The sequence below is a fragment of the Rosenbergiella sp. YN46 genome (genome assembly GCF_036620675.1).
In the GTDB taxonomy this organism is placed as follows: Bacteria; Pseudomonadota; Gammaproteobacteria; order Enterobacterales; family Enterobacteriaceae; genus Jejubacter.
Window position 1 is genome coordinate 112,975 of the sequence record NZ_JAZHEE010000007.1, and the last position, 47,608, is coordinate 160,582.

Annotated in this window: 44 protein-coding genes and 2 tRNA genes (1 of these 46 cut by a window edge); 14 read left to right on the top strand and 32 right to left on the bottom strand. The window is 58.0% G+C overall.

The annotated features are described in order from the left end of the window. Positions 1-91 carry the 5' end (the start) of a 23S rRNA accumulation protein YceD gene (gene yceD, locus V3W49_RS08425; RefSeq protein WP_500144899.1) on the bottom strand. It extends 431 nt beyond the left edge of the window, so only the first 91 of its 522 coding nucleotides appear in the window; the start codon lies at positions 89-91; the stop codon falls past the left edge of the window. A 141-nt stretch (positions 92-232) separates the two neighbouring features. On the opposite strand from yceD, the gene V3W49_RS08430 reads away from it, so the two are divergent. Beyond that, on the top strand, positions 233-814 hold the full coding sequence (locus V3W49_RS08430; protein ID WP_500144900.1) for a Maf family protein: 582 nt from the start codon (positions 233-235) through the stop codon (positions 812-814). Positions 815-825: 11 nt separating this feature from the next. Here the strand turns inward: V3W49_RS08430 and rluC are convergent, their stop codons facing one another. After that, entirely contained in the window at positions 826-1,779 is a 954-nt protein-coding gene (gene rluC, locus V3W49_RS08435; protein ID WP_500144901.1) for a 23S rRNA pseudouridine(955/2504/2580) synthase RluC, read from the bottom strand. A 575-nt stretch (positions 1,780-2,354) separates the two neighbouring features. Between rluC and rne the strand changes: the two genes are divergently transcribed. Continuing rightward, complete coding sequence (rne, locus tag V3W49_RS08440; protein WP_500144902.1) at positions 2,355-5,687, top strand: ribonuclease E; 3,333 nt, start codon at positions 2,355-2,357, stop codon at positions 5,685-5,687. A 364-nt stretch (positions 5,688-6,051) separates the two neighbouring features. Here the strand turns inward: rne and murJ are convergent, their stop codons facing one another. The 5 genes from murJ to V3W49_RS08465 all read right to left on the bottom strand — a co-directional run bounded on the left by murJ (position 6,052) and on the right by V3W49_RS08465 (position 10,881). Then, positions 6,052-7,587: a murein biosynthesis integral membrane protein MurJ gene (gene murJ / locus V3W49_RS08445; RefSeq protein ID WP_500144903.1), complete on the bottom strand. Its 1,536-nt coding sequence runs from the start codon at positions 7,585-7,587 to the stop codon at positions 6,052-6,054. A 114-nt stretch (positions 7,588-7,701) separates the two neighbouring features. After that, on the bottom strand, positions 7,702-8,625 hold the full coding sequence (locus V3W49_RS08450; RefSeq protein ID WP_500144904.1) for a Gfo/Idh/MocA family protein: 924 nt from the start codon (positions 8,623-8,625) through the stop codon (positions 7,702-7,704). A 3-nt stretch (positions 8,626-8,628) separates the two neighbouring features. Next, positions 8,629-9,276, bottom strand: coding sequence for a YceH family protein (locus tag V3W49_RS08455; RefSeq protein WP_500144905.1), 648 nt, complete (start codon positions 9,274-9,276; stop codon positions 8,629-8,631). Positions 9,277-9,297: 21 nt separating this feature from the next. Next, positions 9,298-9,882 carry a ribosomal protein S5-alanine N-acetyltransferase gene (rimJ, locus tag V3W49_RS08460; RefSeq protein WP_500144906.1) on the bottom strand — a complete coding sequence of 195 codons (585 nt, stop codon included), beginning with the start codon at positions 9,880-9,882 and terminating at the stop codon, positions 9,298-9,300. Positions 9,883-10,020: 138 nt separating this feature from the next. Beyond that, complete coding sequence (locus V3W49_RS08465; protein WP_500144907.1) at positions 10,021-10,881, bottom strand: VOC family protein; 861 nt, start codon at positions 10,879-10,881, stop codon at positions 10,021-10,023. Between the two features lie 245 nt (positions 10,882-11,126). On the opposite strand from V3W49_RS08465, the gene V3W49_RS08470 reads away from it, so the two are divergent. From V3W49_RS08470 to solA, 5 genes are all read left to right on the top strand, one after another. Beyond that, positions 11,127-11,687, top strand: a complete 561-nt coding sequence (locus tag V3W49_RS08470; protein WP_500144908.1) for a lipoprotein — start codon at positions 11,127-11,129, stop codon at positions 11,685-11,687. A gap of 122 nt (positions 11,688-11,809) precedes the next feature. Continuing rightward, entirely contained in the window at positions 11,810-12,856 is a 1,047-nt protein-coding gene (gene pyrC, locus V3W49_RS08475) for a dihydroorotase (protein ID WP_500144909.1), read from the top strand. A gap of 87 nt (positions 12,857-12,943) precedes the next feature. Then, a complete protein-coding gene (dinI, locus tag V3W49_RS08480) occupies positions 12,944-13,189 on the top strand; it encodes a DNA damage-inducible protein I (RefSeq protein ID WP_500144910.1) in 246 nt (81 codons plus the stop codon). 301 nt (positions 13,190-13,490) lie between these two features. Beyond that, positions 13,491-13,745, top strand: coding sequence for a biofilm formation regulator BssS (gene bssS, locus V3W49_RS08485; protein WP_500144911.1), 255 nt, complete (start codon positions 13,491-13,493; stop codon positions 13,743-13,745). Between the two features lie 117 nt (positions 13,746-13,862). After that, the gene (gene solA, locus V3W49_RS08490) at positions 13,863-14,987 is read left to right on the top strand and encodes an N-methyl-L-tryptophan oxidase (protein WP_500144912.1); all 1,125 of its coding nucleotides are present in this window, start codon (positions 13,863-13,865) and stop codon (positions 14,985-14,987) included. Between the two features lie 18 nt (positions 14,988-15,005). On the opposite strand, the gene proP is transcribed toward solA, so the two are convergent. Continuing rightward, positions 15,006-16,472 (bottom strand): glycine betaine/L-proline transporter ProP, encoded by a 1,467-nt coding sequence (gene proP, locus V3W49_RS08495; RefSeq protein WP_500144913.1) that lies wholly within the window; start codon positions 16,470-16,472, stop codon positions 15,006-15,008. 825 nt (positions 16,473-17,297) lie between these two features. Between proP and V3W49_RS08500 the strand changes: the two genes are divergently transcribed. Continuing rightward, on the top strand, positions 17,298-17,852 hold the full coding sequence (locus tag V3W49_RS08500) for a cytochrome b (RefSeq protein ID WP_500144914.1): 555 nt from the start codon (positions 17,298-17,300) through the stop codon (positions 17,850-17,852). 15 nt (positions 17,853-17,867) lie between these two features. After that, complete coding sequence (locus V3W49_RS08505) at positions 17,868-18,440, top strand: YceI family protein (protein WP_500144915.1); 573 nt, start codon at positions 17,868-17,870, stop codon at positions 18,438-18,440. Between the two features lie 35 nt (positions 18,441-18,475). On the opposite strand, the gene trhO is transcribed toward V3W49_RS08505, so the two are convergent. Further along, on the bottom strand, positions 18,476-19,525 hold the full coding sequence (gene trhO / locus V3W49_RS08510; protein ID WP_500144916.1) for an oxygen-dependent tRNA uridine(34) hydroxylase TrhO: 1,050 nt from the start codon (positions 19,523-19,525) through the stop codon (positions 18,476-18,478). A 228-nt stretch (positions 19,526-19,753) separates the two neighbouring features. Here trhO and V3W49_RS08515 point away from each other — a divergent pair, with 228 nt between their 5' ends. Then, complete coding sequence (locus tag V3W49_RS08515; protein ID WP_500144917.1) at positions 19,754-20,674, top strand: Kdo(2)-lipid IV(A) acyltransferase; 921 nt, start codon at positions 19,754-19,756, stop codon at positions 20,672-20,674. Positions 20,675-20,811: 137 nt separating this feature from the next. Then, positions 20,812-21,174, top strand: coding sequence for a MysB family protein (locus V3W49_RS08520; protein ID WP_500144918.1), 363 nt, complete (start codon positions 20,812-20,814; stop codon positions 21,172-21,174). A gap of 1,730 nt (positions 21,175-22,904) precedes the next feature. Here V3W49_RS08520 and V3W49_RS08525 read toward each other — a convergent pair. The 3 genes from V3W49_RS08525 to mdoG form a co-directional block, all read right to left on the bottom strand. Next, positions 22,905-23,132 carry a YceK/YidQ family lipoprotein gene (locus V3W49_RS08525; RefSeq protein WP_500144919.1) on the bottom strand — a complete coding sequence of 76 codons (228 nt, stop codon included), beginning with the start codon at positions 23,130-23,132 and terminating at the stop codon, positions 22,905-22,907. 72 nt (positions 23,133-23,204) lie between these two features. After that, the gene (gene mdoH, locus V3W49_RS08530; RefSeq protein ID WP_500144920.1) at positions 23,205-25,736 is read right to left on the bottom strand and encodes a glucans biosynthesis glucosyltransferase MdoH; all 2,532 of its coding nucleotides are present in this window, start codon (positions 25,734-25,736) and stop codon (positions 23,205-23,207) included. Next, entirely contained in the window at positions 25,729-27,264 is a 1,536-nt protein-coding gene (gene mdoG, locus V3W49_RS08535) for a glucans biosynthesis protein MdoG (protein WP_500144949.1), read from the bottom strand. Before mdoG ends, mdoH begins: the two co-directional genes overlap by 8 nt. A 275-nt stretch (positions 27,265-27,539) precedes the next feature. Here mdoG and mdoC point away from each other — a divergent pair, with 275 nt between their 5' ends. Continuing rightward, positions 27,540-28,688, top strand: a complete 1,149-nt coding sequence (gene mdoC / locus V3W49_RS08540) for a glucans biosynthesis protein MdoC (protein ID WP_500144921.1) — start codon at positions 27,540-27,542, stop codon at positions 28,686-28,688. A 37-nt stretch (positions 28,689-28,725) separates the two neighbouring features. On the opposite strand, the gene V3W49_RS08545 is transcribed toward mdoC, so the two are convergent. The 20 genes from V3W49_RS08545 to ghrA form a co-directional block, all read right to left on the bottom strand. After that, entirely contained in the window at positions 28,726-30,216 is a 1,491-nt protein-coding gene (locus V3W49_RS08545) for a phospholipase D family protein (RefSeq protein ID WP_500144922.1), read from the bottom strand. A 355-nt stretch (positions 30,217-30,571) separates the two neighbouring features. Beyond that, the gene (locus V3W49_RS08550) at positions 30,572-31,801 is read right to left on the bottom strand and encodes a beta-ketoacyl-ACP synthase (RefSeq protein WP_500144923.1); all 1,230 of its coding nucleotides are present in this window, start codon (positions 31,799-31,801) and stop codon (positions 30,572-30,574) included. Then, the gene (locus tag V3W49_RS08555) at positions 31,798-32,529 is read right to left on the bottom strand and encodes a 3-ketoacyl-ACP reductase FabG2 (RefSeq protein WP_500144924.1); all 732 of its coding nucleotides are present in this window, start codon (positions 32,527-32,529) and stop codon (positions 31,798-31,800) included. The genes V3W49_RS08550 and V3W49_RS08555 overlap by 4 nt, the downstream gene beginning before the upstream one ends. Next, positions 32,526-32,984, bottom strand: a complete 459-nt coding sequence (locus V3W49_RS08560; RefSeq protein ID WP_500144925.1) for a hotdog family protein — start codon at positions 32,982-32,984, stop codon at positions 32,526-32,528. Before V3W49_RS08560 ends, V3W49_RS08555 begins: the two co-directional genes overlap by 4 nt. Beyond that, positions 32,971-34,137: a beta-ketoacyl-[acyl-carrier-protein] synthase family protein gene (locus tag V3W49_RS08565; RefSeq protein WP_500144926.1), complete on the bottom strand. Its 1,167-nt coding sequence runs from the start codon at positions 34,135-34,137 to the stop codon at positions 32,971-32,973. The genes V3W49_RS08560 and V3W49_RS08565 overlap by 14 nt, the downstream gene beginning before the upstream one ends. Then, entirely contained in the window at positions 34,134-34,715 is a 582-nt protein-coding gene (locus V3W49_RS08570) for a DUF3261 domain-containing protein (protein ID WP_500144927.1), read from the bottom strand. Before V3W49_RS08570 ends, V3W49_RS08565 begins: the two co-directional genes overlap by 4 nt. After that, on the bottom strand, positions 34,703-37,030 hold the full coding sequence (locus tag V3W49_RS08575) for an MMPL family transporter (protein WP_500144928.1): 2,328 nt from the start codon (positions 37,028-37,030) through the stop codon (positions 34,703-34,705). The genes V3W49_RS08570 and V3W49_RS08575 overlap by 13 nt, the downstream gene beginning before the upstream one ends. Beyond that, positions 37,002-37,610: a LolA family protein gene (locus V3W49_RS08580; RefSeq protein WP_500144929.1), complete on the bottom strand. Its 609-nt coding sequence runs from the start codon at positions 37,608-37,610 to the stop codon at positions 37,002-37,004. The genes V3W49_RS08575 and V3W49_RS08580 overlap by 29 nt, the downstream gene beginning before the upstream one ends. Next, positions 37,607-38,029: an acyl-CoA thioesterase gene (locus V3W49_RS08585; RefSeq protein ID WP_500144930.1), complete on the bottom strand. Its 423-nt coding sequence runs from the start codon at positions 38,027-38,029 to the stop codon at positions 37,607-37,609. Before V3W49_RS08585 ends, V3W49_RS08580 begins: the two co-directional genes overlap by 4 nt. Then, complete coding sequence (locus V3W49_RS08590; protein ID WP_500144931.1) at positions 38,023-39,729, bottom strand: glycosyltransferase family 2 protein; 1,707 nt, start codon at positions 39,727-39,729, stop codon at positions 38,023-38,025. The genes V3W49_RS08585 and V3W49_RS08590 overlap by 7 nt, the downstream gene beginning before the upstream one ends. Further along, positions 39,720-40,073, bottom strand: coding sequence for an ApeI family dehydratase (locus V3W49_RS08595; protein WP_500144932.1), 354 nt, complete (start codon positions 40,071-40,073; stop codon positions 39,720-39,722). The genes V3W49_RS08590 and V3W49_RS08595 overlap by 10 nt, the downstream gene beginning before the upstream one ends. Then, the gene (locus V3W49_RS08600; RefSeq protein WP_500144933.1) at positions 40,060-41,397 is read right to left on the bottom strand and encodes an AMP-binding protein; all 1,338 of its coding nucleotides are present in this window, start codon (positions 41,395-41,397) and stop codon (positions 40,060-40,062) included. Before V3W49_RS08600 ends, V3W49_RS08595 begins: the two co-directional genes overlap by 14 nt. Beyond that, the gene (locus tag V3W49_RS08605; protein ID WP_500144934.1) at positions 41,387-41,956 is read right to left on the bottom strand and encodes a COG4648 family protein; all 570 of its coding nucleotides are present in this window, start codon (positions 41,954-41,956) and stop codon (positions 41,387-41,389) included. The genes V3W49_RS08600 and V3W49_RS08605 overlap by 11 nt, the downstream gene beginning before the upstream one ends. Continuing rightward, on the bottom strand, positions 41,956-42,207 hold the full coding sequence (locus V3W49_RS08610; RefSeq protein WP_500144950.1) for an acyl carrier protein: 252 nt from the start codon (positions 42,205-42,207) through the stop codon (positions 41,956-41,958). The genes V3W49_RS08605 and V3W49_RS08610 overlap by 1 nt, the downstream gene beginning before the upstream one ends. Positions 42,208-42,218: 11 nt before the next feature. Further along, the gene (locus V3W49_RS08615) at positions 42,219-42,488 is read right to left on the bottom strand and encodes a phosphopantetheine-binding protein (protein WP_500144935.1); all 270 of its coding nucleotides are present in this window, start codon (positions 42,486-42,488) and stop codon (positions 42,219-42,221) included. 13 nt (positions 42,489-42,501) lie between these two features. Continuing rightward, positions 42,502-43,266, bottom strand: coding sequence for a lysophospholipid acyltransferase family protein (locus tag V3W49_RS08620; RefSeq protein WP_500144936.1), 765 nt, complete (start codon positions 43,264-43,266; stop codon positions 42,502-42,504). Next, entirely contained in the window at positions 43,263-43,982 is a 720-nt protein-coding gene (locus V3W49_RS08625) for a beta-ketoacyl synthase chain length factor (RefSeq protein WP_500144937.1), read from the bottom strand. Before V3W49_RS08625 ends, V3W49_RS08620 begins: the two co-directional genes overlap by 4 nt. Positions 43,983-44,300: 318 nt before the next feature. After that, on the bottom strand, positions 44,301-44,864 hold the full coding sequence (locus tag V3W49_RS08630) for a TorD/DmsD family molecular chaperone (protein ID WP_500144938.1): 564 nt from the start codon (positions 44,862-44,864) through the stop codon (positions 44,301-44,303). Positions 44,865-44,883: 19 nt separating this feature from the next. Then, positions 44,884-45,621, bottom strand: a complete 738-nt coding sequence (locus tag V3W49_RS08635) for a phosphatase (RefSeq protein WP_500144939.1) — start codon at positions 45,619-45,621, stop codon at positions 44,884-44,886. Between the two features lie 90 nt (positions 45,622-45,711). Further along, a complete protein-coding gene (gene ghrA, locus V3W49_RS08640; protein WP_500144940.1) occupies positions 45,712-46,653 on the bottom strand; it encodes a glyoxylate/hydroxypyruvate reductase GhrA in 942 nt (313 codons plus the stop codon). A gap of 241 nt (positions 46,654-46,894) precedes the next feature. Between ghrA and V3W49_RS08645 the strand changes: the two genes are divergently transcribed. Then, positions 46,895-46,982, top strand: a tRNA-Ser gene (locus V3W49_RS08645). Between the two features lie 361 nt (positions 46,983-47,343). Beyond that, positions 47,344-47,431: transfer RNA gene (locus tag V3W49_RS08650), tRNA-Ser, on the top strand. The last annotated feature ends 177 nt before the right edge of the window (positions 47,432-47,608 follow it).

Sequence of the window (47,608 nt, forward strand, 5' to 3'; positions counted from 1 at the left end):
CCTGTTCAGGCATGTAGATGCCAATATAGTCGAGGCGTTTCTGAGCGGTACGAACCGGATCCAGAGTCAGGGGTAATTTTACCTTTTGCATAGGGCGCGCATATTAACTTTGTAACGTCACGGAGTCAAAGGAAAAGGCGGAGCGACTGTTCCTTTTGCTATTAATTCGCGCAAGCGCGGCTCCTGAGTTTAAAATGAAGGCTATCTGTTCGCTATTTAAAACGGTAAAAAAATGTCATCCGTCGTACTTGCCTCCACCTCCCCGTTTCGCCGAATGCTGCTGGAAAAACTGGAGATTCCTTTTATCTGCGCGGCCCCCGAGGTCGATGAAAAGCCAAAGCCTGGCGAATCGGCCCGTCACCTGGTGACCCGTCTGGCGCAGGCCAAAGCCCAGGCGCTGGCGCAACGCTACCCTGAGCATCTGATTATCGGCTCTGACCAGGTATGCGAACTTGAAGGTCGTATCGCTGGTAAGCCCCATACCACCGAACGAGCCGTGGCGCAGTTGAAGCAGGCCAGCGGCCATATTGTGACTTTCTATACCGGTCTGGCACTCTATAACAGCGCTAACGGCCAGTTACAAAGTGAGTGCGAGCCTTTCGACGTGCACTTTCGTCATCTGACGGAAGCGGAAATTCAGCGCTATGTGGAACGCGAGCAGCCGCTTAACTGTGCCGGCAGTTTTAAAAGCGAAGGGCTGGGGATTGCGCTTTTTGATAAGCTGGACGGCAGGGATCCCAACACGCTGGTGGGATTGCCGCTGATCGCGCTGTGTCGAATGTTAATCAATGAAGGGGTCAACCCGCTGGGATAACCCCTGTTTCGTCAGGCGCCGCGCCGCAGCACCTTCAGGCAATGTCGGAGTTGTTCATCCATTGGCGCCTCTACCCGTATCACTTCGCCGCTTTTCGGATGGGTAAAGCGCAGCGCCGCGGCGTGCAGGAACAGGCGATTCAGCCCCGTGTCGGCTAGCTGCCTGTCAAAGTCGCGATCGCCGTAGCGATCGTCGAAGGCGATAGGATGACCCGCATGTAAGGTATGCACGCGAATCTGGTGAGTACGTCCGGTTATCGGACTGCAACGCACCAGGGTTGCAAAAGCGTAGCGTTCCTCCACCTTAAAGCGGGTCTCCGAAGGTTTGCCTTCCTGGCTTACGCGCACGATACGCTCACCACTTTGCAAAATATTTTTCAGCAACGGTGCCCGCACTGCCTTCACGTGAGACTGCCAGTGGCCACGTACCAGCGCCAGATAATCCTTCTGCATCCCCTTTTCGCGCAGCTGCTCATGCAGTGAACGCAGCGCAGAACGCTTCTTGGCCACCAGCAAAACGCCAGAAGTATCCCTGTCCAGCCGATGTACCAGCTCCAGGAAACGGGCTTCAGGACGCAGCGCTCGCAGTCCCTCGATCACCCCAAAACTCAAACCGCTGCCGCCGTGTACCGCAGTTCCCGATGGCTTATTCAGCACCAGAATATACTCATCTTCATAAATGATAGCGTCGTTAAGCGCGGCAACTTTATCCAGATGCGGCGACAGTGCCGTCTCTTCGCGTTCAGCCACGCGTACCGGAGGGATGCGAACTTCGTCCCCCGCCGCCAGCTTATATTCCGGCTTGATACGTTTCTTATTTACCCGCACCTCGCCTTTACGCAGTATGCGGTAGATCATGCTCTTCGGCACCCCCTTGAGCTGGGTGCGCAAAAAGTTGTCGATACGCTGCCCCGCCTCATCGGCGGAAATAGCAACTATTTTTACGGATGGCGTCTCTGTTTTCATGGTCGGCGATTCTAATTGAGCCGCCGCGATTCGCGCCACTCATTTTTATCAGCCTATACTTATCATCAAGCCCGCTTTTAACAGCGAAACCGCCGTTTTTGTATGTTATTACAGCAACCAAAATGGCCCGGTTAAAAAACTGTGAGAAAGCCGGTGATAAAAGGCAAAAGTCATCTTGCTATAACGCGGTTAGCAGTGGAATAATGTCGCAGTTTTCCGCTCTGATACTTTGTTATAACAAGAAGTTTTGCGGAATTACCCATTTTGTCTGAGCGTTCATCCACGCAGCAATGGCGTAAGACGTTATGAACTTTCAGACAGTTACGGGCTGCGGGTTGCAGACCTTACCGGTATATGGAATCTTCTCTGGCGAAACAAATCCAGGCTGTTCCCAGGACTAATTGCGCTGCTTTTCCGGTTGAAAAGCAGGCTACCGATACTTTGCGCCTCATAGCACTCGACAACCGGGAGGTTGACGACGACGCTAACCAGTCACGAGGCCATCGGTTCTTATCCGGCGAGTCGTCCCATGCCCACAGCTCTGTCGCCAATGCAAGAATAATGAGTTAGTTACGATGAAAAGAATGTTAATTAACGCAACTCAGCAGGAAGAGTTGCGTGTTGCCCTGGTCGATGGGCAGCGTCTGTACGACCTGGACATCGAAAGCCCGGGGCATGAACAGAAAAAAGCGAACATCTACAAAGGTAAAATCACCCGCATAGAACCCAGCCTGGAAGCGGCATTCGTCGACTATGGCGCCGAACGTCATGGCTTCCTTCCCCTCAAAGAGATCGCCCGCGAATACTTCCCCGGCTGCTACTCCGCACATGGTCGTCCCAACATTAAGGATGTACTGCGCGAAGGTCAGGAAGTGATCGTGCAAATCGATAAAGAAGAGCGTGGCAACAAAGGCGCCGCGCTGACCACCTTTATCAGCCTGGCAGGCAGCTATCTGGTGCTGATGCCTAACAATCCGCGTGCCGGCGGTATTTCACGCCGTATCGAAGGCGACGACCGTACCGAACTTAAAGAGGCGCTGGCGTCTCTGGAAGTGCCGGACGGCATGGGACTCATCGTTCGCACCGCAGGAGTCGGCAAATCGGCCGAAGCGCTGCAGTGGGACTTAAGTTTCCGCCTTAAGCACTGGGAAGCCATTAAAAAGGCCGCTGAAAGCCGCCCTGCTCCGTTCCTGATCCACCAGGAAAGCAACGTTATCGTGCGTGCGTTTCGCGACTATCTGCGCCAGGACATTGGCGAGATTCTGATCGACAACCCGAAAGTGCTTGAACTGGCGCGTCAGCATATCGCCGCGCTGGGCCGTCCCGACTTCAGCAGCAAGATCAAGCTATATACCGGCGAAATTCCGCTGTTCAGCCATTATCAGATAGAGTCCCAGATCGAGTCCGCCTTCCAGCGAGAAGTGCGTCTGCCTTCCGGCGGCTCTATCGTTATCGACACTACCGAAGCGCTGACCGCTATTGATATCAACTCCGCACGCGCCACCCGCGGCGGCGATATCGAAGAGACCGCCTTTAATACCAATCTGGAAGCAGCCGATGAGATCGCCCGCCAGCTGCGTCTGCGCGACCTTGGCGGCCTGATCGTCATCGACTTTATCGATATGACGCCGGTACGCCACCAGCGCGCCGTCGAAAATCGCCTGCGTGAAGCCGTACGCCAGGATCGCGCTCGCATCCAGATCAGCCATATTTCCCGCTTTGGCCTGCTGGAAATGTCGCGTCAGCGTCTTAGCCCGTCGCTGGGTGAATCCAGCCACCACGTGTGCCCGCGCTGTAGCGGCACCGGCACCATCCGCGACAACGAATCGCTGTCACTCTCCATTCTGCGCCTGATCGAAGAAGAGGCCCTGAAGGAGAACACCAAAGAGGTGCACGCCATCGTTCCGGTGCCGATCGCCTCTTACCTGCTCAATGAGAAGCGCGAAGCGGTCAACGCTATCGAAAAGCGCCAGGGTGGCGTGCGCTGCGTCATCGTTCCGAGCGATCAGATGCAGACCCCGCACTACTCGGTACTGCGGGTTCGCAGCGGCGAAGAGACTAATACGCTGAGCTACAAGCTGCCTAAGCTGCACGAAGAAGAGATGGCGATGCCATCTGCCGATGACTTCCCGGAGCGTCGTACCCCGGAACAGCCGGCGCTGGCAGCCTTCGTGATGCCGGAAGTACCACCTCTACCGAGTGAGTCGGCCCCTGCTGCGGCGAGCCAGCCGCAAAAAACGCCCGCCGCCGCGCCAGGCCTGGTCAGCCGCCTGTTTGGCGCGTTGAAGAAGGTCTTCGCCGGCGAGCCGGAAGCGGAAGCCCCGGAGAAACCGGCCGAGGAAGCGCCGAAGAAACCGGAAGGTCGCCAGGATCGCCGTAACAACAACCGCCGCCAGAACAATCGTCGCGACCGCGGCGAACGCAATGAACGCGGCAACCGCGATCGTGATAATCGCGAAACCCGCGAGAATCGTGATAATCGCGAGAATCGTGATAACCGCGAAAATCGTGAAGAGAACCGCCGTAATCGTCGCCAGGCGCAGCAGCAAAATGCCGACGTTCAGAAGCCTCAGACTACCGCAGAAGCAGGCGAAGGCGAGAAAAGCCGCGAGCCACGCCGCGAACGTAATCGTCGCCGCAACAACGACGAGAAGCGTCAGGCCACGCAGGAAGCCAAAGCCACACAGCAGCAGGTTGAACCTCAGAGTGAAGCCACTGGCGAAGAGCGTAAGTCTGAAGAGCGCGTTCAGGTCATGCCGCGCCGTAAACAGCGCCAGCTGAGCAAAAAAGTGCGCATTACCGACGGCGCCGACGAAAGCGTACTGGCCGATGATATTCAGGCCAGCACCGAAGTTGCGACTATCCCGCTGCCGGCTATTGTGGAAGGCGAAACCACGAAAGTGGCTGAAAAACCTGAAGAGCAGGCGCAGCAGCGCAGCGAAGCGGGTGAGGAAAATGCCGACTCCCGCAACGAAAATAACGCAGGTATGCCGCGTCGTTCGCGTCGTTCGCCGCGCCATCTGCGGGTTAGCGGTCAGCGCCGTCGCCGCTATCGCGATGAGCGTTATCCAGGTCAGTCGCCAATGCCGATTGCCACGGGCTGCGCTTCTCCGGAACTGGCTTCCGGCAAGGTATGGATCAACTACCCGGTAAACCGTGTCCAGGAGCAGGAGCTGCCGGAACAGCATACCCATTCCGATCAGCCGATTATTCCGCCGGTTCATCCGCAAAGTGAAGCCGAAGCGCAGGTACTGGAGGTAGTGCCGGAACAGACGATTGTTAAAACCGAACATCCGGAAGCGATCGCTGCGCCGGTAGAGGAAGCACCGCATCTTATCGCCGAAAGCGACGAAGCCACCGCTGAGCGCATGGTCGAAGAAGCGGTTCCGGCTGAAGAGCACGAGCCGCCGATGACCGCTGGTGGTAAGCCTGCGAAGATAGTACCGCGTCAGGAAGAAGCGACTGCGCCGGTCGCCGAACCGCAGCCGGAAATCGTGGAGCCGTCTGAGGTTATCGCCCAGTCCAACGCTGAAGCACAGGCCGGGGCAGAACAACAGCCAGAAACCGCGGTTCAGCCGCTGCTACAGGCTGAAGAACAGCCGCAGGTTGAAGAACAGCCGCAGGTTGAAGCCGATCGGCCGGTTGAGGAAATGGTAGAGCCGGCGCCGGATGTTAAGGCTGCTGTTGCTCCGGTTGAACCACCTGCCGCAGTCACGCAGCAGCCGATCGCCAGCGGACATCACGCCAGTGCGCCAATGACCCGCGCCCCGGCGCCGGATTATGTCCCGGAGCCGCCGCGCCACAGCGACTGGGTTCGCCCGGCCTTTAACTTCGCCGGTAAAGGTGCCGCCGGGGGCCACAGCGCCACCCATCAGGCGACGGCTCCGGCGGGTAAACCGCAGCAGTAACCCCGACCTTAATACGCCAAAGCCGACCTGCAAAGGTCGGCTTTTTTATTGTTTATAAGAAACAGCCTGGCGTTGTCACATTATGTTTATCGCTTCCCCCCACTCCCGTTTCCGCGCAGGTGAACCAGCCTCAATAAACTTGTCTGTTTACGCTGGACATAAAAAAGGTTCATTGCCGGTGCGCGTAGCCTGTTCGAAAGTGGCAGCCGTAAACCGGCAGAATATGATGGAACGCTGAACTGTTCCGTTTATTTTGAAGCGCGGCTTCTCTTTTGAGCTATAACGCCAGTTTCCTGCCAGTCCGCGATAAACCTAAAAAAACCCGGTCAGCAACGCTGGCCGGGCCGGATATGAATCATTCAATCTACAGGGTACGACGGGCAAAATCCCGGGGACGAAAGCCTAACAGCGCCAGCGTGGCAAAGTAAGCCACGATACCCACCGCCACCACCGCCATCAGGCGCAGCAGTCGATACGGCATCCCCCCCAGCGACCACTCAGGCATCACGCAGAGCATTCCCACCAGCGCCGCCGCCATCACCACCACAGCAACCACCAGCCGGATAAGAAAACCCAGCCAGCCCGGCTGCGGTGTGAAAATATCCTGTTTGCGCAACTGCCAGTATAGCAGGCTGGCGTTCAGGCACGCGGCCAGACCGATAGAGAGCGCCAGACCGGCATGCTTCAACGGGCCAATAAACGCCAGGTTCATCAACTGCGTCATAATCAGGGTCACAATGGCAATCTTAACCGGGGTTTTGATATCCTGGCGCGAATAAAAGCCCGGCGCCAGCACCTTCACCACAATCAGCCCCATCAGACCTACGGCATAGGCCACCAGTGCCCGCTGGGTCATCGCGGCATCGAAAGCGCTGAATTTCCCATACTGGAACAGCGAAACGGTCAGCGGCTTAGCCAGCACCCCTAACGCCACGGCGCTGGGCAACGCCAGCAGAAAACAGAGCCGCAGCCCCCAGTCCATCAGGCGGCAGTATTCGTCATGGTTGCCGCTGGCAAAGCTTTTCGAGAGCGACGGTAGCAGAATAGTCCCCAGCGCCACACCCAGCACGCCAGAAGGGAACTCCATCAGGCGATCGGCATAGTACATCCAGGAAACCGAGCCGGAGACCAGAAATGAGGCGAAAATGGTGTTAATGATTAGTGAGATCTGACTGACCGAAACGCCGAGAATCGCCGGGCCCATCTGCCTCACTACCCGCAACGCCCCGGCGTTTTTAAAGCTCACGCGCGGCAGCACCAGCATACCTATCTTCTTCAGATGCGGCAGTTGATAGAACAGCTGTAATACGCCACCCGCGGTCACGGCCCAACCCAGCGCCAGAACTGGTGGATTAAAGTAAGGCGCGGCAAACAGTGCGAAGCAAATCATACTGATATTCAGCAGCGTGGGCGCAAAAGCCGGTACCGAAAAACGATTCCAGGTGTTAAGAATTGCCCCCACCAGCGAAGCCAGCGAGATCAGCAGAATGTAGGGAAAGGTAATGCGCAGCAGCTGGCTGGTCAGGTTAAATTTATCCGCCGTATCGGCAAATCCCGGCGCCGTCACCATAATCACCCAGGGTGCCGCCAGCATGCCTGCGATAGTCACCACCGCCAGCGCCAGGGTCAGCAGCCCGGAAACATAGGCGACGAACAGGCGGGTCGCCTCCTCACCCTCTTTACTCTTATACTCCGCCAGGATAGGAACAAAAGCCTGGGAAAAGGCCCCTTCGGCGAAAATGCGTCTCAGCAGATTGGGAAGTTTAAACGCGACAAAGAAGGCATCTGTTGCCATGCCAGCGCCAAAGGCGCGCGCGACAATGGCATCGCGCGCAAAACCCAGCACGCGTGAAAACATGGTCATAGAGCTGACAGCCGCCAGCGATTTTAATAAGTTCATGGATCCCTTGTTCCATAGACAACGCCGGCGCCTGTGCCACAGGCGCCGGTCAAATCAGGAGCGCTTAGTCTACCCGAGCTGAAATGAATTACTACCGACAGATGTTACCAGGGATTATTCGCTGACGGCCTCGCGCCACAGCTGTTCCACTACGCGCTGGGCGCGCAGCGCCTCTTCACCGGAGGTTTCCGGAACCGTCTGATTTGCCACACAATCAATAAAGTGGCGGGCGCAACCTGCAAAACCGCGCTGCTCCAGGGTGCTCTGCCAGCCGGGTACCGGCAGAGTTACCACGCCAGCGCCCCGCTCTTCGCGCCACTCGCGCATATCGGTTACCTCAAGCCAACCGCCGTCGGTCACCATCTGTATCTGTTCACGCTGACTGCCCGCCCGGCGATGCATACAGGTGGTGACCTGAAGCTGGGAACGCTGGAAGTGGTGTTCAGCCCATAGCATCTGCCCTTCCTCATTGGTGCGAATCGCGCCGCTGACCAGTTTGGTATCGCCGCCGGCCAGCCACAGAGCAGTATCCACCAGATGCAGGTAGTCGTCGAGCAGCGTAAAGCGCAGATCGCCAGGACCTATGCTGTCGCTACGGTGTTTATCCATACGCAACGACGCCAGTTCGCCTGACGCCGCCTTTAACGCCCGGTAGCGCGGCGCGAAGCGACGATTAAAGCCGACCATCAACGCCAGCCGCCGCTGGCTGGCCTGCGCCACCAGCTTCTCGGCTTCGCTCAGATTTTCCGCCAGTGGTTTGTCCACGCAGACGTGAACGCCAGCGCGCAACAGTTCGCTAACCACCGCGTAGTGGCTGGCGGTCGCGCTGTGCACAAAGACCGCGTCGCACTGCGCCGCCAGCGCCGATAACGACGAAAAGTAATCGATGCGATACATCTGACAGACAGGCAGCGCCCGTTCGCGGGTGGGGGAAAACGCGCCCACCAGTCGCCAGTCGCGGGCGGCGGACAGCACCGGCAGCCAGGCCTTCTGCGCAATACTGCCCAGCCCCACCACGCCAATTCGTAACTGCGCCATCGCTTAATCTCCCAAATGCGCCAGCAGAGAATCGAGACGCGCTTTCAGCGCCGCCACCTCCTGCTCCAGGTGTTCCACGCGCTCCGCCAGCCCGGGCTCGCCAGTCGGCAGTTCGACGCTGTCCGTCGTGGCCGCCGTCACTTCGCCGCAAAACAGGTGCATATAACGGCTTTCGCGCTTGCCCGCTTCGCGCGCCAGTCGTACCACGAAAGGGCCGTCTTCGCGCCGGGCCAGCCGTTCCAGAGCGTTTTCCAGCTCCACCATATCGGCGAATTCGTGCATCCGGGCGCAGCGGCTGCGCAGTTCGCCGGGGGTCTGGGCGCCGCGCAGCAACAGCGTCGTGACCAGCGCCACCTCCGCCGGTGAAAGCTTAAGGTCGCCAAAGGCCGAGTTGCAAAAGCGCTGCTCATATTTAGTCACCCGATTGCCGAAACCGCTCTGGGTGCTGACGTAATGGCGTTTGACCAGTTCGTCCAGCGTCTCCTGAACTTCGCTACTGGAAAGATTCATGACCGGGTCGCGGTTGGTTTTTTGATTACAGGCGACAACGACGCCGTTCAGAGACATCGGGTATTGGTCCGGGGTGGTGACCTGCTTTTCCAGCAGGCAGCCAATCAGGCGGGCCTGAGTCGGGCTGAACTGATACTTCATTTGCTCTCCTTTAAACGGGCGTTACCGGCCAGGAACCCATGACGGGGTCGTCAGCGCCGTCAGCACATGATCGCGCCAGACGCCATTAATCAGCAGGTAGTCGTGGGCATAGCCCTCTTTTTTGAATCCCAGCCTGGCGAGCAGCGCACCACTGCGCTGATTATGGGGCATATAGTTGGCCATAATACGATGGATATGCTGGGTACGCTGCATATAACGGATGGCGGAAGTCAGCGCCTCGAACATCAGTCCCTGCCCCTGCCATTTTTCGCCCAGCGAATAGCCCAGATAGCAGGCGTGAAAAGAGCCGCGCACCACGTTAGAGAAGTTGGCGACGCCGCGAATCTCCTGTTCATCTGGATCCAGCAGGGCAAAGTAGAATGCGCTGCCCTGACGATGCAGCTCTTCGATCATCGACAAACGCGGCTGCCAGCCAGAAGGGTAACAGTGGCTTTCGTCGCGCACCGGCTCCCAGGGTTTAAGAAACCGGCGATTCTCCGCATAATAGTCGGCCAGCCGCCAGGCATCTCTGGCGTGAACCAGTCGCACGACCAGACGCTCTGTAGTGAGCCGCACCTTCGGTACATGACTACGGTAGCCAAACATCTTATCCCCTGTCTCCTTATCTCATTATGTTTGTCGCACTGGCTCTCTGGCTCAGCGCCTGCCTACTATAAACGCCCGCTAACCCCCGTGAAAACAGCAACATGCCGCTTTTTTGCGCCCACTCGCCCTTTGCACCGTTCAGGCGTTAAGCCAGGCATCGTGTAGGCGCTGAAGATCGATTTTCTTCATCTGATACAGCGCCTGCATCACCTGATACGCCTTATGCTGCTGGCGACCATCCAGCAGCATCGGCATCTCCCGCGGCAGAATCTGCCAGCACTGGCCGAACGCGTCCTGTAGCCAGCCGCAGGCTATCTCCTGACCGCCTTCGCCCAGCCGCTTCCATAGCCGGTCAATTTCGTTCTGACTATCGCACCAGACACAAAACGAAAAGGCGCTGGAGAGGGTAAAGCCGTGGGGGTAATCACTTTCCTGCATCAGGAAGGGCTGGCCGCACAACAGGAATCGCGACTGCTGGATGGTTCCATCGGGATTAAGAATAGCTTCATCCCGCTCACAGGGCAGCAGTGTACTCCCCCAGGCGGCGATCGCCTCATTCCCCCGACCATACAGCGCGTCGCAGAACATTATTCCAGGTGCTATCTCATCGTAGTCCGCCAGCCGTAACTGCCAGTTAAGTCCGAAAGGGTCCTCCAGCCAGCCGAAGCAGTCGCTAAAGGGGTAGCTGTCCAGCGGCATCATAACCTTTCCCCCGGTACTTAACGCCGTCCACAGCTGCTCAAGCCGTTCACGGGAAGTACAGGTGACGCGCAGAAACTGGGCGGGAGTAAACGGCATTTGCGCATCGCCATTAAGTGCCAGCAGCTCACAATCCCAGAGGCTGAAATCCACGGTCATTATCGTTCCCCGAGGTAAATGACGATCGTCCGGATAGTAGTTACGCATCCGCTCATGGCCTTTTTCAAATGCCTGCAACCAGAAACTGACCGCTTCCTGCGCCCGTTCCTGCAACCACAGACAGGGTACGATTTTGTTCATCTTGCCCCTCCTCTCCAGCCTTATCATTACTATAGTGCATGGAGATCGGCTGGCTGGCCGGGCCGTCACAGCTCGCCCGAGACACGCACGTGTTATTGCCCCATGTCGAACGCCAACATCGCGGAGCATACGCCCCATTTCCGCCAAATAGCACTTTCAGCTTTTTCTGCTGGTTATCTTCCTGCTGGTGCAGGATGCTGCTTTATGTCAGGATCGGAGGATTCGGCATGCAAAAGAGGAATGCTATGAAAAAGTTTGTAATGGCCGCGGCGCTGGTAATTGGCGGTCTGCTGGCAGGATGTAACCAGCTCACGTCTTATACTATCAGCGAGCAGGAGATTAATCAGGCGCTGGCGAAGCGTAATGACTTCTCCAAAGATATTGGCGTTCCCGGCGTGGCCGATGCCCATATCGTCCTGACCAATCTGGCCAGTAAAATCGGTCGCGAAGAACCGAATAAGGTAACGCTGACCGGTGATGCCCAATTGGATATGAGTTCACTATTCGGTAATCAGAAAGCCACCATGAAGCTAACGCTCAAGGCTGAGCCTTTCTTTAATGCCGAACAGGGCGCGATTTATCTGCGTGAAATGGAAGTGGTAGATACCACTATCGAGCCGCAAAAGATGGAATCGGTGCTTCAGACTATCGTTCCTTATCTGAATCAGTCGTTGCGTAGCTACTTTAATCAGAAGCCAGCCTACGTTCTGAGTGAAGATCGCAGTAAAGGCGAAGCTATGGCGAAGAAATATGCCAAAGGCATTGAAGTGAAGCCTGGCGAAATTGTTATCCCCTTTACTGACTAAGCCCTCTTTTCCCCCCGGAAAATTTCACGCCGGGGGGTGCAAAGGAAAACGTTTCCGCTTATCCTTAGTGCCCGGCATAACCAGCCCCACCCGACCGATTTTCTTTAGCCGGAGCACCCTCCATGACCGAACAGAACCAGGTTTTAAAAATCCGCCGCCCCGATGACTGGCACCTTCACCTGCGCGATGGTGAAATGCTGCAAACCGTCGTACCCTGGACCAGCGCCACCTTTGGCCGGGCGATAGTGATGCCCAACCTGGTTCCACCGGTAACCACGGTAGAAGCAGCTCAGGCTTACCGCCAGCGCATTCTGGACGCCGTCCCTGACGGTCATCGCTTCGAACCGCTGATGACCTGCTACCTGACCGATTCTCTCGAACCGAATGAGCTGGAACGTGGTATGCAGGCAGGCATTTTTACCGCCGCGAAACTCTACCCGGCCAACGCTACCACCAACTCCAGCCACGGCGTCACCAGTATCGACGCCATTATGCCGGTACTGGAGCGGATGGAAAAAATCGGTATGCCGCTGCTGGTGCACGGTGAAGTCACCCACGCCGATATCGATATTTTCGACCGCGAAGCGCGCTTCATTGAAACCGTAATGGAGCCGCTGCGTAAGCGCCTTCCCGGCCTCAAAGTAGTGTTCGAGCATATCACCACCCGGGAAGCCGCCTGGTATGTACGCGATGGCAATGAGCGGCTGGCAGCCACCATTACGCCTCAGCATCTGATGTTTAACCGCAACCACATGTTGGTGGGGGGCGTGCGTCCGCATCTGTACTGCCTGCCGATCCTCAAGCGCAATATCCATCAGCAGGCCCTGCGTGAACTGGTGGCCAGCGGCTGCGATCGGGTTTTCCTGGGTACCGACTCAGCACCTCATCCGCGCCATCGCAAAGAGGCTTGCTGCGGCTGTGCCGGCTGTTTTAATGCGCCGGCAGCCATGGGCGCCTACGCCACCGTATTTGAAGAACTGGAAGCTCTGGAGCATCTGGAAGCCTTCTGCTCGCTGAATGGCCCACGCTTTTACGGCCTGCCGGTTAATGAAGAGTTCATCGAGCTGGTACGCCAACCGAAGTCTATACCGGAAAGCATCGCCCTCAGCGACGATACGCTAATCCCATTTCTTGCGGGCGAAACGCTGCCCTGGTCGGTAAAAAGCTAAGTTCAGTCAATAATTATCGTTCCCCCTGTTGCAAGCCATACCGTATGACTGTATATATATACAGCACTATCAACAGGGGATTTTTCTATGCGTATTGAAGTGACCATTGCCAGAACCACGTCGTTGCCGCCTGGTGCTATCGACGCGCTTAGCTGCGAGTTCTCACGTCGAATTGAAAATGCCTTTCCCGAAAGCCCGGGACAGGTACTGGTACGCTATGCCGCCAGCAATAACCTTTCCGTCATTGGTGGCTCGCCGGATGATAAAGAACGCATCCGCGATATTCTCCAGGAAACCTGGGAAAGCGCCGAAGACTGGTTTTACTCTGCCTGACCAGACACCCTCTCTTTTTGTGCTATTTTGCCGGGTGTCGCCACCCGGCTTTTTTGCTTCTTCGCTTTTTCTCGCTACGTTTTCTGAGAATATTCCTCATTATCATTCGCTGCTTTAATCCTGCTCTCATTGAAATGATGATTTATTACCCACTTTAATCAAAAAAAGCATAATGGCCCGTTTTAATTTTTATTCGGACTGCCCCATCGATTGTTTTTTTGATATAATCATAATGCTTCACGAATAAAATATGCATTGATCCTCACAGTCCGTTGCCATAAACACGTATTAAGGGGGTATCATGGAAAAAAATAACGAAGTAATTCAGACTCATCCCCTTGTAGGATGGGATATCAGCACCGTGGACAGTTACGATGCTCTGATGTTACGCCTGCACTACCTGACTGCAAATCAAGCGCACCCGGACGAAACAGAGGTCGGCCAGACGTTGTGGCTAACCACCGACGTCGCCCGCCAGTTTATTTCTATTCTCGAGGCGGGAATAGCCAAAATCGAATCGGGAGAATACCCGGTGAATGACCATCTTAAGCATTAAACCCAAAATTAAATCATAGCAAGGCGCCAGCTCGGCGCCTTTTTTATTTTTCGGGCTTGTGTGTTATCAGCAGGTTAATTACCCTGCAATGCATAGCAACATAACAGAGAGAACAGCATGGATTACGATTTAATCATCGTCGGGAGCGGTTCGATCGGCGCCGCGGCTGGCTGGTACTCCACCCGCGCCGGGCTGCGAGTATTGATGACCGACAGTGCTCACCCGCCCCATGACGAAGGCAGCCATCACGGCGCCACCCGCCTGATCCGTCACGCCTACGGTGAGGGGGAAAAGTATCTGCCACTGGTGCTGAGAGCCCAGGAATTATGGAATGAATTGCACAAAGAGAGCGGCGAACGCATCTTTGTCCGCACCGGCGTGCTGAACCTCGGCCCCGCCAGCTCCGAATTTCTGCGTAACGTTAAGGAGAGCGCGGCACAGTGGAAACTGCCGCTGGAACAGCTGGATGCCAGCGAGTTAGTCCGGCGCTGGCCGCAGATCGCGGTGCCGGACAACTATCTGGGGCTGTTTGAACCGGATTCGGGCGTACTGTACTGCGAAACGGCGATTACGGCCTGGATTCGCCTTGCCCGGGAAGCCGGCTGCGCCCAGCTGTTTAACTGCCCGGTCACGGCGATACGCCGCTGTGAGAGTGGGGTTGAAGTCGAAACGGTAGATGGCGTCTACAGCGCTCCCAGAATATTGATTAGCGCCGGCACCTGGGTAAAACGTCTGATCCCCGGTCTGCCCGTCACCCCGGTACGCAAAATCTTCGCATGGCACCAGGCTGATGGCCGCTACAGCGCGGAAAATCACTTTCCGGCCTTTACCGGCGAGCTGCCCAACGGCGACCAGTTCTACGGCTTTCCGGCCGAAAATAACGAACTGAAAATCGGCAAACATAATGGCGGCCAGCCTATCGGCGCCCCCGATGAACGTAAACCCTTCGGCGCCCTACCCGGCGACGGCAGCGAGGTATTCAGCTTCCTGCGCCAGATTTTGCCCGGCGTGGGCGTTTGTCTGCACGGCGCGGCCTGTACCTACGATAATTCCCCGGACGAAGACTTTATCATTGACCAGTTGCCGGATATGCCGGAAGCCATGGTGATAACCGGTCTGAGCGGCCATGGCTTCAAGTTCGCCAGCGTACTGGGCGAAATCGCCTGCGATTTTGCGCGCGGTAAAGCATCCTCCTTCGATCTCAATCCGTTCCGCCTGAGCCGTTTTGCTTCCGATAACTAAGTCACAGGGACTGCCGGCTTAACTACTGGCCGGCAGATTCTCTGCCTGGCGTTCCAGCTTCTGTACCAGACGGTGCGCCTCTTCCTCGCTACCGACCGCCGGTGCCGAGCCGCGCAGCGGCTTACGCGCGGTTTCACGCATAAAGAAGGCGGTAATCACCCCGATAACGCCGGCCCCCATCAGATACCAGGCAGGGATCATGACATTGCCGGTTTTTTCCACCAGCCAGCTGGTCAGCAGCGGCGTGGTACCGCCAAACAGGGAAACAGACAGATTAAAACCAATCGCCAGCGCGCTGTAGCGGACTTCAGTGGTGAACAGCGCAGGCAGGGTCGCCGGCATAGTGCCGCTAAAGCAGGTATGCAATACCCCCAGGATAACCAGACCCAGGAAGATGGCAGGCAGTGAACCGCTACCAATCAGCCACAAAGCAGGGATAGCCAGTACGATAAGCCCGACGGCACCACACATTATCACCGGGCGCCGGCCAAGGCGGTCATTCCAGTAGCCCGAAGCCAGCGTCAGCGGCATCATGATAAACATCACTACCATCACCAGCATCAAACCGCTGAGCTCACTCATTCCCAGTACGCTGGTCAGATAGCTGGGCATATAGGAGGTCAGCATATAGTTGGAGACATTAAACAGCAGCACCAGACCGATACATTTCAGCATCGGAATGCGGTAGCGGGACAGCATCTCCCGCAATCCGGGCTGTGGCTTGTCGTGCTCCAGCGCCTCCTGCTTTTCCATATGTTTCTGGAAAGCCGGCGTCTCTTCAAGCTTCAGGCGGATATAGAGCCCGAACAGCCCCAGCGGGCCGGCAATGAAAAATGGAACGCGCCAGCCCCAGCTCAGAAGCTGTTCCTGAGTCAGTAGCGCGGTCATACCGGTGACCAGAATCGCTCCCAGCAGGTACCCCGAAAGCGTACCGAACTCCAGCCAACTGCCCATAAAGCCGCGCCGCTTATCAGTGGAATATTCTGCTATGAAGGTTGCCGCACCGCCATATTCGCCGCCGGTGGAGAACCCCTGAACCAGACGCGCCAGGAGCAGTAGCAGCGGCGCCGCAATACCTAACCGATCATAACCGGGGATCAGACCAATGCAGAAGGTTCCTGCCGCCATCATAATCATGGTGAAAGCCAGTACCTTCTGACGCCCGATGCGATCGCCTAACGGCCCAAACACCATGCCGCCCAGAGGACGAACCAGGAAAGCGGCGGCAAACGCGCCGAAGGTGGCTATCAACTGCACGGCGGGACTGCCACCGGGAAAAAAGACTTTACCAATAGTCACGGCAAGAAAGCTGTAAACGCCGAAGTCAAACCATTCCATGGCGTTACCCAGCGCTGCGGCGCCAACGGCGCGCTTCAGCATCTGCTTATCCACGATAGTAATATCGTCGACCGACAGCGTTTTTTTCTGGCGCTTGCGCCAGAAGGCATGGCGCCGGGTATGTTTATTTTCTAAATGATTGCTCATGAATATCCCTCAGATAATAACCTGATTATGCTGACGGCATCATAGCTTTCCCGTCCTTGTCGCACGTGGTACTTCGCCACGCAGGGTGTGAAAGCTATAACGCAGTGAGATCTGCCGGACTCCGGTTACCCATAACCGGAATACGAGGTGATGCGCTGTTCGGTAGCGGCGAATTTGCGCAGCTCCGTTTCAACACGCATAGCGCTTCTGTGACGGTACTGGCAGTACCACCACAGAGAACAGACCGGGGTGATGTCCACGGCGGGACGCCCCGACTTACATAACTTTAATTTATACAAAAAGCGGATTGTTATCAAGCTAACGATTTTTATTGCTGCATTTATCGTCATTTTGCAGTCATAAACACCAAAAAAAACAACCAATACAAATTAATAAACCATAAAAACCAAAAATCTGATGTGGGAATATCATCTGCTACGCAGCCAATAATCTTAATCGACATCGGCTAATTTACCCCTGCTCATGATAACAATGTGTAAAAACCGATATAAATGCACCCGTCATTCCTCCACCGCGAATATTATGTGCAACTGACAATTACTGACAAATGGTGAAAAAAATCTTTTTCAGAAAAATTATTTGATGATTCAAAAAATTAGAATAAGTGTTTATTTTTCATTATCCTATACCACACCTACGGTTCAATGCCGTAATTAATTCGGTAATACTGATAATAAATAGCGATTCTTTTTCATATTTTTTGAATATTATAAAAATAAGATTCCGCAAGGTTATTTTTTTGTTGCAGACAGTTATTTTCCAGGACACATTTAGCATTACCGATAATTCTTTTGGCGATTTGATATGCAATGGCGTAATTCTCAATCACGCTACGGGCATCTTGCGATCCTGTTTCACTGGCTGGTGGCACTGACGGTCTATGGCATGTTCGGTCTGGGACTGTGGATGGTCACGCTGGGCTATTACGACGGCTGGTACCACAAAGCTCCCGAGCTGCATAAAAGCATCGGCATTGTGCTGCTGCTGGCAATGGTGGCACGCGTTATCTGGCGCAGGGTGTCGCCGCCTCCGCCTCCGCTCGCCAGCTATTCGCGCTTCACGCGCGTCAGCGCGGCGGCGGCACACCTGCTGCTCTATCTTGGCCTGTTCGCCATTATTTTTACCGGCTACCTGATCTCTACCGCCGACGGCAAACCGATCAGCGTTTTCGGTTGGTTTGAGGTCCCCGCGACGCTAAGCGGCGCTGGAGAGCAGGCCGATCTGGCGGGGGATATTCACCTGTGGCTCGCCTGGAGCGTGGTTTTACTCTCCCTCGCTCATGGGCTGGCCGCATTAAAGCACCACTTAATCGATAAAGACGTTACGCTCTGGCGCATGCTGGGCAAAACGTCGCGTTAACTATGGAGTGAAACGATGAAAAAAAGCCTGCTGGGACTTACCCTTGGCGCCCTGATGTTCACCAGCGGCACGGCGCTGGCCGCGGACTACAAGATCGATAAAGAGGGGCAACATGCCTTTATCAACTTCCGGATCCAGCACCTTGGCTACAGCTGGCTGTACGGAACCTTTAAAGACTTCGACGGCAGCTTTACTTTCGACGAAAAAAATCCTGCCGCCGATAAAGTTAGCGTCACCATCAATACCGAGAGCCTGGATACCAACCATGCCGAACGCGACAAGCATCTGCGCAGCGCCGACTTCCTGAACACCGGAAAATTCCCGAAAGCCACCTTCACCTCAACCGACGTGAAGAAGGATGGTGATGAGCTGGATATCACCGGTAATCTGACCCTGAACGGGGTCACCAAACCGGTGAAACTGGAGGCAAAACTGCTGGGCCAGGGCGACGATCCCTGGGGCGGCTACCGCGCAGGCTTTGAAGCCGAAGGAAAAATCCGCCTGAAAGACTTCAATATCACCAAAGATCTGGGCCCGGCCTCTCAGGAAGTGGAACTGATTATCTCTGTGGAAGGGGTTCGTCAGTAATTGCCCTGCCCCGCCATCAGGCGGGGCGATTTTCCTTACTCCGGATCGGGTATGCCGGTCAACGTATTCAGCCTGCCGCGCGATTTATTAAAAATCTTCATTCCGTTTTCCCGCCTGGCCCGACGCTGGCGTTGTTCTTGCGGCGAAAGATGCAGCTCATCGCGGCAGCGTTCACTGCAGCAGCCCTGATACTGCTCCGCACAATGGGGACACTGAATGAACAGCAGGTGGCAACCGTCGTTTTTACAGTTGGTATGGCTGTCGCATGGGGTGCCGCACTGATGACAGTGGGCGATCACATCCTCAGTAATCCGCTCCCCAAGACGTTCGTCGAAAACAAAGTTTTTGCCCACAAATCGCACCGGCAATCCCTGCTCTCTGGCACGCCGTGCGTACTCGATGATGCCACCCTCAATGTGATACACCTTATTAAACCCGTTATGGCGCATCCATGCACTGGCCTTTTCACAGCGGATACCGCCAGTGCAGTACATCACAATCTTTTTGTCGCGATGCGGCTCCATCATCTCGACGGCTTTTGGCAACTGTTCGCGGAAGGTATCCGCCGGGATCTCCAGAGCCCGCTCAAAGTGGCCCACTTCGTACTCATAGTGATTACGCATATCGATAAACAGCGCGTCGGGATCGTCGAGCATGGCGTTCACTTCGTCGGCGGTCAGATACTCGCCCACATCGGAAGGATCAAAATGAGGATCGTCGATGCCGTCGGCCACGATACGGTCACGCACCTTCATCCGCAGCACCCAGAAAGACTTGCCATCATCGTCCAGCGCGATATTCAGCCGCAGGCCGTCCAGCGCCGGATGGAAGCCGTACAGCGTATTACGGAAATTCTCCAGGCGGCTCTGTGGTACGCTTATTTGCGCATTGATACCCTCATGAGCCAGATAGACCCGACCAAACACTTTAAGAGCCGTCAGCGCCTGATACAGCGCGTCGCGGGTTGCTTTGGGGTCATCAATGGTAAAATACTTATAGAATGAGATTGTGGTGCGCGGCTCGCTTTCAGCCAGCATGCGCGCTTTCAGCTCCTCATTGCTGATTCGGTTATGTAACACTGGCATGGTGTTTTTTCCTGCAATAGGTTAACGCTTATTGATGGCGCGGCATCATATAGCAACAGCGGCTAATTTACATCCACACATTTTACGCTACATTCTGCACACAATATGATGCCATCAGCCACAGAGCGGTGATAGTTCAGTCATTCGTCCTTTGTGGTTTTGGCGGTGACACAAATAGATGTCACAATATGGCTCTTCGTGGCGTTGCCATTTGTTTATGGAATTTTCATGACTCAGTTACCACAATTCTCCCGTGCCCTGCTGCACCCCCGCTACTGGCTCACCTGGCTGGGTATCGGTTTACTTTGGCTGGTGGTGCTGTTGCCCTATCCGGTTATCTGGCGTATCGGTCGCCTGCTTGGCTGGCTGTCGATGAAGTGGCTGCCGCGTCGGGCGCAGATCGCCCACCGTAATCTTGAACTCTGCTTTCCCGATATGCCAGAGGCGGAGCGCCAGCGTCTGGTCAGACAGAATTTTGAATCCGTCGGAATGGGAGTTATGGAAACCGGCATGGCCTGGTTCTGGCCTGACTGGCGCGTGGCGCGTTGGACCGAAGTCTCAGGCATAGAGCCGGTAAAAGAACTGCTGGCTCAAAAGCAGGGGATCCTGCTGATCGGGGTTCACTTTCTGACTCTTGAACTGGGAGCCAGAATTTTCGGGATGCACACCCCGGGAATTGGCGTCTACCGCCCTAACGATAATCCCCTCATCGACTGGCTTCAGACCTGGGGACGGCTACGCTCGAATAAAACAATGCTCGATCGCAGAGATCTGAAAGGGATGGTGAAAGCGTTGAAAGGCGGCGAAATCATCTGGTATGCGCCGGACCACGACTATGGCCCGCGTAATAGCGTCTTTGTCCCCTTCTTTGCCGTTGATCAGGCGGCAACGACCTCCGGCACCTGGATGCTGAGCCGCATGTCTAAAGCCTGTATCGTTCCCTTTGTCCCCAGACGCAAGCCAGGCGGTAAGGGCTATGAGCTGATTGCCCTGGAGCCGGAATGTCAGCCTCCGCTCGACAGCCCTGAAGTCACTGCCGCCTGGATGAACAAGGTCGTTGAGCGTTGCATCATGATGGCCCCCGCTCAATATATGTGGCTGCACCGCCGCTTTAAGACTCGCCCGGAAGGCGTTCCTTCCCGCTACTAGGTTATTGGCCCGGCCACATGCCGGGCCAATAAACCGCACGTTGATCCACACCCGCGAATTTTTTTTCCGCGATATTTTCTGCCAGAGCGCAGTTCGTCTATTCTTTCCAGAAATCAGGTCAACTCAGGGAGCACGCTATGTCAATGTACACCACGCTTGAAGAAGCCATCGACGCCGCACGCGAAGAGTTTATTGCCAACAACGGTGAAGACACTATCGTCCAACAGCTGGCTTTGCAGAAATATATTCTGCAGGATGGCGATATTATGTGGCAGGCCGAATTTCTCGCCAGCGAAGATGAAGAAGGAGAATGTCTGCCGTTATTTAGCGGCGAAGCGGCCCAGGAGGTCTTCGATGGCGACTATGAGGATATTGAGATAGAAGATGAATGGCAGGAAGAAAATACCCTGCACGAGTGGGATGAAGGCGAATTCCAGCTCGAACCTCCGCTGGATACCGAAGAAGGGGAAGCCGCAGCGGACGAGTGGGACGAGCGCTGAGTGACGGTTTATCACATTGAGTCGGGGCAGATAACGATTCTGCCCCGACTCAATGGTCACCGTCACCGGCCAGCCGGTTTCAAATCCGGCTTCCACAGTCAGTGGCCTTTCAGATGCAGGCCGGGGCAACGGTTGTCATACGTGGTCATGCCGGTTGCGCTATTTTTGCAACAGTGCCATGTTCTGAAAGAGTATGCCACGCTGGCGAAGGTTCCGTTCACCTTAAGGTTACTTTTATATGTCGATTTCGGAACCGGTGAATTAACAGAGAAGCAATGACGCAAAGTGAACGGAACAGCCCGCTGCATCGTTATATTCCGCCCAGTGGCTTTTCAGATGTGGGACGGGGCAGCGGTTGTAGTATGTGGTCATGCCGGTTGCGCTATTTTTGCGACAATGCTGTGTTCTAAAAGAATATGCCGCGCCGGTGAAGGTTCCGTTCACCTTAAGGTGATTTCTCTTATGCCGGTTGCGGAACCGGTGAATCAGCAGAGAAGCAATCACGCAAAGTGAACGGAACAGCCCACCGCATCATTATATTCTGCCGCTTCTGTTCTGAAACAGGGCGCCGGAGCCGCCGGTCACCCTCACCCCGGCCCTCTCCCGAAACGGGAGAGGGAGTTTCCCGGCAATGAACGGACAGCCTCCGCACCATCATCCTGACTGAACAACCGGTGCCCTTTCAGATGCAAGCCGGGGCGGCGGTTGTAGTACGTGGTCATGCCGGTTTGCGCTATTTCTGCTCCAGTGCCGTGTTCTGAAAGAGTATGCCGCGCAGGCGAAGGTTCCGTTCACCTTAAGGTGATTTCTCTTATGCCGGTTGCGGAACCGGTGAACGGGCCAGGGGCTCAAATGCCGCCCCTGACAACCCGGCTTTCCGGCGTGAAAATCGCCGCTGTCGCGGGCCCCTCCGCTTTTCCCGTCCGCCGGACGGGTCGGGCGTGACGTCACCTCCCTGTGCCGCACGCCCTCAGCCCGACGTCCTGTCGGGCTGACCCTGGCGGTCGTGAACGCTGCGGCGATTTTCAGGCCGGAGAGTCACCGCCCTGAATCTTCTGCCCGGATTTATCAGTAAAGGTATTGCTGGTTGTATTTGAGCACTCCGTCTGAAGCGACAAGGGGGTTGCCTCCCGGCTTAAAAAACGCCGTAGCGTTCACGCAGGGCCGGAGGAGCGACAGGATGTCGCGACAGGGTAAGGTCGCCAGGGATGGCGACTCTTGCCCGTTCCGAAAAGCCCGGAGTGATAAGCGAAGGGGCCCCGAAGGGCGTTTTTTACCGCCGGGGAGCCCGGGTCGCCAGGGGAGCGGCGACTGAGCCCCCCTGGCCCGTTCACCCGCGGTGGGTTAACAGAGAAGCTGTTGCCTGAAGTGAACGGAACTCTCGCCGCATCATCATATTCTGCCGCTTTTATTCTGAAACCAGGCGCCGGAGCTGCCTGTCACCCTCACCCCGGCCCTCTCCCGAAACGGGAGAGGGAGTTTCCCGGCAATGAACGGAACACTCGCCGCATCATCATATTCTGCCGCTTTTGTTCTGAAACCGGGCGCCGGAGCCGCCTGTTCCCTCACCCTGGCCCTCTCCTGAAACGAGAGAGGGAGTTTCCCGCCAATGAACGGAACAGCCCACCGCATCGCTATGTTCCGCCGTTTTTATTCTGAAACAGGGCGCCGGAGCCGTCTGTCCCCCTCACCCCGGCCCTCTCCCTGTGTACGTTCCGGGAAGAAAGAAATTACTCATAAGGCCCGTGATGGCTATCTATCGGCAGCAACAGAGTATCGAAAACCAGTGAGAACGGCAGATCGAGTACCGTTACGTAGCGCCACGGCGAATCACGCAGATCCCACTGTACCCCAGGATAGTATTGATTACCGTTGCCCTGCCCCGGTATTGTACGGCTAATGATACTGCCACAGCCGCTTAACAACAGAGCGGCGATAATCACAACGACAATTCTCACAGGTATCCTCTTTAAACTTGCTCGCCCATCCCGGGCAAAAAAAAGCCGGCGTCACCGCCGGCATCTTCCTTATCACTGGGCCTTAAGCACCCCAGGGTTTAACGTTACCGACTGATAAAGCTGCACCCAGGAGGAGTAGCGCTCCGGATTCGCCCAGACGCGATAATGCATCCGCGCCATCGTCACCGGATCGCTCAACAGTACCAGGCGACGATCGCGATTCAGTTTGTCCGGCGTTTCGTTTAGCGCCTGCTCTACATGGCGATCGCGGGCGATCTCCAGTACCTGGCTGGCTCGGTGGCGGGCAGTCGCCATGGCGCAGGAGAGCGCATTCAGTGCCGGGTTAAACACCGCATGCATAAAACCGTCGTCCAGCGCGCGCTGACGATTAAGCGCCAGGTATTTGTCGGTATCCACCAGCACCTGCGGCGGCGAATACTCTTCCGGAATCAGGAACAGTTTCCAGCGTTTGGTACGCAGCCCCACCGTCGCCCGACTGGAGATAACCGACACAAACGGCGACAGAATCAGCGAGAAGACAATTGGCGCCAGCCAGAACAGGAAACGCAGGTCAAGCCACGCCATTCCGGCAGCCCAGACCAGTCCCAACAGCAGTTGAGAGCCATGGCGCATAAAGGCCTCACCCCATGGGGTAGAGTCATCGTCACGCTGCGGCGAATTCCAGACCACTTCCCAGCCCAGAAAGGCGCTAACCACGAACACGGTATGGAACAGCATGCGCACCGGCGCCAGCAACACAGAAAACAGCACCTCAAGCAGCAGCGACAGCGTCACGCGGAAAAAGCCGCCATACTCCTTCGGTCCTTTGCACCAGATCAAAATCACGCTCAGCAGCTTCGGCAGGAACAGCAGCACCATGGTCGAAGCAAACAGCGCAATCGCCAGCTCCGGACGCCACTGGGGCCAGACCGGGAATAGCTGACGCGGCTGCAGAAAGTACTGCGGTTCGGTCAGGGCATGCACCACCTGAAGCGCGGTAGAGAGCGCCAGGAACATAAACCACAGCGGCGCCGACAGGTAGGACATCACCCCGGTCAGGAACACCGCGCGATGCACCGGGTGCATCCCCTTCACCAGGAACAGGCGGAAGTTCATCAGGTTGCCGTGACACCAGCGGCGATCGCGTTTCAGTTCATCAAGCAGGTTAGGCGGTAGCTCCTCATAGGAACCGGGCAGATCGTAGGCTATCCACACGCCCCAGCCCGCACGACGCATCAGCGCGGCTTCCACGAAGTCATGTGACAGAATCGAACCGGCAAAAGATCCCTCGCCCGGCAGCGGCGCCAGCGCGCAGTGCTCAATAAAGGGCTTCACGCGAATAATGGCATTATGGCCCCAGTAGTGGGACTCGCCGAGCTGCCAGAAGTGCAGGCCGGCGGTAAACAGCGGGCCATATACCCGGGTGGCAAACTGCTGGCAGCGCGCGTAGAGGGTATCCATGCCGGAAGCACGTGGAGCCGACTGTATAATCCCGGCATTGGGGTTGGCTTCCATCAGGCGCACCAGCTGCGTCAGACACTCACCGGTCATCACCGAGTCGGCGTCCAGCACCACCATATAGCTGTACTGGCTGCCCCAGCGGCGGCAGAAGTCGTCGATGTTACCGCTTTTACGCTTCATACGGCGGCGGCGGCGGCGATAAAAGATCTGCCCTTCGCCCTGCACTTCGGCAATTAGCTCCATCCAGGCTTTCTGTTCAGCCACGCAGATATCGGGGTCGTAGCTGTCACTCAGAATGTAGATATCGAAATGCTTATGCTGCCCGGTAGCCTTAACCGACTCCCAGGTAGCACGCAGCCCGGCGAAAACGCGGCTGACGTCTTCATTACAGATAGGCATCACCAGCGCGGTGCGGTGCTCGGGATTCAGCGGCTCGTTCCCCACCGTCGAGGCGGAGATACTGTATTTGTCCTTGCCGATCAGCAATTGTAGAAAACCCATCAGCGCTGTCCAGAAACCGGCTGAAACCCAGCAGAACAGAATGGCGAACAGGATCAGAATGCCGCTCTGCAATACGTAAGGCAGCAGCTGCATAAAGGAGATCCACAGATCCTGGCCGACCATATCGGCAGGGTTGATCAGCGCCCATCCCTGATAAGGCAGGATGGTTTTCATATACCAGGTCGCGACGGCGGTCTGGGACAGAGTTAACAGCAGCAGGATGTAACGACGGATGGTGCCAACGGTACGCCATTTCTGTTCGCTGGCCTGCTCCTCTTTGGACATCGAATGATGGCGCGGCGACAGGTTACGCCCAAGCAAGCGATCCCAGAAGCGGCCGATCGGGTTGGTACGCCAGGGTTCCGGCACCATGGAGGAACGGTGGATCTCCGGCATCGCCCGCAGCTCGGTTCGCCCTTCGGCATCCAGGGCGAGCTGCCCATTGCCGACGGAGTCAGGCCACTGATGCTCCAGACGGGCTGCTACCGAACCCTGGGGCGAATCATCCTCGCGCGGATAGCGCTCCGCGTCGGCGCCAAGCGCCTGGTGCACCGCGCGCACGTCCGTCGTGGGCAACCGGGCCTGCTGCTGTGCAGTCAGGCCAAGCGCTTCCACATAGTCTTGTGTCGTCAGTTTATTCATTGGCAGGTAACTGGTAGCTCCAGGTTTCACTCAGTGTCTTATCACCGTTAACCAGCGCGGCGCGCATATCGGTGGTCTTCTTATCGTCTTTCACTTTGATGCGCAGCGTCAAACGCCAGCCTTTAGTGACCGGGTTGTAGCGCACGTTGTTTTCGACAATCTCGCCGTTATCGCCAATGCTGGCCTGAGCGGTAACCGGAGTGTCCTCTGCCAGTTTCTTCATCTCTTCGCCAGTGAAGTCCACCACGAAGGCCACGGTACCGTCAGGCTGGCGAATCAGATTAGCCTGCTTCACATCGCCGGTAGAGCGGCGGGTCTGCTGTACCCAGGCAATAGACGGATCGTGCAGCTTGCTTTCGTCGCGGGTCATCAGAATGGAATACTTGTAGTTCATCTCCTTGCCCGGTTCCGGCAGCTGCTCCGGCGTCCAGAAGGCGACAACGTTATCGTTGGTTTCATCGTTGGTCGGAATTTCGACGAGCTCGATCTTTCCCTTACCCCAGTTGCCTTCCGGCTGAACCCAGGCACTGGGACGCAGATCGTAACGATCGTCCAGATCCTCATAGCGCGAGAAGTCACGACCGCGCTGCAGCAGGCCAAAACCTTTCGGATTCTCGGTGCTGTAGGTACTGACCGCCAGGCGTTTCGGGTTATTCAGCGGACGCCAGATCCACTCGTCGTTGCCGGCATGGATAGACAGACCGTCGGAGTCATGCATTTCCGGGCGATAGTTCACGCTCGGCGACGGCTGGTTAGCCCCGAACAGGAACATACTGGTCAGCGGTGCTACGCCCAGCTTGCCCACTTTGTCGCGCAGGTAGATTTTTGCCTGTACGTCGACTTTGCTCTCTTCGCCCGGACGAATAATGAAGCGGTAGGCGCCGGTGGCGCGCGGAGAATCCAGCAGAGCATAGACCACCAGCCAGTTAGCTTTCGGCTGCGGGCGCTCGATCCAGAATTCGCGGAAACGTGGGAACTCTTCACCGGATGGCAGCGCGGTGTCGATGGCCAGACCGCGCGCTGATAGACCATAAACCTGCCCCTTGCCGATGACGCGGAAGTAGCTGGCCCCGAGCATGCTGACAATTTCGTCGTTCTTATCTTTGCTGTTGATCGGGTAGAGCACTTTAAAGCCTGCGAAGCCGAGATCCTTAACGGTGTCTTTGTCGTGCTTCACGTTACCGAATGTGAAGTAATCCGGGTTGTACTTAATCTTATGTACCGCCGTGGCGGTCACTTCATTGATCGTCACCGGCGTATCGAAGTACATGCCCTGGTGATAGAATTCGAGCTTGAATGGGGTCTTAAGCTTATTCCAATACGCTTTGTCATGATTGAACTGGATCTGCTGATAGTCCGCATACTTCATGTCGCGGAATGCGGAAGGCAGGTTGCTTTTCGGTGCCTCGTAGCTTTTACCTGCCAGAGACTTCGCCTGTTTAGCAACGTCATCAATAGAAAAAGCCCATACCGAATTGGCATACAGGGACAACATTATAGCGGCACCCAACCAGCGCAGTTTCTTCATTTCTGGTTTATTTTTCATAAAAGTCAGCACATCCCCCTTTGTGTGCTAAAGTCAATCCAATCCATTCTAATGGATACTTCAACTTTCCGACAACCATATCCCCGTCAGGTTCATACCAGCGGTTCAGGCTTTAAGCGAATAATAAGTCAAGTGATTACGCTTTCCGTGCTTCTCCTGGAGACAGTCAGGCTGCGTTAGTGTAGGGTTAGCAGCCAAATGTAATCCGTAGTCGTCTTAAGGATAAGGCGAAAAGTCTTATATTACTCTGGAGTGTTATGAGCAACCCACCGGCGCAACGCGAATTTTTCCTTGATTCGATCAGGGCCTGGCTGATGTTACTGGGAATTCCGTTCCACGTTTCCCTCATTTATTCAAGCCATCAGTGGCACGTCAACAGCGCGGAAGCCTCTGGCTGGCTGACCCTGTTCAACGACTTTATCCACGCCTTCCGCATGCAGGTTTTCTTCGTCATTTCCGGCTATTTTTCCTGGATGCTGTATCAGCGCTACAGCCCCGCCCACTGGTGGAAAGTGCGCGTCGAACGCGTAGGTATTCCTGGGCTGACCGCTATTCCCTTACTGACGCTACCGCAATTTTTAATGTTGCAATTTGTAAGTGGGAAGTCGCAAAACTGGTCGCAGCTTAGCGGCTATCAAAAATATAATACCCTGGTCTGGGAATTGACTTCACACCTGTGGTTTTTACTGGTGCTGGTGATATTAACAACGATTGGCCTTATTCTGTTTAAAAAAATGAAACAGGCACCGGCGAAGGAGCGAGATTTTTCATTGCTTGCGCTGTCATTTATTTTTCTGGGGCTGGGCATAGGCTGGGCGGCACTGCGCCGCCTGCTGCTGATAGCCTGGCCACCGATCCTCAGCGACGGGCTGTTCAACTTCACCGTAATGCAGACGCTGATGTACCTGCCGTTCTTTATGCTGGGCGCCATCGCCTTTAAATATCCGGCGCTGAAGGCCCGCTTCATCACCCCCTCCCCCGCCTGCTATGTGGGCTCACTACTGGCCTTTATCGCCTATGTGCTTAACCAGCGATACGGCAGCGGCGCAGGCTGGATGTATGAACGGGAAGCGGTGATCGTCATGCTGATGGGATTGTGGATGACCAATGTGGTGTTTTCGCTGGGCCACCGGCTGCTCAACTTTCATTCGCCGCGAGTCACGTACTTTGTTAACGCCTCGCTATTTATTTATCTGGTACATCATCCGTTGACGCTGCTTTTCGGCGCATACATCATGCCGCATATTCGCTCTAATACCCTGGGATTTGTGGTGGGTCTGCTCTTTGTGATGGCTATCTCCACCCTGCTTTACGAACTGCACCTGCGGGTGCCGCTGTTGCGTTTCCTGTTTTCCGGCAAGCCGCAGAAAAAAAAGGCGCAGCCCGCGACCAGCGGCGTTCGTTAATGGTCAAAACGCCCAATTAAGCGTCGGGCGTTTTTGATTACAGCAGCCACTCTACCGGTAGCCAGCCCGTGATCCGAACCACCAGCCGCTTCCAGAAGTGGGTCTGAGGCTCCTTACGCCAGACCACGTCCCGATCTCCCTCCTGCTCCACCCAGTTTATCCGCCCGCGCCTGTCCAGACGTAGTTCCCAGGCGCTGTGGCGGCGGCTGCGGATAAAGCGTTCATGGCCCAGCTTCGCCAGGGTTTCGCTCTCAATCACAAATCCCATCTCGGTATTAAGCAACGCCGAGCGCGGATCAAAATTAAAGGAGCCGATAAATACCTTTTCACCATCCACGCTAAAGGTCTTCGCGTGCAGGCTGGAGCCGGAGTTCCCGGTCAGGCCACGGTCGTGGGGCGTCGTGCGCCCGGACTGCTGCTGGGGTTTGAGCTCATACAGCGCCACTCCATGGCGCAACAGTTTTTTGCGCCAGCGCGCATAGCCTGCGTGCACCATCGCCACATCGTTGGCCGCCAGCGAATTGGTCAGAATGGCAATTTTAACCCCCTTACGCACCAGGGTCAGTAACTGCGCCACGCCGGAACGGGTGGGGACAAAATAGGGCGAAATAATATCAAACTGTGATTTTGGCTCGCCCACCACACGCATTAAACGCACGCCAAGCAAACCGCGCAACCGCGCTTTGCCCTCGCCTTTGCGCGGATCGTCGCTGAGCAGCCGGGTTTTCGCCCACAGCATATTCAGCTCGCCGGATTCCAGCTGCGCCACAAACCGGCTGGTGCGCAGCCGCTCCAGATAGCGCTGGGCCATCGGATTCTCCAGCCAGTCGGGGGGCAGTTGCACCCGGCGCGAAATTTCACCTTCGCTCACCTCCAGCACCCGGGAAAGCGGCGCCACCGCCGCCGATTCCCAGTAGCGCTGGAAATCGGCGCACACATCAGCCACCACCGGCCCGGTCGCCATCACATCAAGATCGGTAAACAGCGGCTGATCGCCGGCGCCAAAATAGGCGTCACCGATATTGCGCCCGCCAACAATGCTGACTTCGCCATCCACCGTAAAACTTTTGTTGTGCATCCGCCGGTTCAGGCGGGCAAAATCGGTGAGATAGCCCAGAAAACGCAGCTTGCGAAACGAAAAGGGATTAAACAACCGGACGTCAATATTGGGATGGGCGTCCAGCAGCATCAGTATGCTGTCCATCCCAACAGTATTATTATCATCCAGCAGAATACGTACCCGCACGCCGCGCTGGGCCGCCGCCAGCAGCGCTCCGAACAGCAGGCGCCCGGACATATCGTCTTCCCAGATATAGTACTGAACATCCAGGCTGCGCTCCGCCACTCCGGCCAGGGTGTAGCGTGCTGCAAAGGCGTCCAGGCTGTTATCCAGCGGATGGATACCACTCAGCCCTTCATGGCGGGCCGCCTCGGGCGCGACCGCTCGGCCAAGACGGGTGGCGTGATCGTCACTCGCTGGCGGTTTCTGCCAGCAGAGGTTGTTAAAGTCGGGGGTTTTCTTCGTCATAGCAGACGGAGTATACCTTCTCAGGTTACGGATGTGTTGTGAGAAAACCACGAACGGCACGCTCTGCCACCTCTGCGAGCCGCTCCTTCGAATAACCCACACGCCGGTGCTGATATTGGGGAAAGCCACGCTGCGCAACTCGTTGTCACCCACCCGTTGCAGGCTGTTGCGCCAGGCGCTGACCAACTACTCTGCCTCGCCTGCACGTTAACCTGCGTGATATCTCCCCGGATAATTTCAATTCGATGCTGTGTTGCAAACGGCTTTATTTGCCACAGCGCCGGCCAGCAGGCGTATCACCCGGTGAAAACCTGAAAGGCCCCGCACCACATACATAGCGGCGCAGGGAGATAAATTACGCCCAGCGGCGAAAAATAAGCGAAGTATTAATGCCGCCAAAGGCGAAATTATTGGACTGAATAAACTCCGTATCGATAGCGCGCCCTTCGTCCATGATGTAGTCAAGGTCGCCGCAGGCCTCGTCCGGCTCGCGCAAATTAACGGTCGGCGCAAACCAGCCGTCGCGCATCATTTCTATCGCCAGCCAGGCTTCCAGCGCGCCGCAGGCCCCCAGAGTATGCCCCAGATAACTTTTCATCGACGAAATGGGCGTCCCCCGGCCAAATATGGCCGCGGTGGCCTGACTTTCTGCGATATCGCCGCGATCGGTGGCGGTACCATGGGCGCTGATATAGCCGATGGCCGAAGCAGGCAACCCGGCGCCGGCCAGGCTCTTCTCGATACAGACCTGCATGGTGCTGCTGCGTGGCTGGGTGATGTGCGAGGCGTCGCAGTTAGTATGGAATCCCACCAGTTCGGCGTAAATGGTCGCCCCCCTGGCCTGCGCGTGTTCCAGCTCCTCCAGCACCAGGGTTCCCGCCCCCTCGCCTATCACCAGCCCATCGCGCCGCTTATCGAAGGGCGCCGGCGTGGCCTCGGGTTGTTCATTACGCTGGCTGGTGGCGAACAGGGTATCAAAGACCGCCGCTTCCGAAGGGCACAACTCCTCCGCGCCGCCAGCCACCATTACCGTCTGATAGCCGTGACGAATCGCCTCCCAGGCGTAGCCAATGGCCTGGCTGCCCGAAGTGCAGGCGCTGGAGCTGGGGATCACCCGCCCGCGCAGACCGAAAAACAGGCCGGTATTCACCGCCGTGGTGTGAGGCATCATCTGTACATAGGTAGTGCCGGTAATGTTGCCGGTATGCTTTTCGGTCAGCATGGTGGCGAATTCACTTACCGGCCCGGTACTTCCGGTAGAGGAGCCGTAAGCGATGCCGACCTCACCGCTGGTCAACAGCGGATCTTCCAGCAGACCTGCCTGTTCCAGCGCCAGTTCACTGGCCCGGGTCGCCAGCAGCGAAACTCGCCCCATAGCGCGAATGCGCTTGCGGGTGTAGTGTCCGGGCAGGACAAAATTTTCCACCGGCGCCGCCAGCAGGGTATTCAACCCCTGATATTCACGCCACTCGGGCATCATCCGCACCGCATTGCGCCCGCGCTTCAGGGCCGGGGCTATCTTCTGCCAGCTGTCGCCAAAGGCGGTTATCCCCGCCATACCGGTGACCACTACCCGCCGGGTCATAGCATGCCTCCGTTAATGGCGATGGTCTGGCGGGTCACATAACCCGCAATATCGGACATCAGGTAGCTGGCAAGCCCCGCCACCTCTTCGGCGCGCCCCATACGACGCAGCGGAATACTTTGCAGCGCCTGATTCATGGCCGCCGGTTCCATCTCTATCATGCCGGTATCGATTAACCCCGGAGCAATACAGTTCACGGTAATTTTCCGCTTCGCCAGCTCCACCGCCAGCGCCTTAGTGGCGCCGATGATCCCCGCTTTGGCGGCGCTGTAGTTCACCTGTCCGCGATTGCCCATCATGCCGGATACCGAAGAGAGTGTGATAATGCGACCGCCGTCGCGCAGACCGATCATCGGCATCACGCAGGGGTGAATCACGTTATAGAAGCTGTCGAGATTGGTGTGGATCACCTTGTCCCAGTCATCATCACCGAGCGCGGGGAATGCGCCATCGCGGGTAATGCCCGCATTGCTGACGATGCCCCAGTATGCGCCGTACTGTGCCATGTCCTGCTCCAGAGCCTGGCGGGCGGCGGCGCGATCCGCCACGTCAAAAGCGATCGGCCGCCCTTCTCCTCCCGCCTGCTCAATGGCCGCCAGAGTCTGAAGCGCGCCCTGCTCATCCCGGTGATAGTGCACCACCACCGTAAAGCCATCGGCCCCCAACTGACGAGCGATGGCGCTACCAATGCCTTTACTGGCGCCGGTGACCAGAACTGTACGTTTCATCCCTTTTTACCTGTAATCTGTTGTAGTTGTTCGTCGTCTGGCTGCCATGTATTGATTCTGCCGCTGGCAAGCGTCTGTGCCTGACAGCAGATACGACCTTCAAAGCTGCCCACTTTATCGTCGCGCATCAGCATCTGCACGTGGCAATCCAGCACCATACCAGGGGCGAAGCTTCCCGGCTCGCAAACCAGCTCGCGGCCCCCCAACAGCATACCGATGCGCTGATTATCCGGATCGTACCAGCCGTTCCATACTCCCACCGTCTGGGCCATCAGCTCAATGGCGAACCAGCCGGGCAGCGCTCCTTCGGGCGTCAGAAATGGCGCCAGTACGCCATCGCGTGCGACCGTTACCCGGCAGTGCGCGCTCTGTTCAGAAACCGCCACCACCTGATCCAGCAGACACATGGGCGCCTCGTGCGGCAGATAGCTTTCCGGCGCCTTAAAATGACGCATTGTTCCTCCCGAGAATCAGACTGGTATTGTTGCCGCCAAAGGCGAACGCATTGGACAAAATCCAGGGCCGGGCCAGGGTTCCGGGAGCGCTCAGCAACCCGCAGGGAGGCAGGGCCTCATCCCGGGGATGGCGGCTGAAATCCTGGGGCGGCAGCGGTAGATCCCGGGTCAGAATCAGCCAGCACAGCGCCGCCTCCATCGCTCCGGCCGCCCCCAGAGTGTGGCCAATCAGATGCTTCAGCGAACTGGCTGGCACCCGCCCGCCAAACAGCCGGTTCACAACCCGGGCCTCAATATCATCATTAAGTCGGGTCGCGGTACCGTGCATATTGATATAACCGATATCATCCGGCGTTAAACCGGCCCCGGTCAGCGCCATCTGGATCGCCCGGCTGGCCCCTTCCCCTTCAGGATGCGGCGCCGACATATGCCAGGCATCGGAGGATTCGCCCACGCCCTTCAGCAGTACCGGCCCTTCGCTGCGGGTCAGCAACAGCAGCGCCGCCCCTTCGCCAATAGTAATGCCGCAGCGATCCCGGCTGAACGGCGCGCAGCGCTCAAGGCTCAGGGACTCCAGGCTGCGAAAACCGTTGATCGGCATTCGGCTAAGAGTGTCTGCGCCCCCGACCAGCGCGGCGTCGACCAGACCGGCGTCAATCAGACGCTTACCGGTGATAATCGCCCGGGCGCTGGACGAACAGGCGGTAGAGAGCGTCAGCGCCGGACCATCCAGTTGCAGAACCTCGCTGACGAAACGGGACGGATCCCCTAACTCCTGCTGCTCATAACACCAGCCATCGACCCGACAGCCAGCGACCCGGGCGTCCCCCTCATCCAGCCCGGAAGTGCTGGTCCCCATCACCACTGCCACCCGGTCGCGGCCGTAACGTTGAATCGCCTCTTCAGTTTCAGGCATAAGCTGTTCCAGCGCCGCCAGCAGCAGCTGGTTATTGCGGCTGGCGTGCCGTGCAAGCTGCCGGGGAACCGGCGGCAGAGCCCCCATTACTCTGGCTACAGCGCAGTTATTCGTCAGTAACCAGCCGCTGGCGTTATCCGTCATTCCCGGCGCCGCTCCCGCCGCCAGGTTCGTCGCAATAGTGGAGAGATCGTTACCCAGGGCGTTAAGCATCGCCACTGCGCGGATCGCGGTCATGATTTGCCCTCCAGCGATTCAATGGTCAGACGGTAGTCAAAGGCGTGGTTTTCAATAAGCGTCGGCGCCCGCCGATCGCCCCGTGGCTGATAGCGGATAGTCTCCACCAGCAGGCCATTGGCGTCGCGCAGTTCACGACGATCCGCCTTATCGGTTAGCGTCCAGCCTGCGGGGAGCTGCGGCTGCCAGCGGGCCGTCGGCCAGTAGCTCAGCATAATATCGGCCAGCACCTGACCGGCGGGCGGCAGTTCAGGCAGCGCCATCACCTGTTCTGTTTTGATTCCCTGCACGTCGTAGTTAAGGCTGAACAGCCGCACGCCCAACGGTGAAAGCCCGACCAGACGGAGTCGCTGCCCGTCGGCTTCCAGCATCACTACCAACTGATGGGTTTGTCCCTGTGCCTGCGCCGTTAGCAGTTGCCGGGCGCTGAATGGCGCAATCTGCGTCGGCGCCGGTAATGTCACCTCTACACCGGACTTTAACCAGGCCTGAGGTCGTTCCTGATGATTATCATGGCCGCTACAGCCGTTCAGCGCCAGGCTCATTGCCAGCAAGGCACCGCCGATTATTCCCCGCATTCGCGTCTCTCCTCCCGGGCTGACAGCACCAACGGCGCTGTCAGCCATGCGATAAATATGCCGCTGGCCAGTACGGTGCCAAAACCGCTGATAGCGCCAGTCTGGCTAAAGACCAGCATTCCCAGGGTCAACAGCGTGGTGGCCAGCGCCACGCTCACCGCCAGTAGCGACGTGAGCGGCGTCCCTCTGGGGTTACTGAAAAACAGCGTGTAGTTAATGCCGATACCCAGCACCAGCGTCAGGGCCAGCAGGGAGAACAAATTCAGCGGCTGGCCGCTGATTCCCAGGGTTGCCAGTCCGCCGAGCAGCGCCAGTAGCGAAGGCGCCACGCTTTGCAGGCCGCGCCGCAGCCCCAGCCGCGCCACGTAGCTCACGGCGATAGCCAGCAGCGCCAGGGCCAGTAGCCCGCTCAGTAATCCGCGCCAGAAGCCGAACAGTCCGTCAAACTCCGCTTTGCGATCCACCCAGACTACGCCGTTGCTTTCCTGTGCCAGCCGGCCCAGCGCCGCGCTTCGGGTCACGCCATCCACCGGCACCAGAATACCGCTGCGCCCGTCAGGCAGAGAAAGCCATAACAGCCGCCAGCCGCTGCTGTTGACGCTTTTCAGCCACTGCTGCGCAGTCAGCGTTCGTTCTTCGGGAACCGCCACCTTAATATCCACCCCGGCCGCCGCCAGTCGCTGTTCTACCAGAGGCGCAGCGCGCCTGAGCAGCGCCATATCGGCCTTCTGGCGCGCCAGCGACGATAGCGGTAACTGGCGCCACCCTGTCAGCCAGCCTTTCTGACGGGCCTGTTCAAGATGCGGCGTCAGCGCTTCCAGGCGTTCCAGCGCCTGCTGCGGGTGGTCGCCCCACACCATAAACCAGCGCTGATCCAGACGCTGACCGGTCAACTGAGCGATGGCGCGATCCTGGGCCACCAGATCCGGCGGCATGGCCTGCAGGCGCGAAATATCATCATCCACCCGCAGTTGCCACAGACCGATGACGCTGAAGAGAGCCACCGCCAGTGGCAACCCCAGGCGCATCCCGGGGCGGCGCCAGGCCGTCAGCCACCAGACCAGCGCTCCACGCAGCGGCACCGGCCGCACCGGCAGGCCTTTCGCCAGTTGCGGATACCAGCAAATCACCGTCAGGCATGACGCGCTCAGTCCGACAGCGGCAAACAGCGCCATCTGGCGAATTCCGGGGAACGGCGCCATCATCATGACGCACCAGGCCAACAGAGTGGTGCCCAGCGCCAGCAGCAGCGCTGCGCGCACTTTCGCCAGACTGGCCAGCGCCGAATCTTTCGCGCCGTGTACCATCCGCTCGGTCAGATAATAGAGGGTGTAATCGGCGGAAACGCCGATGATGCCCATGCTCATCACCAGGGTCATCAGATGCAATTCGCCGTACCACAGCAGCGTGACCGTTATCCCCGCCAGCGCCCCGATAGCCACCGACAGCAGACACAGCAGCAGCGGTCTGGGCGAACGGAAAACCGCAAACACCAGCAGCAGTACGCCACACAGCGTACCGACGCCCAGGGTGGACATTTCATGATGGGCCTGGCGGCTGGCGTAGTCGCTATAAAACAGGGCGCCGCGCGACAGCAACTGCGCCTGAGGCCAGCGCTGATGCAGCTGTTGTGCAAGCGTCGCCAGCCGGTCAACGGCAGCGTTTGAAGATCGCATACTGAAGGCGTCCCCCTTCAGTTCGCCGTGAATCAGATACCAGCGCCGCCCCTGACCATCCACAGACGTCAGCCAACCGTTGTGCAGGCGTAACGACCCGGCCCCCTGCTGCTGCGCCAGTTGGGCGCCACGTACCAGCATCAAAGGGTCGCCACGCAGTTCGGTGCCGCTCACCCCGGAAAACGCCGAATAGAGCTGACCCAGAACCCAGTTGGCCTGGGCTTCGCCCCCCTGCCCCAGCCTGGCGCGGGTTTCCGGGTCGATCAACGCGGCGCGATACTGCCATGCGAAGCGCCCCCAGGCCTTCTGCTGCGCTTCGCTCATCGGCCCCTGAACCGACTTCAACCAGGGTTCTTTGACAAGCATCGCCAGCCACGCGCGCGCCGCCGCGTCATCCTGCCCTTTCGGCAGTGCCACCAGCCACATCAACTGGCCGTCCAGACGTTGCATAAACCCGTGGCGCAACGGCGCGGGAACCGCGTTACCGCCAGGACCGGGCAGCAGCGCCAGAACGCTGCTGTTAAGCCGGGCGCCAGGCAGTTTCACGACCAGAATCGCCAGCATCAGCGCCACGACGGCCAGCCACACCCAGCCGGCCCATCGCTGCCGCTCAGAAGTCAAAACGCTGCCGTTCAGCATCGGTCAGAGCCCGCGGTTCGACCCGGTGATCGCTGAAGGTAATTCCGGTGGTATCGCCCTGCTTATCGTCAAGAATGATCTTTTGCAGGAAGCGATCGCCATCCAGCGTAATGCTGTTGAAGATTTTATCCAGCGGCGCCGCCTTCGGAATCAGCACCAGTCGCCAGGCTCCGTTGCCTTTATCGCTCAAACGGCTGGAGAAGTTTTCATCCAGGGTTTTGCGATCGGCCTCGAACAGCGCGCGCAGCAGATGGTTAAACTGGAACATCTGGGGGTTGCTGGCGGCGGTGATCACCTGAGGCGCCTGATTGCCCATGGCCTGCACCATATGGCTGTCATCCAGCACCAGGGTCATCGGGAACGGCCGCTGCTGATGCCACCACAGCCCTTTGTCGCGGGCGATAAGCAGTTCGCCGCTGGACCACAGCGGCTGCCCCATATCTTTAATCTGGCGCTGCTGTTCAAATTTGGCCCGCACTACCGGCTGCTGCGCAAAGCGCTGATGCAGCTCATCCAGGGTAATCGCCTGCGTAGCAGCTGAACAGAGCAGCAGCGCCAGCATCGTAATCATTTTTCTCATGCCGTTATCCCCATCCGCGCCAACAGCACCGGCGGGCTGACAAAGCTCATTTCGCCGCTGGCGGCGTCAACCGCCACCTGAATGGTATAGCCGCTGGTGGTCGTCTTTCCGTTGGCGATATCGATAATCTCATAGCCGATGCGCAGCCGGTTCTCATACTCCTCAATCCGGGCGCGCACGGCTACCTCCTGTTCGAAAGTGAGCGGGCTTCGATATTTCACCCGGGTATCCACGACCGGCCACACCCAACCGGAAGCCTTCATTTCACGGTAGCCGTAGTTCACCTGATTCAGCAGCGCCTCGCGCGCCACCTCAAAATAGCGAAAGTAGTTGCCGTGCCAGACCACCCCCATGGGATCAACATCGTGAAACGGGACTTTGATCTGCACTTCACAGCGAAAACGGGGGTCCGTCAACATTCAGCCTCCTGTTCCGGCGGAAGCCGCCAGAAGTCGTAAAAGTTAAACCAGTCCAGCGGCGAACGCAGCGCCATCCGCTCCAGCCACTGCGCATAGCGATCGGTAGCCTCCTGAAGCGCCTGCTGGCGCCCCTGGCGCGGTAAAGTCAACGCGTCAGAGAGCGGTTCGGCGTGGATCATCAACCGCCCCTGTTCGCGCAGAACCGTCATCATCACCACCGGGCTCTTCAGGGCCGCAGCCAGAATGAAGGGGCCCTGAGGAAACGGAGCCGGATGCCCCATAAAATGGCTCCAGGTGACCCGCTGGCTACCGCCGCGCTGAGGGCCAACCGCAGTGCGATCGCCGACGATAGCTACCCATTCGCCGGCTTCCAGCTTCTGCTGCAGCAGCATGGCGGTTCCGGGGCCTATCTCAGTCACCGGCATCAGATTCACGCAAGCCCTGGGGGCGACCTCCGCCATCACCTGACGAAAACGCTGCGCATGTTCGGTAAACACCAGCGCATTAATCGTCAGCCCGGCATAATGCTGCGCCAGCGCCCGACTGGCCTCGATATCGCCCAGATGCGAAGCCAGAATCAGCTTGCCACGCCCCGGCCGATGGCTCAGGCACTCTTCAGCGCCGGGCGCGAAGTCGATCTCTCGCCCGATACGGATTTCGCCGCGCCACGCGGCAATTTTATTGAGCATGGCGTCGCCAAAACGCAAAAAGTGACGATAGCTGTTCAGCCCGGGAGGAAGCATCACGCCCAGTTGAGCCGCCCGGACTTCCACCCGACTCAGCCACAGGCAGGAAGCCCGGCGCTGATTCCCCCCGGTCAGCCAGTAGACACCCACTACCGGGCGCAGCAGCCAGCCGAAGGCCCGGCGCCCGAAGCGCTGCCACACCCACAGCATAAAGCGCATTCCGGCCAGTCCCCGGCGTTCTTCGGTACGCGCCCAGTGTTTCTCAGCGCCGCGCCGTAGCAGGCGCTGCGGTAGCCCCATCAGCATGCCGCAGACCAGCCGGGTATGCATCCAGGAGATCCGCAGGTTGTCATGCAGGGCATCAAAGTGCGAAACGCCATCCGCCGGGTAGACCACCGGCGTATCGATAAAGCGGCTCGGCGTACCCGCCCGGTACAGGCGCACCATAATTTCGGTGTCGAAGTCCATGCGCTCTCCAAACCGGGCCCGCTCCAGCAATGCGATAGTCGGCGCCAGCGGGTAGACCCGGAAGCCACACATACTGTCGCGCAGGGAAAACGACAGGGTTTCGATCCATACCCAGACGTGGGTGATATAACGTCCCCAGCGTCGGGCCCGGGGGATGGAGTCATCGTATATCGGGCGGCCAGAGATAAGCAGGTCAGGTTCCCGACGCGCCGCGGCCAGCAGACGCGGCGCGTCTTCCAGTCGGTGCTGGCCGTCGGCGTCTACCTGTAGCGCATGGCTGTACCCCTCCCGTGCCGCCGCCCGCAGGCCGTGCATCACGGCCGCCCCCTTGCCGCGGTTGACCGGCAGACGTGACAGTGTGACCCATGGATAACGCGCCGCCGCTTCCCTGATCTGTAGCTGAGTTGCCGCATCGCTACCGTCATCCACCAGGATACAAGGCAATGCCAGCGGCTCAAGGCGCCCGAGCACCGACGCCAGGGTGGCGCCGTGGTTATAGCAGGGAATGATGAGGCAGGGACGAAAATCAGCCTGGTTCAGCGACATAGCTTAATCTTTCCACTGCTGGCCATCCGTTCAGATTCGTTATCCACCACCAGGTAATAGCGAAAATGGAGCAGATCGCGTTGCAGTTCCCGGTGCAGCTCCAGCCGCAGTTCACTTTCCGGCATGACCGGGGTCTGAAATTTGACCCGATCCACGCTGTGATAGCGCAGTCCACCAGTCAGCGGTTCGCTATAGCCCATGGCCCAGTGGATCTGAGCCACGCCCGGCAGCACCCGCCACTGGGGGAAGTGGCCCCGGAACCAGAACAGCGTGTCAGGGATCCACAAACGCAGCGTCAGACTGTCCGCATCCGGTGCACTGCGCTGGAGTTCAATGGGGTTCATAAAACAGCTCCTGTATCAGGTTCCATGCTCGTTTACTCTGACTGGTCAGCGGAATGCTCGTCACCTGCCGCCAGTAGCGCGGCACCACCGGTGGCGCCAGCCAACGCATCAACTCGCGGCGCCATGCCTGACGGCGCCGGAACGACCAGTCGTCGGCATTATGCAACACCACCGCCGCTGCCGTGACGCTGCGACCGCCCCGGGTCACCACCAGCACCGCCGCGTCGGCGATCTCTGGAAGCAATCTTAGCCGACGCTCGATCTCATCCAGCGAAACCCGCTGCTCTTCGATCTTAACGGTACGATCTTCGCGCCCCAGCAGATCGAAGGTTCGCGCGTCGCGAAATGCCAGCCGATCGCTCAGTCGCCACTCCCCCGCGTCGATGAGCGGCGAATGTAACCATATGCCGCTATCATCAGCGTGAAAAACCACCTCCGGAAAGGCATGCCACGGCTCATCTTCGCGCAGGCGTTCGCGCCATGCCACGACACCGGTTTCGGTGCTGCCGTATATTTCCGCCACCGCTACGCCAAAGTCGCGCCGCGCCTGACGGGCGATCGGCTCGCTGAGCGGCCCGGCGGCGGAGAGTACGAAACGGCAGTCCGCGGGAATAAGCCGGGGATCCATTCTTCCCAGTAACGCCGGGCTGGTGACAAAGGCCCACGCCCTGCCCCGTGCCTGCGGCGGCAGCTGTTCAGGAAACTCCACCCGCCGCGCGCTAAAAGGCAGCCCCAGCGCCATCGGCAGGATAATCCGAAAGGTTAAGCCGTACAGGTGCTGATGGCTGACCGAAGCTAACACCCGGCAGCCCGCCAGTCGGCGTCCCCAGCGACGGGCCAGCCAGTTGGCCTCGCAATCCAGCGCCGCCACGGTTTTCACTACCCGTTGCGGCTCCCCGGAGGAGCCAGAGGTAAACAGTACCAACTGCGCCAGGGGAGGTATCGCCGGTAGCGGTGTTTCGGGAGCGTCGGGCACCAGCATGGGATCAATTCCCGGAAAACCATCGAGCGTCAGGGCCAGGTCGGTCAGCAGACCGTCAAAGTGCTGGCGCTGTTCGCGCAGTTGCGCCTCGCGACTGTGGCCGGGCAGCACCGGCGTTTTGCCGGCATGGAGCAACGCCAGTAGCGCCACCAGGAAGGTATAGCTGCTGTCGCAACAGATGGCCCAGCGCATCTGAGGCTGGCGGCGCAGCCAGGCGCAGAGCCGAACCGTCGCCGCCCGCAGGTCGCCGCAGGTATAGTGGCGATCGCCATCCAGCGCCACCGTGCGGGCGCCGTCATCGCATGGCGCCAGCCACTCCGCCAGAGGAACGCTATCGGTCATAGCGTTTCACTCTCCGTCGCACGCACCACTCCACCGCAAAAAGCATCCCCATAGCCAGATAAGCCAGGACGCCGTTCCACAGCGTCCAGGCGCTCAGGCTGCCAGACATTACCGTCGCCAGCGCTATCCCGCCGTTGATCACGAAAAACAGGCTCCAGACCTGGGTCACTTTTCGGGTATAGCGCTTTGCCGCCGTAGAGAGCTCGTGCCCCTCCTGCCAGCGGGCAATACGCTCCACCAGCGGCGGCCCGACAAACAGCGAACTGGCAAACAGCAGCAGCATAACCAGATTAACCAGTACCGGATACCAGAGCATCAGGCGCGCCTGGGGTAGCCAGTATCCGGCCAGCGCCAGTAACGCTCCCGCCAGCAGCAGGATGATTCCCGGCAGGCGTAGCGCGCCGGCAGGCATTATGACCAGACGCAGGGCGAACAGCAGGGCCAACGCCAGCATCAACGCCCGCCATTGCGGGTGCGTCAGCGCCAGCCAGACACAGAATGGCCAGCCGACAAGCGTCGCAGCACCAGCTCCCCGGAAAATGGCCCGCAGCGTTGGCATTAGCCCTCACGCATCAGTTTTTCCACCGCGTTGACCACATCTTCCACGGTGCGCACCGACTTAAAGTCATCAGCAGAGATTTTTTTGCCGGTGCGTTTTTGCAGATGCACCACCATATCCACCGCATCGATACTGTCCAGGTCCAGGTCCTCGTTCAGGCGCGCCCCGGGTGTAACCTTTTCCGCGGGTACTTCGAATAATTCGTCAAGCAGTTCACATACCTGCTGCCAGATTTCATCTCTTGTCGTCATCATTCACTCCGTTAAACGCCACGCGTCGGATTTTGCGCAGCGATAAATTTGGCCAGGGTCGCGACGGAATAAAAATGCTGACGCATCTCGTCATTCTCGGCGGACAGTACCACACCGTAGCGATTCTTCACCGCCAGCCCCAGTTCCAGCGCATCGATGGAATCCAGTCCCAGTCCGTCGCCAAACAGTGGCGCATCGGTTTCAATATCTTCGACGCTAATCTCTTCCAGATTGAGCGTATCAATGATTAATTTTTTTATTTCAGCAAATAAGGATTCCATAGGTGTTCCGGTCTTAACGGGGTACAGGCAACGCCTGTTCCAGATAGCGGGTAAGGCGGCGCGCCGCACGGGCGCAGGCGTCGTCTCCCGCCAGATAAATACGACTGTCGATGCGTGAGCGCACCGAAATAACCATCACAGGCTTTTGTGCTGGCACCTGGTACCAGCGGCTCTGCTTATCCAGCCAGCGCGCGCTGCAGTCGATATGAACCAGTCGCAGAGGGCAACCGCTACGCACGGCGATATTGGCGGCGCCGCGCTGGAGTCTGAAGGGGCTGCCAGGTTGAGTACGGGTACCCTCGGGAAAAATCAGGATCGACTCCCCTGCCGCCAGCCGCCGACGGCTTTCCGCCAGCAGCGTTTCGCCCTGACTGTTAATCAGATAGTCCGCGGCACGAATCACGCCGCGCATAAAAATATTGCCCGTCAGACTGGCCTTCACCAGGCAACCCATCTGCGGCATCTGCGATGCGATAAAAACATAGTCCAGCAGCGTGGGATGATTGGCGACGACAAGCACGCCGCGCTCTTCACGCAACAGCGCGCTATTTTCAAAATGGTAGTCGAAGACCCCCAGCCAGCGGCCATGACGCAGAAAAAAACGGAAGCTGGTGGATACCGCACGACGCGCCAGATTACGGCGTCGAACGCGATCGCGCACCGTCAGGTTCAGCAGATTAAAGCCGAACAGCGCCATCAGAAAACCACCAAGGCCAAACAGAACGAACAGCCAGCCCGTCATTGCTACACGCCAGCACCAGTTAAGGCGCTGCATCATGAGGCCACGCTCCAGCGCCATGTCAGACGTTCGCCGGTCAGCCCAAAAGCGCTTTCGCCCGCCAGCCAGGCACGCAGAAACGCCAGTCCCTGGGGAAGCGGCCCCTGCGGCGTCCGGCCGCGGGGCTCGCTCTGACAACGCAGCGCGCCACCGGCGGCCAGCACCAGCCCCACCGCCCAGGGAACATAAGGCGCGCTCAGGCTGTTCTGATAAAACTCGGGGATAGCACCGTCAAAATCCACCAGCAGTACCTGGCGGTAACCAGCATGATGCAGCGTGGCCACTTCCAGTAGCGCCTGCTGGAAAGTATCGGCCCCGGCGCAAACTGAAGATGAAACCAGCGGCGCCTTTGCGGCAATGGTCAGACTGCCGACGGCGGCGTTGTGGACAGACATAGCGAAATCGGTGGGCGATAGTGGCTGCCGCTGCGCAAGAGCGCTCAGAATACGGTAGTTGCGCTCCAGCTCACCGTGGCGGCTGGCGAAGACCACGGCATCCACCGACTGACGCGCCATCAGCGCCAGACCGCATTCCACGGCCTGACGACTGCCGGAAGCGAGACGCCGCGCCGTCATCATCGGCAAGTGGCGACCCTTCGCCAGCGATGCCGTCGCGTCGATAGCGCCATCGCCCGCCGCCCAGTCCCGCCATGCCTGCGGCTCAGAGAGCCCCGGCGCACTGGCCTGCCAGTCCACAACAGAAAAAGCTAACTTCATTTCTCTACCACAGTTTCAGGAAGGGAATTCATTACCAGACACACAACAAGTGATATAGCAGAGCCCTGTACCAGACAGCTATCGCATTACTCCCAAACCCGGAGACACCGCACAACGGGATCATCTGCCGACATCCACCGGCAGACGAAACGAAAAATATCGGCGATGATTAAAGGTTAAACAGCGTCGTATGGTATCTGTTTCGGACAGCGCGCCCGACGCAGTTACGCCGGGCGATAATAACAAACCCCCGGGGCCGAATGCACCCTTAATAGCGGAGTTAGCAGAGGTTGATAAAGAAAAATAACGGGAAAATTCCTATTCATCCTCGGGCGCGTTTCCCTCTTCCTGAAGCTCTTCGCGCATCGCCTGCAGCGCTTCGCGGGTCAGTTGCGCCAGAGTCCGCCAGAACGGCGTGACGGCATGGGCTTCCACCTTGCCGAGAAAGTTATCGCTCCAGGGCAGCAGCCAGACGGCAAACAGCGTTTCCAGCGCCCGGCTTTCCGGCTCCGCGTTATCCTCAAACCAGGAGCCGGCCAGCAACAGCGCGCCGAAGTGCTCGGCGGGCCCTTCGCCCAGCGGCATGCCCTGCCCGGCCAGGAAATCGCGCACCTCCTGTTCGCTGCCGCCTTCGACCCAGGCCGAACGTAGCGGCGATACCCGACACGCTTCGCCAACGAACAGCGCGTTGTAATCCTGCGCCAGCAAACCGGCATCGCAGTTATTCTGCAAGCGCGCCAGCTGATCGTCCTGCTGTAGCGGCCAGTGCTGCGCCAGTTTGCCTTCGCTAATCAGCTGATAGAGAGGTTCCAGCAGCGGATCCTGGGGCTGGCGGTAGAAAAGCGAGCCCAGCACGCGGCAGAGCATTGAAAAATCGTTCATAAAGGCTTCCGTTGTCGTTTCAGAAAGAGGCCAGTTCCGGAATCGGCGCCCGTCCCCGGGATTCGAGGAAATCGAGCAGACGACGGGGCGAAACATTCAGGATTCGCTCCTCCGGGAAATTGACCTCGTCCAGTATTTTACGACATTCCGTAAAATCGCCCAGCGTAAATGCACTATGCGAGTCCGATCCCAGCGCCAGCCAGCCGCCAGCATCACGCACCGCTTCAGCGATCGCCCGACAGTTAGGGCCGCTGCCCTTGCGGGAATGGGTAAAGGAAGAGTTGTTCAGTTCCAGCGCAACCTGGTATTTCGCTGCGGCCCGGGCAATGGCCGGAATATCGACCGGGAACTTCGGGTTGCCCGGGTGGCTGATGATATGAACATCCCCGGCGGCCATGGCCGCAATCATGGCCTGGGTGTGGCTTTCTTTATCACGGGGCGGGAAGACCGGCTCGTGGAAACCGGCGACGATCAAGTCGAGTGCGTCCAGCATCGGCCCGGTGCAGTCAATCTCACCGTCGGTGTTTTTGATATTGGCTTCAATACCGCGCAGGATCCCGATGCCATCCACCACGCGTGGCCAGACTCGCATATTCATAAAGTGCCAGTAGTGCGGAGCATCCGCCATATCGGGGCCGTGATCGGTAATGGCGAAGAGCTTAATGCCCCGGGATTGCGCCGCGGCGATATAGTCATGCAGGGTGCTGTAGGCGTGAGTACTGGCGACGGTATGCATATGCAGGTCTACGGGATACATGTTTTTCTCCATTTTGCCGTTTTGCTCAGGATAACAGCTATTGGCTCCCGTTTTTAGTCCACCGCCGCGCCACCGACGCCGGAAAGGCGATTAATAGCCGCGGCGTCGGTTCACCTGGCCGCCAGGGTTTTCGCCCTGTTCAAGTTTTAACAGCGCACTGACTATCCACTCAATCGCCTGAGCGGGCCGCGTAACGGCCGCCACATGAGGCGTGATGGATACCCGGGGATGGGCCCAGAGCGGACTTGCGGCGGGCAGCGGCTCCTGCGAGAAGACATCCAGCATCGCCGCTTTGATCTGCCCGCTGTTCAGCGCCGCCAGCAAATCATCTTCGACCAGATGGGCACCACGGGCCAGGTTCAGGACATAAGCCTGCGGCTGCAACTGCGCCAGCAGCGCATGATCGATAATGCCGACGGTCTGAGGCGTATTAGGCAGCAGGTTGATAAGCACCCGGGTGCCCTTCAGAAATGCCGGGAGCTCCTCGTTTCCGGCATAGCTGACAACATCGGGGTACTGTTTACGGCTGCGGCTCCAGCAGCGAACCGGGAATCCCCAGCCCGTCAGGCTGTCCGCTACCTGTCCCCCCAGAACGCCAGCGCCCAGAATACCGATGGTAAATTCGTCGTGGGGATATTCCGCAAGCGGCTGCCACACCCCTTGCTGTTGCTGGATTTGATAATCATCAAAGCGACGGAACCAGCGCAATACCTGGCTCACGGCGTACTCCTGCATCTGGCGCCCCATTCCAGTATCCTCCAGGCGAAACAGCGGCACGGTTTCGGGAAGCATTTCCGGATGAGCATCCAGCTTGCTCAGTATGGCGTCAACGCCGGCGCCCAGCACAAATACCGCTTTCAGCTCAGGGCGCCCACTCAGCATCTCCACCGGCGGCTGCCACACCAGCGCGTAGTCGGCGGGCCTGTCATCGCCCGGTGCCCATGCCCGGATGCGTGCTGCGGGCAGCGCCTGCTGCAAACGGTCAAGCCAGTATTGCGTGTCAAAAGTCGGATGGTAAAACAGGATATCCATGCAGTCTCCCGGTTCAGGGGTTTTATTGAGGCATTCAGACACTCTATCACAACTTCTTTTTCGTCGACTGACGGCGTTTTTTTGCCCATTTACCGGCGACCGACAGCAACATTTGCTCTTTTAATCAACAAACTGGACGAAGTTTAGCTGAACGCGCCACTGCGCCAGAAATTTACGTTGACGTCACTTAGCCTTTCCCCTAAATTAGCGCCCGTTCCAGCAAGAGCAGGAACGACAATCTGGTGAGGTGTCCGAGAGGCTGAAGGAGCACGCCTGGAAAGTGTGTATACGGCAACGTATCGAGGGTTCGAATCCCTCCCTCACCGCCATATTTAAAGAGAGAGCCCGGGTTAATGCCCGGGCTTTTTCGTTTATGTCGCTTAACCCGGGAGGGTGAGAACCCCCGACGGGGTTCGACAGCGGGCATCAGCCCGCTGGACAGGCGACGAGCCCGCGAGGAGACTGCCCGCAGGGCGAACATTATTCTCTTAATGACAAAAACCGCATCCAACCGCGCCCCGCTTCACCTGCCAGATATCCCCTTTCCCTGCGTCTATGTGCCGACAGCAATATCGGATGTTCATCCCTTAACCAAACAATACAGAAAGGAAAAAATATCCTTGACCGCTCAGGGCGGACTCCCTATAGTGACGCCCCGTTAGCCGCTAAGGGTGGTTGACAAAACAATCTGGTGAGGTGTCCGAGAGGCTGAAGGAGCACGCCTGGAAAGTGTGTATACGGCAACGTATCGAGGGTTCGAATCCCTCCCTCACCGCCATCTTTAAAGAGAGAGCCTGGGTTAATGCCCGGGCTTTTTCGTTTATGTCGCTCAACCCGGGAGGGTGAGAACCCCCGACGGGGTTCGACAGCGGGCATCTGCCCGCTGGACAGGCGACGAGCCCGCGAGGAGACTGCCCGCAGGGCGAGCGCAGCGAGTCAATCCCTCCCTCACCGC

Coding starts and splice junctions, on each gene's coding strand:
- V3W49_RS08430 (WP_500144900.1), top strand. CDS start 233: ATGTCATCCGTCGTACTTGCCTCCACCTCCCCGTTTCGCCGAATGCTG.
- rluC (WP_500144901.1), bottom strand. CDS start 1,779: ATGAAAACAGAGACGCCATCCGTAAAAATAGTTGCTATTTCCGCCGAT.
- rne (WP_500144902.1), top strand. CDS start 2,355: ATGAAAAGAATGTTAATTAACGCAACTCAGCAGGAAGAGTTGCGTGTT.
- murJ (WP_500144903.1), bottom strand. CDS start 7,587: ATGAACTTATTAAAATCGCTGGCGGCTGTCAGCTCTATGACCATGTTT.
- V3W49_RS08450 (WP_500144904.1), bottom strand. CDS start 8,625: ATGGCGCAGTTACGAATTGGCGTGGTGGGGCTGGGCAGTATTGCGCAG.
- V3W49_RS08455 (WP_500144905.1), bottom strand. CDS start 9,276: ATGAAGTATCAGTTCAGCCCGACTCAGGCCCGCCTGATTGGCTGCCTG.
- rimJ (WP_500144906.1), bottom strand. CDS start 9,882: ATGTTTGGCTACCGTAGTCATGTACCGAAGGTGCGGCTCACTACAGAG.
- V3W49_RS08465 (WP_500144907.1), bottom strand. CDS start 10,881: ATGAACAAAATCGTACCCTGTCTGTGGTTGCAGGAACGGGCGCAGGAA.
- V3W49_RS08470 (WP_500144908.1), top strand. CDS start 11,127: ATGAAAAAGTTTGTAATGGCCGCGGCGCTGGTAATTGGCGGTCTGCTG.
- pyrC (WP_500144909.1), top strand. CDS start 11,810: ATGACCGAACAGAACCAGGTTTTAAAAATCCGCCGCCCCGATGACTGG.
- dinI (WP_500144910.1), top strand. CDS start 12,944: ATGCGTATTGAAGTGACCATTGCCAGAACCACGTCGTTGCCGCCTGGT.
- bssS (WP_500144911.1), top strand. CDS start 13,491: ATGGAAAAAAATAACGAAGTAATTCAGACTCATCCCCTTGTAGGATGG.
- solA (WP_500144912.1), top strand. CDS start 13,863: ATGGATTACGATTTAATCATCGTCGGGAGCGGTTCGATCGGCGCCGCG.
- proP (WP_500144913.1), bottom strand. CDS start 16,472: ATGAGCAATCATTTAGAAAATAAACATACCCGGCGCCATGCCTTCTGG.
- V3W49_RS08500 (WP_500144914.1), top strand. CDS start 17,298: ATGCAATGGCGTAATTCTCAATCACGCTACGGGCATCTTGCGATCCTG.
- V3W49_RS08505 (WP_500144915.1), top strand. CDS start 17,868: ATGAAAAAAAGCCTGCTGGGACTTACCCTTGGCGCCCTGATGTTCACC.
- trhO (WP_500144916.1), bottom strand. CDS start 19,525: ATGCCAGTGTTACATAACCGAATCAGCAATGAGGAGCTGAAAGCGCGC.
- V3W49_RS08515 (WP_500144917.1), top strand. CDS start 19,754: ATGACTCAGTTACCACAATTCTCCCGTGCCCTGCTGCACCCCCGCTAC.
- V3W49_RS08520 (WP_500144918.1), top strand. CDS start 20,812: ATGTCAATGTACACCACGCTTGAAGAAGCCATCGACGCCGCACGCGAA.
- mdoH (WP_500144920.1), bottom strand. CDS start 25,736: ATGAATAAACTGACGACACAAGACTATGTGGAAGCGCTTGGCCTGACT.
- mdoG (WP_500144949.1), bottom strand. CDS start 27,264: ATGAAGAAACTGCGCTGGTTGGGTGCCGCTATAATGTTGTCCCTGTAT.
- mdoC (WP_500144921.1), top strand. CDS start 27,540: ATGAGCAACCCACCGGCGCAACGCGAATTTTTCCTTGATTCGATCAGG.
- V3W49_RS08545 (WP_500144922.1), bottom strand. CDS start 30,216: ATGACGAAGAAAACCCCCGACTTTAACAACCTCTGCTGGCAGAAACCG.
- V3W49_RS08550 (WP_500144923.1), bottom strand. CDS start 31,801: ATGACCCGGCGGGTAGTGGTCACCGGTATGGCGGGGATAACCGCCTTT.
- V3W49_RS08555 (WP_500144924.1), bottom strand. CDS start 32,529: ATGAAACGTACAGTTCTGGTCACCGGCGCCAGTAAAGGCATTGGTAGC.
- V3W49_RS08560 (WP_500144925.1), bottom strand. CDS start 32,984: ATGCGTCATTTTAAGGCGCCGGAAAGCTATCTGCCGCACGAGGCGCCC.
- V3W49_RS08565 (WP_500144926.1), bottom strand. CDS start 34,137: ATGACCGCGATCCGCGCAGTGGCGATGCTTAACGCCCTGGGTAACGAT.
- V3W49_RS08570 (WP_500144927.1), bottom strand. CDS start 34,715: ATGCGGGGAATAATCGGCGGTGCCTTGCTGGCAATGAGCCTGGCGCTG.
- V3W49_RS08575 (WP_500144928.1), bottom strand. CDS start 37,030: ATGCTGAACGGCAGCGTTTTGACTTCTGAGCGGCAGCGATGGGCCGGC.
- V3W49_RS08580 (WP_500144929.1), bottom strand. CDS start 37,610: ATGAGAAAAATGATTACGATGCTGGCGCTGCTGCTCTGTTCAGCTGCT.
- V3W49_RS08585 (WP_500144930.1), bottom strand. CDS start 38,029: ATGTTGACGGACCCCCGTTTTCGCTGTGAAGTGCAGATCAAAGTCCCG.
- V3W49_RS08590 (WP_500144931.1), bottom strand. CDS start 39,729: ATGTCGCTGAACCAGGCTGATTTTCGTCCCTGCCTCATCATTCCCTGC.
- V3W49_RS08595 (WP_500144932.1), bottom strand. CDS start 40,073: ATGAACCCCATTGAACTCCAGCGCAGTGCACCGGATGCGGACAGTCTG.
- V3W49_RS08600 (WP_500144933.1), bottom strand. CDS start 41,397: ATGACCGATAGCGTTCCTCTGGCGGAGTGGCTGGCGCCATGCGATGAC.
- V3W49_RS08605 (WP_500144934.1), bottom strand. CDS start 41,956: ATGCCAACGCTGCGGGCCATTTTCCGGGGAGCTGGTGCTGCGACGCTT.
- V3W49_RS08610 (WP_500144950.1), bottom strand. CDS start 42,207: ATGACGACAAGAGATGAAATCTGGCAGCAGGTATGTGAACTGCTTGAC.
- V3W49_RS08615 (WP_500144935.1), bottom strand. CDS start 42,488: ATGGAATCCTTATTTGCTGAAATAAAAAAATTAATCATTGATACGCTC.
- V3W49_RS08620 (WP_500144936.1), bottom strand. CDS start 43,266: ATGATGCAGCGCCTTAACTGGTGCTGGCGTGTAGCAATGACGGGCTGG.
- V3W49_RS08625 (WP_500144937.1), bottom strand. CDS start 43,982: ATGAAGTTAGCTTTTTCTGTTGTGGACTGGCAGGCCAGTGCGCCGGGG.
- V3W49_RS08630 (WP_500144938.1), bottom strand. CDS start 44,864: ATGAACGATTTTTCAATGCTCTGCCGCGTGCTGGGCTCGCTTTTCTAC.
- V3W49_RS08635 (WP_500144939.1), bottom strand. CDS start 45,621: ATGTATCCCGTAGACCTGCATATGCATACCGTCGCCAGTACTCACGCC.
- ghrA (WP_500144940.1), bottom strand. CDS start 46,653: ATGGATATCCTGTTTTACCATCCGACTTTTGACACGCAATACTGGCTT.